Here is a 47,426-nt window from a genome sequence, read left to right on the forward strand (position 1 = left end):
TGGCTCGACCTGGGACGAGCAGGCGAAGGAACTCGACCTGCCAGACTTTTCCCCGATCAATCAGGATAAGGCCGCATGGAACCTTGCCGTAGAAACCTACAAGGCCAAGACCGGACAGGACATCGATACCGTCCTGCAATCGGGTGATCCGAAGGCCATCGCCCAAGTCGGCCAAGTGTTGAGCCCGATCTGGACCAGTCTTCCAGGTGGCATTGAGCAGGGGACCAACACCGATCGTTTCGTCGCCACCTATCAGCGGGCGCTTGGAGCGGGAGCCACGCCTGCCCAGGCCACACAGGTCGCCGCCACGGTGCAGGCACAGCAGCCCGTTCAAGTGGCATCGCTCGATCCCTCTGCCGGCGCCACGGCGGCCACGGCGCGCCCCATGCCGCCCGCGTATTCCCAGAATGGAATGACCCAGCAGCAGTGGGACGCGATGAATCGCCCCGGCGAGGATCTTGCGCCCTCTGGAGCCGCACCAGCGCCGCTGCTCGGCGAGGTAGGCGGGCCTGAAGCAGTAACGCCAGCCGGGCAGCGCGTCCTTGGCACCATGATGGACAAAACGCCTCTGTCGGGCGCTGGCAGCGTTGTGCAAGCCCTCAGCGCGGTCAATCAGCCCGCCCCAGCAGCCGCAGCGGCCGCGTCTCCCGTCGTGCAAGCCCTTGCCGGCGCACAGCAGCCCCAGCGGGCCGCGCCGGTCTCTCCGTCCGTCCAAAAGGTCGCTCAGGCCTTGGCACCCCAGCAGCAGGCCCCAGAGCCTCAGCAGCAAGCCGCCGATAATCTGCCGGTCATCGCGGGCGGCACTGCTGACGCGATCCAGCCCGGACAGGGCGGCCCGTCGGTACAGCAGATCATGCAGGTTGCCGCCGATCCTTGGGCATCGCCCGAGCAGAAGGCTATGGCCAACATGATGCTTCAGCAGCGGATGCAGGAACAGGACCCGTTGCGGCAACTCCAGATCCAAGCGGCGCGTAAGTCGCTGGCGGTGCCGCCGAAGCAGTGGCAGAAGCTGGATGATCGGACGCTGTTCGACGCCGCCAGCGGAGAGACAAAGCAAATCGGTGGAAGCGGCGGCCCGACCCGGTTTGAAGGAACCGGCCTCGATGCGCAGGCATGGAACATCCTTCAGAGCGCTGATCCTTCATCGAGAGAATACGCAACGGCTTACGCCATCGTCTCGCAGCCCAAGACGCAACTGGTTCAGACCCAGGCGGGCATGATGCCTGTCGAGGTCCCGCCTGTTCTCCCGGCATGGTTGTCGCCTCCGGGTGGCGCTGCGCCAGCTGTGCCGACACCCGCAACGCCAGCTCCAGCCGCGCCATTGCCGACCCCTGCCGCACCCGCAGCGCCAGCCCCCCAGCCTGGCGGCGTTCGGTCGGGACAAGCCATCCCCGGCACTGCAAAGCCGCTCAACGAAGCCCAGCAGCGGGATGCGAAGCTCTATAGCGTTGTCGCGCCGGAACTGAAGATTGTTGAGGACAATTTCGGCGCACTTTCCAACCTTGGCGATCAAGCCCTTTCCGCTGTTCCCCGTGGATCGGACTTCGGTGCCGATTATCTGAAATCGCCAGAGTATCAGCGTGCGTCCAACTCGCTCAAGACGATCATCGCGTCCTATCTCTACAGCGTTTCCGGTCCCACTGCGGCGCCGGCCGAAGTGGAAAATCAGGCCTCTATCCTGACGCCCAAGCCGGGCGAGGCGAAGGAATCCGTCAACGACAAGCTGGCGCGCGTCCGTGCGATGGTCGACGCCATCAGGAGCAGCCGCGGCGGCGGTGATGCTCCGGCTGCGGAACCGACCGGCGCCGGCACGACAAGCAATGGCCTGAAATGGAGCATTGAACCCTGATGGCAACGATCAACATCCAAGGCCAGAAGGTCACTGTCGACGACGCGTTTCTGTCGATGACGCCGGATCAGCAGAATGCGGCGGTCGATGAGATTTCTAAGTCTCTTCCAACGCCGGCCGCCGCCGCGGCTCCATCTGGGGCCGCTGAAGCCGATGTGAGGGCCCAGGTCGGCATTGCGCGTGCGCAAGCGCTTATGGCGGGCGGTGGTCCTCAACCTGGGACCGGTCACAACGCGCCGACCTTCGTCCCGACCCCGGATATGGGTGCTGCCGGAACGTTCCTCACGTCAACCGGCGAAGGCGTTCCGATTGTCGGCCCCTATGTCGATAAGGGTCTGACCGCCGCCGCTGCCGGGATCGGATCTGCATTGACAGGCGATCCCTATTCGCAGGTCAACGACGAAATGACCCGCATGAACGAGGTTAGCCGAGAGGCGCACCCGGTCGCTCGCACCCTCGGCAATGCAACCGGTGCCGCCGCCGGCACTTTGCCCGCCATGATGGCCGCGCCTGAAGTCTTCGGCGTCGGAGTTGCCTCTCTTCCTCTGCGATTTGGCGCAAGCGCCCTGTCAGGGGCCGCCATCAATGGCGCTGACGCGGCGGTCCGCTCTGGTGGTGATGCATGGGAAGCGGAAAAGGGCGCGCTTATCGGCGGGGGGCTTGGCTTGGCTGCACCTGTGATCGGCCCTCTGGTCGGCAAGGGGGTCAAGGCTATCGCCGATGGCTGGAACCTTCGAGGCGCCGCGAAATCCCTTGGCGTCGACAAGGTCACGGCCGCGCTGCTCGCAAAGGCATTTGGGCGGGACGGCCTCGATGCTGCCACGCACGCCGACCTGGCCAAACTTGGCCCGAGCGGCATGGTTATGGACCTTGGAGAAAACCTCCGTTCCCAAGCGGCCGGCCTCGCTGCTCTGCCAGGTGAAGGAAAGGCCATCGTCAAGGGCGCGATCGACGCCCGCGATGCTGGCGCCAATGCGCGCATCCGCAGCACGCTTGACCAAGAGCTTGGCCCGGCTCCGGTGCCTTCCCGGATCACTACCGGCATCGAGACGAACCAGCGCGCGCTTTCCCCGGAATATCGGGACGCACTTCAGAACGCCGGCCCCGTCAATACACTGCCGATCGCGCGCTATCTCGACCAAGACATTCAGAATTTGCGCGGGGAGCCGCAGCGCGTTCTTCAGCGCGTCCGTGCCATGCTCGACCACGCGCCGACGCCGCAAGAAATTGCCCAGGCCGCCCAAGCCCTAGGGCAACCGCCTCCCGGCACGTCGCTGGTCTCAGATGCCGGCGAACTGCTCAACACCCGTCACGCGATCGACGACATGCTGCAAACGACACAAGGATCGAACGCCGTCAACGCGTTGACCACTGCTCGCCAAGCTGTCGACGACGAATTGCGCGCGTCTGTCACTGGCATCAAGGAAGTCGATGCCAAATACTCGGAACTGGCTCGCCAACGCGAAGCCGTCCAACGCGGCCAGACGGTGCTTGCCAGCGGGCGAGAGGCGCCGCGGCCGACAGAGCTTGCCAACGAATTTCAGCAAGGCGCGCTGCCCCAGGGCATGCAGATCGGCCCGTCGGCGGTTCCCGTTCGGTTGCGCGAAGGCGCAAGAGCGGAAATAGAGCGGATCGTCGGCACCAAGGCGAATGATCGTGTTGCCCTTCAGCAGATCATCAAGGGCGAAGGCGATTGGAACCGGGACCGGCTCACCACGCTTTTTGGCGCCGACCGCGCTAGTCGCATTTTCGATCTGCTCGACCGCGAGCGCGCCTTTGCAGAGACCACCAATCAGGTCAGCCGCAATTCCTACACCGCCGCGCGCCAAGCCGCCCAAAAGGAACTGACGGGCGCGGGCGGCGATGGTTTCGGCATTCCCCAGGCTTACATGGCAGGCGGCACAATGGGCGCCGTCAGGGCGGCCGGTTACAAGGGCGTTGGTGCCGTGGTCGACGCTCTAAGCGGTCTGAAAAGCGAGGCATCGAGGGCCGCGCTTGCCCGGACGCTCACCAGCAATGACAGCGCGGTGATTGACGCGTTGCTCAAGGCAAATGCCGGCTCGCGACTGCCTGCTTCACAGATCGATAATGTTGCGCGAGCCCTGTTGCTCGGTTCGGCGCCGCGCCGCTAGTCGCTTCTGGTCGGCCCAGATCAGGATCATGAACACGATGGTCATCCCGATCGAGCCGAAAAAAAGACCCGAGACAAAGTCTCTGCTGAACCGATCGAGGATCAGGCCCAGACCTTGATGGATGGCGGCTAGGATCGCAATGGTGATCGCGGCGGCTAAGATCTGGAGGACAGTGTTGCGGCGCATGGCCGGCGAATATAGGCGCGGACGGGCCGGAAATCTATGCCGCTTACGGCCTCTGCACAGTCAGAGCGGGGTATACTGCCCGGCTTCGAAACTTTCGTCTGTCACAGGCCTATAGCTGTGCTGGAAGCGGCCATCGTCGAATCGGTAGGATTCGCAAATCCCGAACTCGCCGGCATCCTTGAAGTGGACACCATAGAAATTTGATGGGGAGAGCCGAGGCGGCAGCCTGATGACCCGTAGATCATCCTCGTTGAGCTCCTGGTCATCGCCAACCGAACCGTCTTCATCCGCGGCCCGCCGAAACTGCCAGTAGCGATCCATCGCAGCATCCATGCGGGCTGTGAAGTGCTCTGTCCGCTCGTGCTCTAACTGACGATCACGCGCTTGTTTGTAAAACTGTTCCTTGAATTGGTGTGTGGCGCCAACCTGATGCTCAACAGCCCAATCGTCAGGAATGCCGACATTCACAACCGGCTCCGGCTCGCTGCGCGAAAACAAACGTCTGACCCATCCCATGGCGCGTCTCAATACCGCATTTCCTCACCCTTCGAAAGAATTTCAATGGAGTATGCCTAATGCCCCGTGACGGCTCTGGAATTATGTCGTGGCCGGCCAACGGCAACGCGGTTCTCAACACCCCCATTGATTCCGGGAAGTACAATGCTTTCCGTGCGGACCTGCTGTCCGACCTGAATGCTGCCCGGCCGGTACCGGCTGGTGGCACGGGTGCGAACACGTCGGTTGGCGGCTACGACAATCTGAATTTGCAGAGCGGCAATATCGCTTCGGCGACGGCGACCGATCTTGCTTCATCGACCGGAACGTCTGTGACGATCACCGGCACCGCCGTGATTACGAGCTTCACAGCGCGACCGGCCGGCGCTATCCGCCATCTCACCTTTGCCGCGGCTGCGACCCTCACCCACAACGCAACCAGTCTGATCTTGCCCGGCGCTGCCAACATCGTCACGGCGGCCGGCGATACCGCCATGGCGCAATCGCTTGGGGGTGGCAACTGGCGCATTCGGGACTATCAGAGGGCTAACGGCACAACTGTCAGCAACACTCTTATACAGCCAGCCTTAACGCTGGAGCAGAGTGCAGCGCCCACGCCGACGGCGGAAGGTCGGATCCAGTGGGATACCGATGAAAACGTGATTGCCATTGGCGATGGAGCGGCAACGCAGGTATTCGTGCCGATCCCAGCCTCGACCGCAGCCGGCGATATCCTTTACCTGTCCGGCGCCAAGCTGCCAGCCAGGCTTGCCAAAGGAGCGGCCGGCCAGACCTTGCGCATGAATGCCGGCGCCACGGCTCCAGAATGGGGCGGGGGAAATGGCGTTCCTGATGTTGTCATTGAGGACCAGAAGGCGTCCGGCGTTCCGGGCGGATCAGCAGCCTCCGGATCGTGGCTTATCCGAACGCTCAACACAAAGGTGCGTGACCCGTTCTCCCTCGTCATCCTAGCCGACCCGAACTTCACGCCCAGCGCGAGCGGATGGTGCGAATGGTCGGCACCCGCCACCCAAGATGACTTTAACCCACATCAAACGCGCCTTTTCGACGTCACCAGTGGCACTGTCGCCGGGTACGGAACCACTGAAAACGGTGACAACGGTCAGTCCACCGACAGTTCGGGCGGCGCTCCAGTTGTCGCCGGTCATGCTTATCGGTTGGAGCATCGTGTGGGCACCAGCCGAGGCAGTGATGGCTTCGGTGACGCCGCTGGGTTCGGCAACATCGAAATTTACTCCCGCCTCAAATTTTGGAGGTCGTAATGACCAATTTAGTGCTTGTCGGAGATGGCGTTGTCCTGCAATCGGACAGGTCCGGTGCGGAGCCAGAAGGGTTCGTTGAAGCTCCGGATGAGGTGTGCCCAGGCTACCTGTTTGATGGTCATGGCTTCTCGCCGCCGATACCCCAGCTTATCCCTCCGCCTGACAGGGTTTCCGCTCGGCAGTTTCGCATGCAGCTTCGGAAATCCGGGCTGCTTGCCGCGGTGACAGGTTGGGTTGCGGCGCAAAATCCGCTTGTGCAGGACTCGTTCCAATACAGTAGTACCTTCGTACGATCGGAACCGATGATGGCGGCTGGCTTCGCCGCGCTCGGCTTCACCGATGAACAAGTTGATCAGTTCTTCGCTGCTGCGGCAGCTCTCTAATCCACCTTCTGAAACTCACTAGCTTTGAGGTCTGCCAAATCCGTGACGCGGATCCACGGCTTGCCCGGCGTGCGGCCTGGCTTGAGTGGCTTCCGGATGGATTTCACCAGGGCATGAACATGGCTTTGCGCTTCGACTAAGGCGCTGCTGATCGCCTTGTCGCCGTGCATTGCCTCGACTTTGAAGCTCTTCATCTGCCCAGATCCCCGCACCCATCCCGATCATAGAACAAATCTAAAACTGAAAGGAACTGCCATGGCTGTTTCCCGCGAAAAGGAGTCGCTTGCCAAGGTGCTCGCGCACGAAGGCGGCTATTCGAACAACAAAAAGGACCCCGGTGGCCCAACCATGAAAGGGGTTACCCAGCGGGTCTATGACGCCTATCGACGGGGCAAAGGTTTGGCGGTCCGATCCGTCAAGAGCCTGACCACCGACGAACTGAACGACATTTACGACAAGCAGTATTGGGATGCCGTGAAAGGCGATCTGCTCCCGGACGGGGTCGACTATGTGGTCTTTGACGGCGGCGTGAACTCCGGTCCCGGCCGCTCGATCATGTGGCTTCAGCAGGCGCTGCGGCCTGTCTACACCGGGCGTATCGACGGCGTTCTGGGCATGGGCACCATTGCCGCGCTGAAGGCGATCAACAACAACGACGCGCTGATCGATCGCATCTGTGATGCACGAATGAACTTCCTGCGCCACCTCGGGACGTTCCCGACCTTTGGCAAGGGCTGGACGGCACGCGTTGCCGAGGTCCGGGCGATCGGTAAGGCCTGGGCCACGGGCGAAACACCGCAGGCGGCAAGCTTTGTCGACGGCGGCCAGGCAAAGGCGGTGGTCGAGGACGCCAAGGCCGCGCCCTCGACTGCACCAGCCGACGCGGCGATCGGCGGCGGCGGCGCTGGTCTCGGCGTCTCAGGCACGCTGCAGGGTCTTCAAGAGCAGCTTTCCCCACTGTCCTACGCCAGCGAGTGGATCACCAAGATTGTCGTCATCCTGGCCTTGGTCAGCGCGCTGCTGATCTTCGGCGGCGCTGCCTATCGCTGGTACACCAACCGCAAGGCAAGGCACCTTGCTGAAGCGCTCGGGACGGTGCCGGCATGAGCGCGCCCATGAAACCCTTGATCGCCTTCCTGCTGGGCGCTGCGGCCGGCGCCGTGGGGCCCGCCGCGGTCGAAGGCATCATCTTCTTTTGGTGGCTCGGCCTATGAGCTTGCTTATCACCTTCATTGTCGACCGGCTTGGCGTCTCGCGCCTGGTCGGGGGTGTCATCGGCTGGGCGGTCATCGTCTTGATCGCCTCGGGCGCGGTGCTCGGGGTCTACGAATGCGTCAAACACAAGGGCGCCGACGAGGTCCGCGCAAAGATCGAGAAGGACAATCAGGATGCGATCCGCAAAGGCATTGATGCCAGCCGGAATTTTGATGACTGCAATTCTGCTGGCGGGTTGTGGGACTTCCGGCGTGAGCGGTGTTCCAGCCCTCCGGGCAGCGATCGGTAGCAGCCTGGCCGGGGCCAAGGGCAAGACCGTCGAGGATCAGAACAAGATTGATCGCACGATGGCGCCGGGGTGCGCCGTCAAGCTCTACACGGCCGCCGAGTGCGACCGCCACACCAAGGCCAGCGCCGCGCGCCGTGCCGAACTGAACTAGCGGGCGAACATGGCAACTTTGGCGAACAAGAGCCTGGAAATGATGATCGGCGGGCTCCTGGAAGCCACGCAGAACATGCAGCGGGATATCACGGAGATCCGACGCGATATCAAGGACAGCGATTCCCGTGCCGCCCTCAGCTATGAGCAATCCGAGCAGCGTGCGGCCGCCAGCCGGTCCAAGATGTACGCCAAAACCGACGAGCTGGTAGACCGCGTGGCGGCCACAGAAACCGCTGTCAGCAAGCTCAATGATGATATGACGGGGGTGAAGGCGGTCACTGCCGAGGTGACGCGCTGGAAGCTGATGGGGCTTGGCGCCTTGGGCGTCACGGGGATGGCGGCGGCCGCGCTGGCCTCGCTGGTTACGGCCTACTGGGCCGACATCTGGCGGGTGCTGAGGGGTGGTTGAACCAGGGGCAACTCGTTTTCATTGGACGAGAGCGCGAATCTTTCATAAAGCACTTTTGTGATCTCTTCGGCGACGATGGGGATCAATGGGCGGGGAACATGGTTTCATACAAGCGACCACCGATCATCGAAGCGATCGTAGAGTTCGCGTTTGTGTCGCCTATTTCTTTTGAAATCGTAGAGCGAGCTACAGACCGAATAAAGCGTTTGTACAAATTCGACGAAACAGAGGAAATGTTCGAAAACACTGTCGATACAGGTTCCCGAACGTCGAAGCTCAACTACTCGAAACAAGGTCGCAAGCTTTCCAGCGAGGACCGCACGCATTTCACAATCATTCGACGCAACAGCCTCGTCTTTTCTGAAGTGCCCCCTTACCTGGGGTGGCCCGCATTTATCGAACGGATACGCCGCGATGTGGGCCAGGTGAGAAAAGATCGTGCCATTCCTCCAGCGGGTCGGATTGGAATGCGTTACGTCAATCGGATCGACGTCTCGCATCGGGCACACCCTAATCCTCAGGTTGAGAATTTTTTGAAATTCGTGCCGAGCGCTCCTAATTTGGGGGGGAGAGTGTCAACTGCCTACATGCTAAGAACTGAATATCCGCAGACCGCCGATTTTCCTTTCGAGCTCAAAGTGACTTCGGCAACGGTTGAGGCACCTTTGGTGCACACGAGTTCCTTCCTGTTGGACCTGGACGTGATTTCGACGTCGCCGCCCAGGGACGAGCCAGGGATTTGGAACTTGGTCGAGGCGATGAAGAAAGAGGAAGATTCCATCTTCGAATCGTCGATAACCGAAGCAGCCCGAGAATTGTTTAGAGTATAATCTTATGTTACTAGAATTAGACAGACACGGGGGCAATGCAGCGCAAGTCGATAGCGCTGTGAATGCCATAAGGTCGAGGCAGTCCCTTTCAACCGTTCAGAAAACTTCTCCGAATACATTTTTGGTGCAGACGGATGTTGATTTGAAGCTTTTCAACACACTCTCTGCGTTCAAAATCTACACAAACCAAATATCGATGCACTTGGCTGACGGATGGCGGCAGCGGATATTCGCACTGCTCGACGAGCTATATGAAGCGGATAGCTGGGATACGGAGGATAAAGTCACTGAACTGCCCGCTTTTAAAACTTTCATTAAGGTGATTCTGGAGTTAAAGCCGACCCGATTGCCAGGCATAGGGATATCCAGTGGCGGTTCTTTAGTTGCAGCTTGGTATTTCGGCGACGACCGCCTTACTATTGTTTGCGACGCGGAGGACAAGGTTAGCTTCATACTATCAGCTACGGTCGACGGTGAGATAGAATCTGCAAGCGTAAAAACGAAGGCCTCAAGGATTCTCGAGTCGCTTGGGCCATTCCACCCGGAGCGTTGGCTGGCTGCATGAAGTCCGACAAAATAGCCGATGATCACACGGTAGTTCGGAAGATACCGAAGAGCCGACTGACAGTGGACTTCCTGACCGGGGAACCCGTCCCGCTGCCTCAAGCATTCGAGTTAAGGCCGGATGAAGAATATCTGTCCGCCAGCTGGCTGGAGTTCCACGGCGAGGCCCGCAATGTTTGCATCGAGAAAACGGTTCATACTCTTCGACGGTGTGTGAGTATAAAGCCCAAAGACAAATGCGGCTTTGCTATGGGGAACGTGGGCGCGATAAAGGAAACTTGCAAGGCGTTCAAAAAGGCCGTTCGCATTGTGCACGAGAGGACGAAAAACAATCCGGCATATGCGGCAGTTCGCCAGATCGCGCCTAACAATCTCGAATTGATGGAAGCGTTAGCCAAAGGGGCATGGCGGTCCGTAGTCTTGAACGCTGATATCCCCGAGCAAACCCTACCAAAACCGGACCAGGCTAAACTTTTGCATTAAGTCGTCGCCGTCCGCGCAGCCGCAACCAACACCACCGCCGCTGGTTGACCCATGCTGGTTGATCCCAGAACGCTCCAGACCCCTGCCGCCCACCGCGTTAATCGGCGTTGTCCACACTGCTCAATCAGCAACACCCAACAGCGTCGAACGGGGGCGAACCCTGTCAGTAGAGCAAGTCGGCGTACTGAAACGCAAACACTTTCCCGCTGGTCTCGTCGGTAACCTCAAGGAAGTAGTCTCCCGTCCGGTGAAGTGTCAAAGGTCGACCAGTAGTGCCTTCGGCTGCACGGAAAGAGGTCGGCGCTTCTGCGCGATACTCGGCTATCACCGGCCCAGCCAGAACTCCCGTATTTGATACGCCACGGCGAGCCCGAAGCGATCGAATCATCTATTAGATAGATCTAACATTTCCCTTTTGGCGAGGCGGGGTGTACTTTGGTTACCGCGGGGTGATCCTAGGGACCTACACTGCCCGCTGCCGAAAGGTGGCGGGCTTTTTTGATTTATGAGCGGAACCTAAAATCCAGCAGCAAGTTCAATAACGTTTTCAGCGCGCGCTGTTGGAGGGGGCAAGCATGCTCGGCGTTATTCGCATCGCTGTTGTCGAAGATCATCCGCTCTTTCGCGAAGGCGTGACACGCAGCCTGTCGGAGATCGGAGGCTTCGAGGTGGTTGGCCAAGGCGCCACGGCGCAAGATGCCGAACGCCTCGCCTCGACGGTGCGACCCGACATATTGCTGCTCGACATCTCTTTGCCGGGCGGCGGTCTGGCGGCGGCTGTGAGCATCCTCGCCAACCATCCCACCCAGAAGATTGTCATGCTGACCGTATCGGAGGCCAATGCCGATGTAGCCAATGCCCTGAATGCAGGGGTGCGCGGCTATGTCCTCAAAGGGGTAGGGTCGCGCGGGCTCGCCGACATCCTGCGCAACGTAGCGGCCGGCGAGACCTACCTCACGCCAACTCTATCGGCACGGCTGCTCTCGGATCTCCGGTCCCCTGCCAACGGCATAGCTGACCGGCTGCGGCAGATGACCGAAAGGCAAACGGAAATCCTGCGGCTAGTGGCGGAGGGGCTGAGCAACAAGGAGGTCGCACGACGCCTGAACCTCCACGAGAAGACAATCAAGCACCACATGACCAGGGTTATGTCAAAACTAAGTGTGCGAAACCGCACCGAGGCGGCGCTCGTGATGAGTGATTTTCTCGACCGGTCCCCTCAACCAAATCTTTGAGTGTAGCAAAGAGCGGAAATTAAAGCCGCGCGGATTTTAGGCCTTATGTTTGGCGGCTCTGTATTCTGCATCCCACGGCATCAAAGTCGGGCTTGTAGCCGCCGGCTCGGTAGGCCTCCTGCGTAATGAAGCTGGCTTTGTTACGCTCCATGATGCAGACAAACGGCGGAATTCCTGGGCACTTGTAAAGGCCTGTTTCGGTCGTCTTGTCGGTCATTCGGGCTCCTTTAGGTGAGTTTGAAGGCGGTCCTTTGGTGAAGAGCTCGGGCCGACAAGAGGACCAATTTCGGCGCGCCATGAAGGGCAACACCCACCGCACGTCTCAACTATCAGCAGCAGCTAATGTTCCATCAAGCTCCCGGAACCTAGCCGAGCTGCCAACGTTTTAGACACGGTGCAACTAAGGAGGCCAACGCCATGGGGCCGCCTCAGCACCGACGAAAGTCCAATGCCGAAGCGCAAAGGTCTGACCCGTGAAACAACGCAGCCCTTCCGGCATTTGGAGTGTGACCGTCGATCAACAGTCCCTTCATCGACGGCTGATTGATTACCCGCCACGGCTCGCTTGGCGTGGCGGGTAATCATCATGGAGAGCGCATGCAGCCTGGTGAGATCATTGCAACGCGTTCGCAACGGGGTTTGCCGGCCTGGCGCCATCGTCAAGAATTAGGGGAACCTAATTTGCTGCCGCCCATGAATGATAATCAGCCTCCCAACAGGCTGGTACACGAGCCGTCGCCGGGGTGGCAGAGCCCAGGTGTGCTTCTCGCAGCCGCTGCTCTGGTCTCATCCTTATGCGCCCTGCTACTGGCATCTTGGATATCAGGCTGACCGCTCGGCGCGCCTACCTTCCAACGCTGGCTAAGCTTTAATGCTGGGCGCCGGCGGGATCCTCGTCGAACTCAATGTCAGCTTGTCGACGGTCTTTACAATGGCGGTGGCCAAGGCGGCCGCCTCATGCATGAGCTCCGGCCCATAAAGACCGTTCACCGCTTCCTCGCTCGGAAGAACGCCAGGCGGACAATGATCCTCGATTGTTCGCCGGATCAGCGTTAGCGCCGCTCTGCACTCTTCTGTGTCTATCGTCGGCATGCACTGAAACATGCAGGATGGCTAAAATGTTCCGGAACCATTTTAGCGCGCGCTAATTGAATCGCACTATGCGAGTCGGCGCATGCCTCTGAAGTTCATCAAGCCCATGGAGCCCGAGCTGGTCGACACGCCACCGCAGGGCGACGAATGGCTCCATGAGATCAATTCGACGGGTATCGCACCCAAATTATCAAGGATGAAAACGGAATCCGGCTGTTCACCAAGAATGGTTACGACTGGACCGGCCGCTACATCGAACTTGCCGGAGAGGCGGAGGCGATCGAGGCCGAAAGTTTCATCATCGATGGCGAGACTATCACGGTCGACGAGGCCGGACGGTCCGACTTCCACGCCCTGCAATCAGCCGTTACCCGCCGTAAGCCGTCGCGCGACCTGTATTTGGTGGCGTTCGATCTCCTGCACCTGAACGGGCACGATCTGCGCAACATGCCGGTGGAAGACCGCCGCGAGATCCTGCAGGCATTGATACCAGCCGTCGGCCGCATTCAGGTCAGCAAAGCTATGCCCGGCACTGGCGATGCGGTTTATCACCTAGTCGACAGGGCAGGGCTGGAGGGCATGGTCTCAAAGCGCAAGGACAGCGTCTATCGCAGCGGGCCGACGATGAACTGGCGCAAGATCAAGTGCTATGCCGAAAAGGAAATGGACATCATTGGCGTGCAGCGCGAGGCCGGAAAGCCCGCGATGGTGCTCATGGCCGACAAGGGTCGCTATGCTGGCGGCGCGTTCGTTGCCTTTAAAGCCGATAAGCGTCAGCGACTATGGGATCGCGTGCAAGGGAAGGTCGGGGGACCAGTGCCGATCGGTCTAAAGAAAAAAAAGGCCGAATGGCTAAAGCCTGGTCTCGTCGGCCGCGTCAGGTTCCTGAAGGGCGAGGAAAGGCTCCGCCATGCCAAGCTGCTCGATTTCCGGGATAAGCAATAGACAGCGCTTGCCAGCCCAAAGCAGATGAGGAAATAATCCTTCCGTTGCGGCGATCACCCTCTGACGGAGTTCGCTACCATGGCTAGGTCAAAACCCTCAAAGCAATTATCGCAAGCTGAAATCGAGCGCTTTCTGTCGGCGGCGGAAGCGCTGCACCTGAGCATCGTCAAACCCTTCATATCGCCGCATTGCGACCACTACAGGCAGACGCGCGTCTTGCACGAGGTGCTGTTGAATACGGTGCGGCAAGTCACCGGGAAGGAAGTTGAGTTCATCCGGTGGAACACTACTGGGCCAGTTCGATCGCCTACGGCTGCATAGCGCCTCACTTCCTCCGTACGACCATTCCAGCAGATCGGCGTCAACGCCGCTTCGTCTCATTGTGTGACTTTCCGTCACAACCGGCATACCATCTCTGGCTGCCACGAAGGGACGAGCGAATATGGCCTTTACTGTCATCTGGTATGGACGACAGGGCATCGTCGACAAGGAAATGTTCGACGCCGAGAAAACGGCAAAGGATCATGCAATCTCCATGTTTCAGACCCGGAAGGGCGACGATGGAATCGTGTCCGTTGAAGTTAGAAAGGATAACGGCACTGTCGTTTTTAGCCATGCGGAGAACTAGACAAAAAGGAGCAGGCTTATGTCGATCAGCGATGAACTGCAGGAGCTTTGGGACATCTACGTCGCGGCATACCGCGCCGGGGATGCTGCCGGTTGCGCGTCCATATTTACCGATGACGCGGAAATGCATTCTCCGTATGCACCGCCAGCACGCGGCCGCGCGGAAATAGAGGCGCTGCATGCCATCTGGACCCAGCACGTTGCCCCCGACAAAACACTTGCTGTGATCGAGGCAGGAGGCTCCGGGGATCTGGCCTGGTCTCTTGCTGCCTACTCGGAAGGTGAAGCGACCGGAAACGGAACTTCGCTTAGCGTCTTTGAGCACCAGGCTGGCGGAGGTTGGTTGATCCGCATGTGCAGCTTGAACAGCAGCGACCAGGCAGAATGACCGACCATGCCTCAGATGACGTTAGCCGCTCTAACGGCTAATCAGAAACAGCATGAGAGATCCGACCGCGACAAGTGGCGTAAATCCAGAATGTCACTAGAGCGAGGTATTTTTTCCCGACGGTGAGCGATGGTTCCCTACCTTCGCGAATGGCCCTCAAGACATGGGCATAGACGTTGGCGACCACAGAGAAGTTGATCCATGCTAGGCCACCGGCCACAAGCGTCGTGGCAACGCCTTAGATGAGCAACGGGCCGCACGCCTGATATAGCCGAGCCGTTGCCGCTCCTGCCTGCGAGATTGCTATACTCATATTGTCTTTCAAGAGCTCCCATCCGCAACTCCTTGTGGAGCTGGTACTGGGTTTCGACAGGGATCGGCGACGTTCGCAAAGCGGCTTGGACGGACTTTGGACCGGGGCGCCTCATTTCTTCAGCCTCACGCCCGCGCCGTCCCCGTTGGCGTCGATGAACACCACGCCGGCATCCTCGAATGTTCTCCGAAGTAAATCGAGTGTCGCATGTTGCGGCTCTGACCGGCCTGCCTCGAAATTGCGGATAGTGGCATTCCCTATCTTAGACGCGTCTGCAAGCTCCTGCTGAGACCAGTCAAGAAGAGCGCGAGCCGCGCGGCATTGGGCTGAGTTCATCATCAAGGCACCTTATCACTGGGTAGCGTGTTCCGCTAGCCATAGCGAAAAACGCTTGCATTAGTATTAACAGGCGCATATCGTTATCTATAGCGAAAATCGCTATCAAGGGAGATACAGCACATGCCGAACACCTCTGTTCGGGCAGCCGCCGAAGGTATGCCCATTTTACAGCCCTTTGGATTTACCGGAGAGAAACCATGATAAAAATCTCGCGAGGATTTCCCCAACTTCGCCGTCTGTTCGGATCGTCCCAGCGTCACGACTCAGTGAGCATTGAAGGGCGGGCAACACCCCCCACAATCGAAGCAGGGACATCAATCATGAACCAGCACCTCAACCGCCGAAAAGTTTTCGCCTCAGCGGCCGCCGCCGCCGGGGCGGTGGTCGCACTCGATCAAGCTTCCGCTAACGCGACCGGCACACCGGAAGAAAGGCCACTCGAAAAGGTACACCGGTTGGCAGGGGAACTGTCGAAGGCGATGGACGGTTGGATGGAGGATATTGGCGGTGACTACGACGCTTTCGTCGCTGAAATCTGGTCGGCAAAGTCGGGCAAGGGCCTTGGCTTTCGCCACAACCTGGGCGGCTGGACACCCGACGAAAAGATCCTAGAGCTCGAAGCTGCTTTCCATTCGGAATGGGCAAAGCTAAGAGCCCTTGAGCCAGAGCTGAATGCGGCCGAACTTCGCTATTACGATCTAAAAGTTAAGCCACCCGTCATGGGCGAAATGACGCCTGAGGAAGACGACAGGCTTCGCAACACCACTGTTGCTGACCTCGCGAAACTGCCGCCGAGCCGCGCCAGCGTCGAATATACCGAAGCCCTACGAGCCTATGAGAAGGCGGATGCTGCCGCCCGTCGTAAGTCGGGATATGGCAAGCTCGACCGCGCATACGCCAAACAGATGCACATAACAGGAGAGTCGGCCGACGCCGTTTTCCGCCACCCTGCAAAATCGATCGCAGGGATGGCAGCCAAGGAGCGAGTGCACCGCGTGTGGGAGTTCGATGATTTCAGCTACATCATGAAAGACATCGTCAACATAGGCGGCGACCCGGCCCTCATACCTACTGGCCGGGGTAGCTATGTGCCTGCAGGCTCGATTTCACTGGCTGAACTCCTACGCCGCTATGACATGGCGCCGGACCACACGATGAGCCGGGAGGTGAAGGCCGCCTAGCGTAAACTTCGCATCAACGCTCCTTGACCCGCTGCCTCACGGTGGCGGGCCTTTCTATTCTTTGTGTTGAACGATGTAGCTATTGCTGATGGCTTTATTCCCAACGCCCCGCGTGACAACAACGGTGGTGTACCCGGCGGGCAGTGAACCGGTGACCACCTCGTCGAAAGGTTGGCATCTTCCGACGATTTCTCCGTTTGGCGCACCTGCCAGCCTGTCTTTCAGAGATGCCCGACACGCGTCGAACGACGCATATGTGGTCGGCGCGGCCTCAATGGGCTTGCAGACGGCAGCCTGGCCTGGGCTGCAAGAGAGTAAAAGCATTACTGCTGCGGTTGCCGGGTCCATTCTCGAAGCTCCACTGAGGCGAGCCTCAACGCGCATCGACAGCCTTTGTTGCGCAGGCGCCCGGCGGCGGCTCGCCGCCGAGAGGAGGCGGGCTAACGAGGCAAGTATCGTCCAACCTGCCCGTATGGCGACCACGGAGGCTCGTCCTTAAGCTGAATTGCTTTGTAGCGCTCCTTCAATTGATCCCGAATATCCCATACTGCGTCGATCACCTCATAGACATCGTTGGTATGGCCGATCGGCCCGAGGACGATCCTTTTGGCGATGAGGTTTCCTTCCAAGTTGAAGAAAAAGTCGGTCCGAAAACGCTTCTGCCCGCTCTGAACAATCCAGGCCAATGCCGCTTGCTCGGCAGGACTCAAGACTTCCAGATTCCTGAGGGCTTCCTGATTTACATGTCCCCATTCGTTCTCGCGCTCCCTAACCGCCTGCCGTTTCTCCGATCCCGATGTTGCCTTGCCCACGAAATAAGCTCCAAGGGATACCAACAAAATGGATCCTCCGAAGATCGCAGCAAGCGCGGCAATGGCGACCCACGCTGGATCGAGTTGTGCGAACGGTCCGACGGCAAATGCGTTAAGGACGAGGATGAATGCGCCCGCGAATAGCCAGGTCCAACCCTGCCTGGGAGTGAGGCCTAGGACTGATTGCAAAAGGCCGACCAGTTGCTCCACTTACCCCCCCTTCATGTCGCGTCCATGTCGCGCGGACTAGCCGATACTCGCAGGAAACCCTTGGAAATCAACGGTAGCGGATTGCAACATGTTGCAACATCAGATCGGCCACCCAGAAGCAGATGGCTGCATCTAAGTGGCTGATTTAATTAGGAGAAATTTGGTAGCGGGAGAGGGACTTGAACCCCCGACCCCAGGATTATGATTCCCGTGCTCTAACCAACTGAGCTACCCCGCCAAGGCGGCGAAAGGCCCGAAATCCGCCTCAAATCGAAAGGCATGTCGGGGGCGTTCGCCAAGGTCGCGCGGATATAAGGTTGGGAGGGTGAGCCTGTCAAGCTTCGAAGCAACCGGCTTGCCGGCTTATCGTCATTATCGAAAAGCTTTGCCATGCGGACATTTGGTTGCCGCCGCCGGGGTTGAGTTCGAAGGGGCACGTCGCTATGTCTCGGCCACGAGTTTTTAGAGTTTGAAACAGATGAAGCCGCGCATAGCAGTCCTCGGTTGCGGATACTGGGGCAGCAACCACATCCGCACTCTCAAGGCGCTCGGCGCGCTGTACGCGGTCTCCGACACCAACCGGGCCCGCGCAGAAGGCTTCGCCAGCGAGCAGGACTGCCTGGCGATCGAGCCTGACCAGTTGTTCGTGCGTGACGATATCGACGCCATCGTCATGGCGCTGCCGCCGCAATTCCATGCCGACCTTGCCGTGCGTGCCGTGGCGGCCGGCAAGGACGTGCTGGTGGAAAAGCCGATCGCTCTGACTGTGGCGGATGCCGAGCGTGCGGTGCAGGCGGCCAAGGACAATGGCCGCGTCTTCATGGTCGGCCATGTCCTGCGGTTCCACCCTGCCTTCGAGACGCTGAAAGGGCTGATCGACAAGGGCGAGCTCGGCGAAGTCCGCTACATCCACTCGCACCGGCTCGGCCTCGGCAAGTTCCACACAGAGAACGACGCGCTGTGGGACCTGGCGCCGCACGATCTGTCGATGATCCTGGCGATCACCGGCACAGAGCCGATCGAGGTGCGCGGCGAGGGGGCCGCCCTGCTCGACAATCTCAGCGACTTCGCGCATCTGCACATGCGCTTCCCCAACGGCCTGCGCAGCCATCTCTTCACCTCGCGTCTCAATCCCTATCGGGAGCGGCGGCTGACCGTGGTCGGCACCAAGGCGATGGCGGTGTTCGACGATGTCGAGCCATGGGAACGCAAGCTTGCCGTCTACCGCCATGCAGTGTGGCAGGACAGCGGCCAATGGGCCTTCACCACCAATGAACCATCCTATGTCGCGGTTGCCCAGGGCATGCCGCTGACACGCGAGCTGGAGCATTTCATCCAGTGCATCGAGACGCGTGCCGAACCGCGTACCAGCGGCGAGGAAGCGATCAGGGTGCTGCGCATCCTGACCGCCGGCACGGTCACCCACACTAAGTCGAATTCCTGAAGCGCGGATTATTTATTCGGCGGGAATCTTATTCGGCGGGAATCTTATTCGGCAGGTATCTTATTCGGCAGGTATCTTATTCGGCAGGTATCTGGGCCGGCCTGGCGGCAAGCCGGGTCAGCATCGCCTCGGCCTCAGCGCCACGCTCCGAACGCTCGATGAAGCCGCCGCCGAACACGCGAGCTTCGTTGCCGTCATCGGAGTAGAGCACGCAGGCCTGGCCCGGCGCGATGCCGGATTCGCCGTCGACCAGTTCCACCCATGTGGCACCGGCACGATGATGCAGCACGGCCGGGCGCGGCGGCCGCGTCGAGCGGACCTTGGCGAACAGCTCCAGGCCGCCTGCAGGGACGTCTGTGAGCGGTCCGTCGCCCAGCCAGTTCATATTGCGCAGATAGATCTTGTGCGTCTCCAGCGCCTCGCGCGGGCCAACCACGACGCGAGCGCGGTCGGCATCGAGGTGGACGACGTAAAGCGGCTCGCCGGAAGCGATGCCGATGCCGCGGCGCTGGCCGATCGTGTAGCGCAGGATGCCCTCATGGCGGCCGAGCACGCGGCCGTCGATGTGGACGATGTCGCCCGGATTGGCCGCGGTTGGCTTCAGCTTGGCGATGATGTCGGAATACTTGCCCTGCGGCACGAAGCAGATGTCCTGGCTGTCCTGCTTGGCGGCAACCGCCAGCCCCATCTCCTCGGCAATGGCGCGAACCTGAGGCTTCGACAGGCCGCCAAGGGGAAAGCGCAGATAATCGATCTGTGCCTGCGTGGTGGCGAACAGGAAATAACTCTGGTCACGGTCGGCGTCGACCGGCCTGTAGAGCGCGCGGTGGGCGCCGTTGGCGCCGGAACGGATGTAGTGGCCGGTGGCCAGCGCGTCGGCGCCGAGCTCCTTGGCGGTGGCCAGGAGGTCGGCGAACTTCACCGTCTGATTGCAGGAAACGCACGGGATCGGTGTCTCGCCGGCGACATAGCTCTCGGCGAAGGGATCGATGACCGCCTTGCGGAAGCGTTCCTCGTAGTCGAGCACATAATGGGGGATGCCGAGCGTCTCGGAGACACGGCGGGCATCGTCGATGTCCTGCCCGGCGCAGCATGAGCCGGCCCGGTGCGTCGCCGCGCCGTGGTCGTAGAGCTGCAAGGTGACGCCGACGACGTCGTAGCCCTCGCGTTTCAGCAGGCCTGCGACGACAGAGGAATCGACGCCGCCCGACATGGCGACGACGATGCGGGTGTTTTCGGGACGTCCGGGAAGATTGAGACTGTTCATGATGCTTTCGTTCTGCGCGGCGCCTCAATGCCAATGTCGAGAATATAGGTCAAGCTTTACCGGCGCGCCAGCGTGCAGGGCGATTCACCGGTTGCGGCCGATCTCCGCCAGGGGATGCATTTTCCCCGGCAAATCAGCGTTTGCGGGCAGATGTTTCAAATGCCGGCGAAAAGACTAACGCGGCGTTCATGATCCTTACCTAGTCATTAGGGTCTGCTTAGGCAATTTTTAAAGCTGTGGCGGTAACGTGGCGGGGATTGGGTCTTTGAGTTTTTTGTAGAGAGTACGATGACCGATCTGGTTAGACCGAGAGTCAAATATGTTATCGGGCCTGACGGCAGCCCTCTTACGATTGCCGATCTGCCGCCGACCAATACACGTCGCTGGGTTATCCGGCGTAAGGCGGAAGTGGTTGCGGCCGTGCGCGGCGGGCTTTTGAGCCTGGACGAGGCATGCCAACGCTACAAGCTCACCACCGAGGAATTCCTGTCCTGGCAGGCGTCGATCGACGAATATGGCCTTGCCGGGCTGCGCACGACACGCATCCAGCAATACCGGCACTGACATTGCGAATTTAGACGAAGGGCGCGGCTAACCCCGCGCCCTTCTGTTTTCACCGTTCCCGCTCAGAGCGATAGCACAACCTTGCCGATCGGCTTGGTGGCGAGGAAGGCGTGAGCGGCCCCCGCCTGGTCCAGCGGGAAGCTCTTCGCCACATGGACGGCGAGCTTGTTGGCATCGATCAACCGAGCCAGTTCCACCAGGCCCTCCCTGTCGGGAACGACGGACATACGCTCGACCCGAATGTCTCGCGCGCCGGCCTGGGTCCTGGTGTTGTCGCCGACATCGAGCAATGACACCAAAACGCCGCCACGCCTGAGCACCTTCAGCGAGCGTTGGGCGTGGTCGCCGCCCATTGGATCCAGCACCAGATCGATGTCGCGAACCTGATCGGTGAAATCGCCCTTGGTGTAGTCGATGACCTCGTCGGCGCCGAGTTCGCGGACGAAATCGAGCTTGCCCGGGCTGACCGTGGCGACAACGTAGGCGCCGCGCGCCCTGGCGATCTGCACCGCCAGATGACCGACGCCGCCGGCTCCCGCATGGACCAATATGCGCTGCCCCGATTTCAGCCCGCCGTGGCGAACAAGCCCTTGCCAGGCGGTGAGGCCGGCCAGCGGCAAGGCGCCTGCCTTGAGGTGGTCCGCGCTCTTCGGCTTCAGTGCGATTTGATCGGCAGGCACGGCAGCCAGCTCGGCATAGGCCGCCGCCTGCTTGGGGAAGCGCGGCATGCCGAACACCTCGTCGCCGATCTTGAAGCCGGTGACGCCGGCGCCGAGTGCTTCGACAGTTCCCGAGATATCCCAACCCAGGATGTAAGGCGGCTCGCCGAGCAAGGGGTAGTAGCCGGCACGGACGGCGCCGTCGACCGGATTGATGCCTGCGGCCTTGACGCGGACCAGCACTTCGCCGGCCTCTGGCGTGGGATCCGGCTGATCGGCGATGACAAGGACGTCGGGTCCGCCGACGGAATTCTGGATAACGGCACGCATTGAGATGTCTCCTGCTTGGTTGGTGCCACTATCATTTGGATAGTAATATCCCCTTGTCCAGTATGTACCTTCCTGATATATACGCACCTCATGGATAGTGAAGATGATTGCGGTTTCGGCTATGACGCGTTCCGGCGAACGTGCCCTTCGCACACCGTGCTGGAGATGCTGGCCAGCAAATGGGTGTATCTGGTGGTTTGCGCGCTACGCAAAGGCCGGCTGCGCAATGGCGAGCTTGCCCGAAAGCTCGAGGGCATCACGCCGAAGATGCTGACGCAGACGCTGCGGGTACTCGAGCGCGACGGCCTGGTGCGGCGCGAGATTTTCCCGGTCATTCCGCCGCGCGTCGAATATGAATTGACCGAGCTCGGCCAGAACCTGGCGGGGCTGCTTACCCAGATCAGGTCATGGGCGGAGCAGCATGCGCCGGATATCAAGGATGCCCGTGCAAGGGCAATTGCCGAAGAGTGAAGGGGATTGGGCCGCGTAGGGCGGGTTCATTTTTCCCGCCGGAGCCGCAAGCCGCGACAATGCGCCAGCCTGATGGCGAGCGTTGGTGCGGCAAACCGCCAGGTCTTAGCCGATCATGGCGCTGCGGCCACCGACTTCGGCTTCGCGGATCTTCGTGTCGCGCGATTCCAGCATTTCCGCCTTGGAAAGCTCCGCTTCAGCTTCGCCGAGTAATGATTCGGCGGCGCTTCGCTGCTGGGCGAGGTCGCTTTGGGAATTCCTGAGGTTGTCGCGGCGCAGGCGAGCCGCCTTGGCGAAGGTCGGATAGGCGAAATGGTTGATGTCTGTGATGCCGGCCTTCTTTTCCTCGGCGGTGATCTGAAGCTCCAGCTCGACGGCCATGCGTTCGAACTCGGCGATCATCATGTCGAGCTGCAGCAGCTGCCGCCGCTTCTCATTCACCTGAAACTGTTTCAGCCGAACGAGGTTTTCACGTGACTTCATGATTCGGTACTCCCGGAAACGCACACCCGCACTTATCGTCCAAACCACCTGGAAACGCCCAGGCCGCACCCGTGTCCACCGCCTTTCCCCGAACTATGGGAAACAAAACCCTAAAGTTTTTTGCCGGCGGTAACCATTCGTTTACGGGCATTGTTAATCATACGGGTCAGGACTTAAGGCCGGGTAAAAATTCCGGCCACCGATGCGGAAGCGACGTCGATGAGTCCCTGGAGTCGCTTAGTCCGGGTTTTTAATGTGTTGCATTAGGAATTTGGTTCTGAGATTCGTTATTAGATTCAAGAGGGTGTAGAAAGAGGTTAAAAAATCTGGTACCGTCATGGACGGGAAATTAGGATTTGTTAACCATTCAATGGCAGCCTCTGCACAAGGCAACCACTGCTCCGGGCCCGGACGGGTCGTGAAATGGTCCGGCAGCAGAAAAGGGGAATGAAATGCGTGTTCTGCTGATAGAAGATGACAGTGCAACCGCACAAAGCATCGAACTGATGCTGAAATCGGAAAGTTTCAACGTCTACACGACCGATCTCGGTGAAGAGGGCGTCGATCTAGGCAAGCTCTACGACTACGATATCATTCTCCTCGATCTCAACCTGCCCGATATGTCGGGCTACGAGGTCTTGCGAACGCTTCGCCTTTCCAAGGTCAAAACACCTATTCTCATCCTCTCCGGCATGGCCGGCATCGAGGACAAGGTGCGCGGCCTCGGCTTCGGCGCGGACGACTACATGACCAAGCCGTTCCACAAGGATGAGCTGGTTGCCCGCATTCATGCCATCGTGCGGCGCTCCAAGGGCCACGCCCAGTCGGTCATCACCACCGGCGACCTGGTGGTCAACCTAGATGCCAAGACCGTCGAAGTCGGCGGCCAGCGCGTGCACCTGACCGGCAAGGAATACCAGATGCTGGAGTTGCTTTCGCTGCGCAAAGGCACCACGCTGACCAAGGAAATGTTCCTCAACCACCTCTATGGCGGCATGGACGAGCCTGAGTTGAAGATCATCGACGTCTTCATCTGCAAGCTGCGCAAAAAGCTCGACGCGGCATCGGGCGGTCAGAACTACATTGAAACGGTCTGGGGGCGCGGCTATGTGCTGCGCGAACCGGAAGACATTCGCGTCAGCGCCTGAGCGACGAATCGCTCGAATCTTTTCCATAAAAAACCCGGCTTCGGCCGGGTTTTTGCATGACGGCTGGTAAGGGTCTGTTTTGGGCTGCTGAGCAGGAAACCGTCACGCACTTTTTCTGGAATTGCTCAAGGGTACCGAATCAGGTGCGCTCTTCAAGGTGCGAAAGCGCTCGAGCAGCTGCGGGCGGTTGAACGGCTTCAAGAGATAGCCCTGGGCGCCGGCGCGCTTGGCCCGCATGATCGAAGCAATATCGAGCTCGACCAGGGAAATCAGGATCTGCGGCCTTATCGGGCTCTCCATGGCGCGGACGCGACGGATGAGATCGACCGCCGGTACGTCAGGCAAGGCGCCATCGACGACGATGATGTCGGGCATATCGGCGGCGCACATCTCCAGCGCGTCAAGTCCGCTGGCGGCCTCGATGACAATCATTTCGGAGCCGCCCAGGATGCGTTTTGCAACCTTCCTGATGACGCTTGAATCGTCGACGAACATGCAGCGTTTCATTTCCGGGTCCTCTTTGCCTTCTGGCAGTCCGGTAGCGTCGGGGGCATCCAGGACGCACCATAGGCCAATCTGGTAAAGAAGCCGAAAAGGCGTTAGGTAAAATTTTTACAAAGATAGGCAGGTGCCTACTTTTATTCGCGAATGCTTTGGCGCTGCCTGGACGACCAGACGCATCTCAAGTCGATGAGCTGGAATTACAGATTTCAATGTAGAAATACTTCGCTTTATCGGCTGCGCAATCAGGCCGCAGAAAGCACGATTTCTTCCGGCGTCGCGTGGATCGATATCGTCATGCCGGCTTCGCGCGCCAGAAGCAGCGTGTAGTAGGGCTGCACGGAATGCGCGTCGATCGGCTCCTCCGGCTTGTGGCCGGAATGCAGTTCGAGAAATTTCGGCGGCACACGCAGCATCGGGCCAGCCGACGCAAGCGCGAAACGCGGTTCGGTCTCGAGGTTTTCCAGCGTCACGGAAAGCTTGCCGCCGCGCGGAATGGCGGCATTGGCGACGAGGATCAGGTTGAGCAGCAGCTTGACCTTGTTCTTGGGCAGCAACGCGCGGGGCCCGTTCCAGGTCAGTTCCGGCTTTTCGTTCTTGAGGAAGGCGATGGCGACCGCTTCGGCATCGCCGGTATCGATCAACATGCCGGCCGAGCCGGCGGCACCGAAGGCGATGCGGGCGAACTGCAGGCGGGCCGAAGCGTTGCGGGCGCTCTGGCGGATCAGCTTCATGGCGTCTTCGTCGGCGCCGCCTTCATCAAGCAATTCGAGCCCGTTGTTGATCGCGCCGACCGGCGAGATGATATCGTGGCAGACCCGGCTGCACAAAAGCGCTGCCAGATCGGGTGCGGAAAGGGTGAACAGATCGGCCATCGGCGAAAAATCCCTGCAAAATCTCACAACTCATGGCCGGGCGATCGATCGTCGCCTGCCACACGAATCACACACTCTCTCCTCGGGCTTTCTGAATACACAGCGCCCGTGCGTGCAGCAACAAATCCAAATTGTGGTTGTGGCAAATGGCGTGTTCACGCAGGCTGCCGGCCCCACTTGAGCGACCCCAAACAGCCTTCGAACCGCCATGTTCATGTGGGAGCTTAATGGTTGAAAAAGGATTACGGCATAGTTTGCCCCTAACAGTTACCCTTAACGGCCGGCTAAAAGAGCCGTACGGGGTGCGAGGCGTCGGCGAAGGTGCTCCCTGACGGAGATTGGAAGCATGTTTTCCCGATACTACGACCGGAGCTTTCTCCGTGTCTTCTCAATGGCGGTCACGCTCCTGGGCGTTCTCGTCTTCTCGACTTCAGCCCTGCGGGCCCAGGAATACACCGCTCAGGAGATTGTCGATTCCGGTCACAAGTTCTTCGGCGCGACATCGGGCGGGCTCGCCACGGTCGTCGAGAAGATTTTTGCTTCCTACGGCCTGCCCAACGGCTATCTGCTGGGCGAAGAGGGCTCGGGCGCGCTGATCGGTGGCCTGACCTATGGCGAAGGCACGCTCTACACCAAGAATGCCGGCGATCACAAAGTGTTCTGGCAAGGCCCATCGCTCGGCTGGGATTTCGGCGGCGAGGGGTCGCGGGTGATGATGCTGGTCTACAATCTCGACGATGTGGGCAGCCTCTACAACCGCTATGGCGGCGTCGCCGGTTCGGCCTATGTGGTGGCTGGTGTTGGCTTCAACGTGCTGAAGAACAACAATGTGGTTTTGGTGCCGATCCGCACCGGTGTCGGTGCCCGGCTTGGCGTCAATCTCGGCTATCTGAAGCTTACCGAGCGCGCCACCTGGAATCCGTTCTAAGCTGAAGTCCTTGGCTGTCGTTGCCCAAAACCGGGACCGCTTTTGGGTCGACATGCATTAAACTCGTGGCGTTGCGGCAAACCCTTGCCGCAACGCTGGATTTCCGCCATGTCAACGTGGCACAGTCAAAGCGCTCTATGCGCTTTTGGTTTATCTGGTTTGATGCTTACCGGCCACAACGGGTAGTCACTTGGTCCAGTCGGTCCTGTTCTTCGTCCTCGGCTTTCTCTGTGCTGGCTTTCTGGCGCTCATGGTGGCTCCGGCCATATGGCGTCGTGCGGTCACGCTTACACGCAGACGCGTCGAATCCTCGATCCCTCTGACGCAAACCGAAATCCAGGCGGACAAGGATCGCATCCGCGCCGAATACGCCATGACGACGCGCCGCCTGGAAATCAGCGTCAAGGCGTTGCGAGAGAAGACGGCCGAACAACTGGTCGAGATCAATCGCGGTCGCGAGGCCATGAAGGGCCTGGCGGTCGAGCGGACGGACAAGAACCAGGCGCTGACCGATCTGGGCGCGAAGAACGAAGCGCTGCGCCAGCGAGAGGGCGAGTTGCAGCAGCTTTCGGAGCGGCTGAAGGAAACCGAGCGCAAGCTGGAAAAACGTGCACTTGAGCTGCAAAAGCTGGAGCGCATGTATGACGACGCCAGTTTTTCCTCGAGCAGCCGGCAGATCGAACTCGTGGCGCGAGAGTCCGAAATGCAGAAACTCGCCAGTGACATTGCGATGCTGCGCGGCCAGCGCAAGGAAGCCGACAGGCGCGGCCAGGAAATCGCGGCCGAAAGCAAGGCCGCGCGAGAGGCCCTGAAAGCCGAGAAGAAAAGGACCGCCGAACTCGACAAGAAGGTCGAACGGCTGCTGGCCACACTTGCCGATCGCGAAGACAAACTCGACCGCCGCGAAAAGGAACTGGCACGCATGCGCGAAAGATCGAAATCCGAAGACAGCGCGCCAGCCTTGCGGCTGGTCGGCAAGGGCGGCGATGTCGCCAAGAGCGATGATTTGGACAAGGCAATCGCCAAGCTCGACAGTGACCGTGAGCAGCTCGAGGCGAGGCTGACGGCGCTGGCGCGCGAGAACAAGCGGCTGAAGGCCGACCTCACCGCACTGGCCGCGTCCAAGGCCACGGACAGCAGCTCCGCCTTGCGCGAGCAGATGAACGCGCTGGCGGCGGAGGTCGTCCATCTGACGGCGAAGCTCGAGGGGCCTGGTTCGCCGATCGCCAAGGCATTGGCGGTACCGTCGGACGCCCGCTCCGGCAACGGTGACCGCAGTCTTGCCGACCGCGTGCGCGCGCTGCAGAAGGCTGACGCGACAAGCTGAATCAGGCCTCCTTAGTCTAGAATTGCTCTAGCCGAAAAATGATGCAGCGCGATGGCTGAAGCCGCGGCGACATTCAGGCTGTCGAAGCCTTCCGCCATGGTGATCCGCACGTTGCGCAGGCTTGCGAGCAGGTCGTCCGGCAAGCCTTCGCCCTCGGTGCCGAGATAGAGCGCCAGGCGCTTGCTGCGCTGCGCATCGCGGATGTCGGTCTTCCCGCGTGGCGACAGCGCGAATTGTTCGAAGCCACGTCGGGCGAGCATCGTTGTGAAGCCGGCGGTGTCGGAGAACGATGCGAAGGGGATCTTGAGCGCGGCGCCGACCGAAACGCGGATCGCCTTGCGATAGAGCGGATCGCAGCATGTCGCATCCAGCAGAACCGCGTCAGCGCCAAAGGCGGCGGCGTTGCGGAAGATCGAGCCCACATTGTCATGGTTGGCGATGCCGACGAGCACTACGACCAGCGCACGAGGCGGCAAGCCATCGAGCAGGGCTTCGGCCGGCTGCGGCTCTCCCTTGCGGCCAATGGCAAGGATGCCGCGATGCATGTGAAATCCGGCGATAGCGTCCATCACCGCGCTTGTGGCGACATAGACCGGGAGGTCGGCGGGCGCCTTGCTCAGGATGTTGTCGAGACCTGCCAGCCGGTTTTCCAGGACCAGGATCGATTCGGCGGCAAAGCGCCCGGTCGAGAGCAGCAGGTCGAGCACCACCTTGCCTTCGGCGACGAAGCGGCCTTGACGGCCGGCGAGGTCACGCTCGCGAATGTCGAGATAGGCAGCGACGCGCGGATCTTGCGGGTCGTCGATGCGAATGGGATCCATGCATTCCTCGCGACCGTCGCATCGGCCCGAAAATCCGGACCGCTTCCCGGCGCTAACCTTGTTTGGAAAGCACGATGCGACGATTCGGGACAGTCAGCCAGCTCTGTACGCCCCGGATGGGCGCATGTCGCTCTGAAATCGCCGGCGAGATCGGCGCTATGTGGTCAGGTTCCAGCACGGCGCAAACGGTGCGCCATCTGGGACAGATCATCCTTGCCGCTGCCGAAAATGCCGTCCAGCATGACAAGCAGTTCTCGCACGGCGTCGGATTTGCAGGAGTAGTAGATCATCTGCCGGTCGCGGCGGGTGTCGACAAGGTCGAGCGCCCGCAACTTGGCGAGATGCTGGGACAGGGCGGATTGGCTGAGCATCACCTTCTCGGCGATGGCTCCCACCGACATTTCACCTTCGGCGAGGTAGCTCATGATCAACAGTCGCTTCTCATTGCCCATCAGCATGAGAAACTCTGCCGCCGATTCGGCGTTCACGATTAGCTTTGTCGAGACCATCGATCCCCCATGCTTCCTGTTCATCCCGACGCCATGGGGGCAATGGCGTCTGATTCCATAAATTCACTTGTCGATCGGCGCTGGCGATTCAGCGTCACCAAAAGGTAGAGCATTTCACTTAAATCTCAAGTGTTGCTTTTGGTCCAGCATAATTAAGTCTCCGTCCCGGCGTCGACAATGGCTCGGCCGGCCTTGGCCATATCGATCAGAACGTGCCGCAATTCGCCTGCCTCCACCAAAGGTTGTGGGTAGAAGACCCGGCAAACATCGTCGCCCGACACCAGGTCCATGCCATCGGCATCGAATCCGGCAACACGCCAGCCGTTGCCGGATGCCCTTGCGAAATGCTGTGCGTAGACGGCGATCGCGTCGACATGGTCGGCGTTCATGTGGTCGATGGCCGATTGTTCGCGCGTCGCGAGTTCCTCGACGATCGGTCCGCTGGTGAGCAAATCCGATTGATCGAGCTGATAGGCCTTGCCGAAGCCGCCGTTGAGGCTGGCGCGTTGCGGACCGAGGCGAAAGATCGAAAAGTCGCCGAGACCGGCGTAAAGTTTCGCCTTGGGATTGTGATTGAGATAGCGGCGCTCGACGCGGGCGTGTTCGGCAGATCCGCGCTCAAGCCGCGCCGCCTGGCAGATCAATGTCAGGCGCGGGTGCGCCAGCGGGTCGCCCTTGCCCGGTTCGCCGAGCAACAGGGAACAGCGCGGATCGGCAAGCAGGGCGCCGGTGTGCGCCGAAAGCATCGACACCAGGATCAGCGGCGCGCCATCGATGTCGGTGGCCACGCCGACCCTGCTGGCCAGCGGCGAGCCGGTTTGCGGTTCGATCACCGCCAGGGCGCCAAAGCGGGCGCTGCGCAGAAGCGTCTTCGCCAGCCGGATCGCTTCGGCGTCCGTCTCGCGGATCACGTCCTTTTTCGGCTCGTCCAAGGCAGCACCGCAGTAAGTTGATCTTTCTTCTCTAGTTATCGGTCAGCAAGCCGGATTTGACAAGGCCGTCGATCTCGGCTTTCGCAAAGCCGAAACGTGCCAGTATTGCCGATGGTGACAAATCCTCATTGCCTGGCATAGTGGCCAATGTCGGTTGCGAGCTTGAGAAACGCGGCGCGGGGGCCGGGCGCTCAAATGCACCTGTCGCCACAGAGGCGTTGCGTGCCCGATTGTGCGGGTGGTGCTTCGCCTCTTGCAGCGACAGGACGGGTGCAACGCAGGCATCGGTTTGCGCGAACAGCAGGTCCCAGTCGTCGCGCGATTTCTGGCGGATCCGATCGGCAATGGCGGCGCGCATCGGCGGCCACAGGGCCTTGTCGTACTGGCCGGACGCAAAGCGTTCGTCGAGCGGCAGCAGCCTGGCGAATTCGGCGAAGAATTGCGGCTCGAGGCAGCCGATGGCGATGTGCCCGCCATCCGCCGTCTCATAGGTGTCGTAGAACGGGGCGCCGGAATCGAGCAGGTTCGCGCCGCGCTTGTCGCTCCACAAGCCGGCCGCCGTCAAGGCGTGCAGGGGCACCGCCAGCATCGAGGCGCCGTCGACCATCGCTGCGTCGATGACGTCACCCTTGCCCGTGCGAGAACGTTGGAACAGGGCGGCCAGCACGCCGGCAATCAGCATCATGGCGCCACCGCCATAGTCGGCGACAAGGTTGAGCGGCGGGACGGGACGGCCGTCGGCATGGCCGATGGCGTGCAGCACGCCGCTATAGGCGAGGTAGGTGATGTCGTGGCCGGCGCGGCCGGCGAGCGGGCCGTCCTGGCCGAAGCCGGTCATACGGCCGTAGATCAGCGCCGGGTTGCGCGCCAGCACCGTTTCGGGGCCGAGGCCAAGCCGTTCCATGACACCCGGGCGAAACCCTTCGAGCAACATGTCCGCCTTTTCGGCAAGGCGCAGCAACAGATCGGTGCCTTCACGGCGCTTCAGGTCGAGGCGCAGGAGGGCGCGGCCATGGCGGTCGATATTGTACTCATCCGGCAGCGACAGGAGCTCGCTCGTCCCCGTCCGTTCGATGCGCAATACTTGCGCGCCCATCTCCGACAGCATCAGGCCCGCCAGCGGCACCGGTCCGAGTCCGGCCATCTCGATCACCTTCAGCCCGGTCAGCGGACCGGTTTTAGCGGCAGCGGACAGGCCGGCGTTCATGACCTTCTATTTCGGCGCCATGCGGATGGCGCCATCGAGACGAATGGTCTCGCCGTTCAACATCTGGTTCTCGATGATGTGCAGGGCGAGAGCGGCATATTCGGACGGTTCGCCCAGGCGCGACGGGAAAGGCACGGCGGCGCCCAGCGAATCCTGAACCTCTTGCGGCATGCCGGCCATCATCGGCGTCTTGAAGATGCCGGGCGCGATGGTGCAGACGCGGATGCCGGAACGGGCAAGGTCGCGCGCCACCGGCAGCGTCATGCCGACGACGCCGCCCTTGGATGCCGCATAGGCGGCCTGGCCGATCTGGCCATCATAGGCGGCAACCGAAGCGGTGTTGACGATGATGCCGCGCTCGCCGCCCTGCAGCGGCTCGAGCTTCGACGCGCGCTCGGCAACGAGGCGGATCATGTTGAACGTACCGATCAGATTGACCTCGATCACCTTGCGATACTGATCAAGGGGGTGGGGACCATCCTTGCCGATCGTCTTCACGCCGATGGCGATGCCGGCGCAGTTGACCAGGATCCGCGGCTCGCCAAGCTTGGCGGCTACGTCGGCGAGCGCAGCGGTTCCGCTGTCGGCGCTGCTGACGTCGCACTGGACGGCAATACCACCGATCTCGGCCGCGACCTTGGCGGCGCGGTCAATACCCACGTCGAAGATGGCGACGCGGGCGCCCTTGGCGGCCAGCGCGCGCGCCGTTGCCTCGCCAAGGCCGGAGCCGCCGCCGGTGACGATCGCGATCTGGCCGTTGGGGTTCATGACGTCATCCTTTGATCTCAGGAACAGTGGGACGGATCAGGCGCCAGATCGACGGGAAAGGTCAAGCCATCGCGGCGACAGGATCGGCCACCCTGGCCTGATCGGCGTGGCAGACCTCGCCCAAGAGCCTGGCGACCGCGCCCGGCGCGATCTCGTGCGACAGCAGCCGGTCGAGATCGACGGGGCGCGGCATCGAAATCTGGCCGCGCGGAATCCGCTTGAAACCGAGCGGCCCGTAGTAGGGTTCGTCACCCACCAGCATGACAGCGGGCGCGCCGGCCTTGGCGGCGGCCTCCAGCGCGATCGCCACCAACCGGCGGCCGATGCCGAGATTCTTGAAGGCCGGCCGCACCGCGAGCGGCCCGAGCATTAGCGCGCGACCGGCACCGGCGGCGATGCGGGTCATGCGCACCGAGGCGACGACGATGTCGCCATCGACGGCGACAAAGGACAACGAACGCTCGTGCCCTCCGGCCTCACGAATCTTGTAGGCGGCCAGCACAAAGCGGCCGGGCCCGAAGGCTTCGTCGTTGATGGCTTCGATCTCGGGGTCGTGCGCCGGGGTTTCCGGCAGGTATTTCACGTCGGCAAGGCTCATGGTCTTTGCGTTCCGGTAAGGAGGAAAGGTTGCTGCAAACGGCAGCATTCGCCAGTCAGCGCTTCATCAAGCGCGGGCGCCCTTTCGTCGTCGGTAAAACCGGATCGAAGCAAAATCGAACATGCGGATTGTCCGCTAGCATCAATTTCCCGCCGCTGCAATCGGCCGTTTTGTTCGTCATTTCCGCCAAGTGACGGTCTGTTCAGCACCTGACGTCTTCGACAGGGCAGCCTTGCGCCTACATCAACCAACAGGACGCAAGGAGATTTGTATGGGAATGCTGGTCGAAGGAAGGTGGCAGGACCGCTGGTACGATACAGCGGACAATGGTGGCAGGTTCGTGCGGACGCAGTCGCAATGGCGCGACTGGGTCACCGTTGACGGGGCGCCTGCCGAAGGCCGGACGCGTGGTTTCAAGGCCGAGCCCGGCCGCTATCACCTCTATGTCTCGCTTGCCTGTCCGTGGGCCCACCGGACGTTGATCTTTCGCGCGCTGAAGAAGCTGGAAGGCGTCATATCGGTGTCGGTGGTGCATCATTTCATGGGCGCCAACGGCTGGACGTTCGTGGCTGAGGACGGCGCCACGGGCGACATGCTCTATGACCTCGACTTCCTGCACCAGATCTATGCCAAGGCCGATCCCGCCTATTCGGGCCGGGTGACTGTGCCGGTGCTGTGGGACAAAAAGGAGCAGACCATCGTCTCCAACGAGTCTTCCGAAATCATCCGCATGCTGAATTCAGCCTTCGACGAATGGGGCGACGCCAGCCTCGATTTCTATCCGAAGGCATTGCGCGGCGAGATCGATCGCATCAATGCGCTGGTCTATCCCGCGGTCAACAACGGCGTCTATCGCGCCGGCTTCGCCACCACGCAACGCGCTTATGAAGAGGCGTTCGGTGAAGTGTTCACAGCGCTGGATGCGCTGGAGGAGCGGCTGTCGAAGCAGCGCTATCTCGTCGGTGGTCCTATCACCGAAGCCGACTGGCGGCTGTTCACCACGCTGGTGCGCTTCGATCCGGTGTATGTCGGCCATTTCAAATGCAATCTGCGCCGTATCGCCGACTACCCGAACCTGTCCAACTATCTGCGTGATCTCTACCAGGTGCCTGGTGTGGCCGGGACGGTGAACATGCATCATATCAAGGCGCACTATTACGGCAGCCACCAGACGATCAATCCGACGCGGATCGTGCCTGTCGGACCGGATCTGGATTATGCCGCATGGCACGACCGGGCGCGCTTCGAGAAAGCGGCAGCCTGATCTACCAGTAGGGCGAGGGCTGCTCGCCGTCAAAAACCTCGGCGATCCGGCGCAGCGTCGCGGGCGTCGTGCCCTGCGGCAAGCGGTCGAGCGGGAAGAAGCCAGCTTCGGCGATTTCGTGGTCCGGCAGCTTCGGCGCCGTCTGGCTGAAATGCTCGAGCAAATAAAAGCCGACATGGTCGCGGCGGCTGGAGCGGCGGTTGAAATGCATCGATTTGAACACCGGCGGGGCGGTGAGAGCGATGTTGCCTTCCTCGGCCAGTTCACGGGCCAGTGCCTCGTTCATCGTCTCGCCGACTTCGACGCCGCCGCCGGGAAGCTGCCAGCCCGGTACATAGGTATGGCGAATGAGGAAGACGGACCTGGACGCCCTGTCGTGGATCAGGCCGCGCACGCCAAGCGTCATCGGCCTCCGCAGCACGAAATAGAGATGGAACAGCCTAGCCCTCAAACCTGGCCAGCCGGTCTGGCGGAAGGCATCTTCAGGGCTCGTCATTGATAGCGAAACCGTGGGTGGAAAGCCGCGCGCGCCTCGCCTATGAAGGTTGTATGTTCAGGCTCGCGCATATTTCCGATGTCCATCTGGGGCCGCTCCCCGATGTATCCTATCGCGATCTCGCCTCCAAGCGCGTGCTCGGCTATGTCAACTGGCAGCGCAACCGCCGCCGCCATATGCATGATGCGGTCATTGATACGATCGTCGCAGACATCAAGGCGAACACGCCTGACCACCTCGCCGTCACCGGCGACCTGGTCAATCTGGCGCTCGACGGCGAGATCGAGATGGCCAGGCACTGGCTGGAGACACTGGGGCCGGCGCATGATATTTCGGTCGTTCCGGGCAACCACGACGCCTATGTGCCAGGCGCCTTCGACAAGGTCTGCCGATCCTGGGCGGCGTGGATGAGCGGCGACGGTGTCAACACGCCGGTCGATCGTAACGCATTTCCCTATCTGCGCGTGCGCGGCAACGTCGCGCTGATCGGTGTCTCGACGGCGCGCGCCACGGCACCCTTCATGGCCAATGGTTTCTTCATGGAAGGCCAAGCGAAGCGGCTCGGCAAAATCCTTGGGGATACCGCCGGACAGGGGCTGTTTCGCGCCATCATGATCCATCATCCGCCGGTGCGCGGCGCGGTCCCGCAGCACAAGCGGCTGTTCGGCATCGCCCGCTTCAACAAGATCATTCGTCGCCACGGCGCCGACCTTGTCCTGCACGGCCATTCACATCTGCCGTCGCTGTTCTTCATCGGCGGTCGCGGCGTCAGGATTCCGGCGGTCGGCGTCGCCGCCGCCGGCCAGGCGCCGGGCGGCAAGAACCCGGCGGCGCAGTACAATCTGTTCGACATTGACGGCGAGAAGGGCAATTGGCGGATCCGGCTGACGCGGCGCGGCCTGACCGGGCCGTCCATACCGCCATCCGATCTGCAGACGGTGGAGCTTGGCGCCGAGGCCGCTATGGCCGCAAATTGACAACCATGGCCACGATGCGGTCCCAGAACAGGACGACCGACACCACAAGGCCGACCAGTGCGCCGGCAGCGACCAGGCCAAGCCCGGACAGAAGGGCCGACCAGCGTTTGCCGCGCTCCGTTGCGCGCAGCGGCGGTTCGGCTTCCGGCACATACGCACGTTTCAGGCCGGCGACGGCGGGTTCGACGCCGCCTTCCAGCATCCTCTGACGCTCGACGATGCGCTCGGCGACATAGCGTGTCACGGAATCGGCAACCGGCTTCATCTCGGTGGATTCGGCAAGCACCACCCGGCCGATACGGGTGTCCTTGAGGAAGCGATAGGTCCGGCGGTCGCGCCCCATGGCGACATGGCTGATGGCGTCGATCCACAGGCGCGGCTGCAAGCCGGACGAGACGACAAAGTCGAAATTGTCCATATCGGCCGGAACATCGGCAAAAACCGGTGCCAGTTCGGCGGCGAGCAGATCGAGACGCATGCGATGCGCCTCGCGCATGTCGACGACGACGTCGTCGCGGTCGGCGAAGGCATTTTTGACATCACGGATGGCATCGGACAGTTTCTTGGACTGGTCGATGGTCTTCTCGCCTGCTTCCTTCATCGGCGTCTGCCTCGTAGGTTTGGTTAACACCGGGTTAACACAGCCGCCGGCGAAATGCACTGGCGAGATCGACGGCCCGGGGTGTCCAGGAAGGTTGTCGTGCGCGAAAAAGGTCAGCTGGCTGCGGCGGCGAATTTCTGGCGGTGTGGCCTGGCGCGACGACTGGTGTTCCGGCGAATGATCTCGGCAACAAGGTCGGGGGCTTCCTCAGCCAGCATATGGCCGGCCTCCAGCACGTGGTGCACGTGAAAATGCGCCGGCAGGTCATCCGCCTGGGTAAAGGGCAGCACCGCATCGCTGATTCCCCATGCCACCATCACCGGCATGTTCAGTCCATCGAGGCGATCGTGCGGGATGACGCCTTGCCGACCGTCCACGGTCATGGCGGCTGCGATCTCGACGAGCTTTTCGAGTTGGCCGGGTCGCCGGCGCATTTCCCAAAGGGTGTCCACCGTATGTTTGAGCGGCGGGGCTGAAGGTCCCGACATGACGGCGAGGCAGGAGCGGATCTCGGACCGATCCGCGGCTTCGGCATAGCGGCGCAACAGCGGTCCATTGATTTCGGGGCCAAGGCCGCCCGGCGCCAGAAGCGTCAGCGAGGCTATCTTTTCGGGCTCGGCCAGCGCCATCAGCGCCGCCACGGCACCGCCCATCGAGTGGCCCACGAGATGAACGCGCTTCAGGCGACGCTCCGAGAGATCGGCGAGCACGGCCTTGGCTGCCACCCTGGCCGGACCGGCAGCGGGAAAATCGAGCGACAACCCGTGCCCAGGCAGATCATAGGCCAGCGTATGCGTGGAAGGCGTCAGGGCGGAAATCACCTCGCGCCATACATCATGGCAGCCGCCGAAACCGTGCAGCAGGACGATGGCCTTCGAGCCAACACCCTCTTCGGCGGCAAAAAGTGATGCGGTCATGAAAGCTGATTTTTTGTTATTGCAGAATGCGCGACACCCAATGGTGGCTGAATTGCTCCTAGTCCAACGTGATGACCAGTAAAATTTTCGCGATTTGTACGGTTGTGTACAGAACTTGGCGACCAATCGGCAATCGGCGATCGGAGCGCAGGAAATCCATCGGGACGCGGCACAGCCAGTGCGCGGACGTCGATGGTGTCAGCTTGGGCTGCCGAGCCCGGCAGCGCGGAGTGCCTGGACCAGCCGGTCGGTCAGGTCGGCCGGATATTTCCGCTCGACGAAAGTCGCCCGCGGATCGGCGGCAAATTTGGGGAATTCGGTGGTCAGTTGTTTCAGCAGCGTGCTCACCAGATGATCCTGTCCGGCAGCCTTGGCGCCGATCAGCCGCGCCGCCAGATAGTGTGATTTCGTTGCCGTCGTTCTCAGGGCCATGCTGGCTGCGACTGCCTTGTTCATGTCGCCGAGCATGAGCTCACCGACGAACAGCCCGTAATCCCACCATGTCGGGTGCCCGCTGAAGGTCTCCACCGCATGATCGAGGATCGGCGTTCCTTCAGCATATCGTCCGGCGAAGATCAGCCCGTAGCCGTAAGCGGCGGCCATGCCGAGATCGTAGGGGTTGAGTTCATAGGCCTTGCGCATCCAGCGGATCGCTTCGTCCGTATTGCCGAGGCGCGAACTGACATAGCCGTAGGAGCGATGCGCATAAGGGCTGGTCGGACCCATCTGCACGCCGCGATGGGCAAACTCGACGGCTGTCTCAATCGTCGCATTGGGCGGATAGGCGTAATGATCGGACACCGCCTCGAGATGCAGGGAAGCAAGCTCCGAATAGACGAGCGAGGACTTGGTTCCACCATTGGCCAGCTTCTCGAGGCAACGGTAGGCTGCCTCATGGGTCCTGGCGTTCTGGTCGAGGTAATATTTGCCGTTGAGCAGCAGGCATTGCGTCAGACCGTTTGGCGTGCCGGTCTGCTCGATATAGTTGTAGATGGTGCCGGAGGCGGGGAGTGCCGAGCTAAGCATATCGGCGATACGGTCTTCGACCGCTGCAGGTGCGCTGTCGGCGGGGGTGAGATTGCGCGATAGAAGCACCCGTCCGGACGCCATGCTTTGCAGTTCTATGGTGATGTCGCCCGCGTCCGGTCCAGATAGGACGTCGAATATGAAGCTCGTCGCGTCGTCGGCCGGATCGCCGACGGTGTCGCGGCCGATGAAGTCGATCGTATCGAAGCCACTCAGGCCGGCGCGCAGCGATGCGGCGACACGGCTGGCGTCGGGGCCGTCAGCCTTCAGTCCGATATAGACTTGCGGCAGGGCGTCAGCCCTTGCCGATGCCGTGATGCTTGCGGTTGCGCCAGCGATCTCCGGCGTTGCCGAGATGTCGCCGCCTGCCAGCAAGGCAGTGCTGCCCTGCCGAAGGATCAGTACGCCCAGCATGGCGATGACCAAGGCGATCGCCATCCAGAAAAAGCGGAGATGGCGCGCCACCGAGGGAGCCGGCGAAGATGGTACGGAAGCCAGAGACATCGCGTCCAGCATGCCCGTGCCGGCTTCGTTCGACTGATCGGCGGATGCGGCGCCGTCCAGCCTGAGTTCGGGAACAGACTCGGCAATATCGGGCAGGCGGATCGCGTTCAATTCATAGGCTGGAACATAGCCGCCGCGCGGAATGGCGATGCGGACCGGCTCAGCGATTCCCTCATTTGCAAAATAATGCTGAAGAAGCTCGCGCAGCCTGCCTGCCTGCACCCGCACCACGGCATCGGTGGACGGATCGAAGTCGCCGTCCTTGCCGAAAACATCCATGGCAATGGAAAAGCCCTTGAGCCTGTCGGCTTCGCCGGCCTGTTCACGTTCGACAAGATAACGCAGCAACTTGCGCGCACGTTCGGATCGGCCGAACGTTTGGCTAGCAAGCAGTCGCTCCAGTGTCTCGCGCACTGCGGGGGCGGCAGGCGTGGCATGCTGCAAGTGTCGATCCTCTCGAACTCGGCACAGGTTGAGGCGCGATCATATAGGTCCCGCACCACCACACAAGTATACACCCCGTTATGCGATCACGTACCCACCGGATAATTCCGCGGTGGTTAATGGCCCGAAAGATCGGAACCGATCACCAGGTTGGGTGGGTTCCGATCTTTGTTCCCGTCGGGCGTCAGCCGGCTTTTTTACCGACGATACGGTTCGCGGCAGACATCACCGCCTCCAGTGAGGCGGCGACGATGTTGGTGTTGATGCCGGCGCCGAACAGCTTGCCGCCGGGATATTCCATCTCGACATACGAAATGGCCGACGCGTTCGAGCCGCGCTGCATCGAGTGCTCGGAATAGTCGAGCACCGACATCTCGACGCCGACATGGCGCGACAGCGCATTGACGAACCCATCGATCGGGCCGGTACCCGTGCCTGTAATCGTCACTTCCTTGCCGCCGTCGAGGATGACCGCCTCGACGACGCGCCGGCCCTTGATCTCGGTGCTGGGATAGGTGTGGTGATCGAGGAATTTCAGCCGCGCGCCGGGCTGGTCGACATAGGTCTCGATAAAGCGCTCGTAGATGCGCCTGGCCGGCACTTCCTTGCCCTCGGCATCGGTGATCGCCTGGATTTCCTGGCTGAACTCGATCTGCAGATTGCGCGGCAGGTTGAGGCCGTAATCGGCCTGCAGCACATAGGCGATGCCGCCCTTGCCGGACTGCGAATTGATGCGGATGATGGCTTCGTAGCTGCGTCCGACATCGGCCGGGTCGATCGGCAGATAGGGCACTTCCCACAGGCTCGTATTGGCCTTCTTCAGCGCCTTCATGCCCTTGTTGATGGCATCCTGGTGCGAACCGGAAAAGGCGGTGTAGACGAGTTCGCCGACATAGGGATGGCGCTCGGGGATCTTCAACTGGTTCGAATATTCGTAGACGTCCTTCATCCGGTTGATGTCGGAGCAATCGATCAAGGGATCGACACCTTGCGTGTACATGTTCAGCGCCAGCGTGACGATGTCGACATTGCCGGTGCGCTCGCCATTGCCGAACAGCGTGCCTTCGACGCGGTCGGCGCCGGCCATCAGGCCGAGCTCGGTGGTGGCTATGCCGGTGCCGCGGTCATTGTGCGGATGCAGCGAGACCAGCAGGTTTTCCCGGTTGTCGAGGTTGCGGCACATCCACTCGATGCGATCGGCATAGATGTTGGGTGTCGACATCTCGACCGTCGAGGGCAGGTTGACGATCAGCTTGTTGTCCGCCGTCGGCCTGACGATCTCGGTGACGGCGTTGCAGATCTCCAGCGCCACTTCGAGTTCGGTGCCGGTAAAGCTTTCCGGCGAATACTCGAAACGAAAGCCTCCGCCGGCCTTGGCCGCCATATCGGTGATCATCTTGGCGGCGTCGGTGGCGATGCGCTTGATGCCGCCGACGTCCTTTTCGAAGACGACGCGACGCTGCAGCTCGCTGGTCGAATTGTAGAAATGGACGATCGGGTTGGTGGCGCCCTTCAGCGCCTCGAAGGTGCGGGTGATCAGCTCCGGCCGGCACTGCACCAGCACCTGCAGCGAGACATCGGCTGGCACGTTGCCTTCCTCGATGCACCAGCGGGCAAAGTCGAAATCGGTCTGCGATGCCGACGGGAAGCCGATCTCGATCTCCTTGAAGCCCATGTCGAGCAGCAGGCCGAACATGCGTGCCTTGCGCTCATGGCCCATCGGATCGATCAGCGCCTGGTTGCCGTCGCGCAGGTCGACCGAGCACCAGATCGGCGCCTTGTCGATCACCTTCGAAGGCCAGGTCCGGTCGGTGAGGCCGACGGTCGGATAGGGCTGATATTTGCGAGCCGCGTCGGGCATCCCTTTGGCCGAATCCGTGTCTGCTACCGCGGCATCGGAGCGGATTTCTTCTCGTGCGTTCATCGTCGTTTCTCCCGGCGGCTCATGGATCCACCTTCGGTGGATTGATGGCGAGCGGCGCCTTTACCAGAATTTCGTTCGCTTGATGTGATTGCCAAGGAGCATGCGCTTGCGCGGCGGTTCGACCGCCGGGCGCTCCTTCAGCGAACCCGGCGATCGCCGATAAGGCCGAGAAGAAGCAGGGTCGAAGCCAGCGCGCGCACGGTCTCGCCGGAAAAACCGGTCGGACGGGAAGCGTTGGTGGCGCGCGTGTTCATGGCGGTTCTCTTACAGGAGCGGCTTGTGAGAGGCAAGTGGGGGCCGCGTGGCGGGCCGTGATCTGTCGGATGTTGTCCCGAACATGCGCGCTCTTCCCCACGCGCGGCAAATGCGCCAGACTCGGGCATCGACAGGGTTTCGATGCCCCTGTCGCGGGAGGGGTCGTCCATGAATTTCGTGTTCTTCTCGCCGCATTTTCCCGCCAACGGCGCGGATTTCTGCGACCGTTTGAAGAAGGCCGGGGCCAGGGTGCTCGGTATCGGCGACGCGCCCTATGACGCGCTCGACGCCAAGCTGAAAGCAGCCCTTTCGGAATATTACCGCGTCGCCAACATGGAAGACTACGATCCGGTGTTTCGGGCGATGGGGCATTTCGTCCACAAATGGGGCCGTATCGACCGTTTTGAATCGCTCAACGAACATTGGCTTGAGCTGGAAGCCAACATACGCACCGACTTCAACATTTACGGCACCAAGCTCGATTTCGTGAAGAACCTGAAGCGCAAGAGCCGCATGCGTGCCTTCTTCCGCAAGAGCGGCGTCGACACCATCGCGCAGCGCAAATGCTCCGACCGTGCCGGGGCCATGACTTTCATCCGGCGCGTCGGCTACCCCGTCGTGGTCAAGCCCGACAGCGGTTCCGGCGCATCGAACACCTTCAAGATCTCCAACGCCAAAGAGCTCGACCAGTTCTTCCGGGACAAGCCCGAGGACGTGACCTTCGTCATGGAGCAGTTCATCGAGGGGCTGGTGGTGACCTTCGACGGGCTGGTCAACCGCGACGGCGAGGTGGTGCTGGCGGCCAGCCACCGCTACGACCAGAGCGTCATGGAGGTGGTCAACAAGGACCGCCATATGAGCTACACCTGCTTTCCCAGGATCAGCCCGGCGGTCGAGGAGGCCGGCCGCAAGATCCTGAAAGCATTCGACGTGCGCGAACGCTTCTTCCACATCGAGCTGTTCGAGACCAAGGACGACCGGGTCATCGCGCTGGAGGTCAACATGCGCCCGCCCGGCGCCTGGATGACCGATGCGATCAACTACACGTTCGACATCGACGTCTACGCGGCATGGGCCGACATGGTGGTCAGGGATGCCGCCGGCGGCCCTTACGAGGGGAAGTATTTCACCGCCTATGCCAGCCGCAAGCGACGCCTCCACTATTTGCACAGCCATGAGGACGTGCTAGCCGCGCAGCGTGACAAGATCGTCCACCATCAGGCCATCGAAGAGGTTTTCAGCCGCGCCATGGGAAATTACGCCTACCAGATGCGCTCGAAGGACGAAGCAGCGTTGCGTGCAGCGGTCGCGTACATCCACGCGGAAAAGGCGTGAGGCGATGGACATTTCCTATCACAAGAATTTCTCGAGCCAGCTCGGCCGCGACATGGAATACAAGCGCTACGGCCATGCCGGCCGGCCGGTGGTGGTGTTCCCGACCTCGCAGGGCCGGTTCTACCAGTTCGAGGATTCCGGCGGGATGGGCGCACTGGCCGAATTCATCGACACCGGCCGCATCCAGCTGTTCACGGTCGACGGCGTCGATTCTGAATCCTTCTTCGACAAGCATGCCGACGCCGCCCACCGCATCGCCCGCCACGAGGCCTATTTCCGCTATGTGCGCGAGGAGGCGCTGCCGGACTTCCTGTCCACAGCCGAGCAGGCCAATGGCGGGCGCAAGCTGAAGCCGCTGTTCTCGGGCTGTTCGATGGGCGGCTATCACTCGTCGAACTTCGTCTTCCGCTTTCCTGAACTCGCCAGCGGCGTCATTGCCCTGTCGGGCGTCTATTCGGCGCGCGACTTCTTCGGCAAAGCGCTCGAGGGCGACATTTTCTACAACTCGCCGCTCGACTATCTGCCCGGCATCGTCGATCCTAAACTGCTGGCCCGGTTGAAGACGCTCAGGCTGATCTTCTGCTGCGGCCAGGGCGCCTGGGAAGAGCGGATGCTGGTCGAGACGCGCAAGTTGGAACAGATCCTGCGCGACAAATCCATTCCCGCCTGGGTCGATTACTGGGGCGGCGATGTCAGCCACGACTGGCCATGGTGGCACAAGCAACTGGTCTATTTCTTCGGCCGTTGGCTGGATGAGGACCTGATGCACAGGCTGGATTGAGGTGCATTGATATTCAGGTGAGGCTGGCCTGCAAATGACGGCTTCCTGCGCTTCCGGTGCTCACGTACTTAAGTACGCTCCGCTCCGGTTCTCGGAAGCCACCATTTTCGACTCAGCCTGACCTGAATCTCAACGCACCTCGGGCACGGACGAATGATCTCTCCCGACCCGATCCGCCGTTTCGTCGAGGCCCCAATGCCGGCGACACGGAAGCCTCTCTCGTCGCGTTTACCGCCGACGCATCCCTGAGCGACTGGGACGGTCTTTCCGGGCGCGAGCAGATCGCGCTGGAACCAGTCGAACAATATCGGCGTTGGCATCGTCCGTATCACACTGGACGGCGATCGTATTTCGAGTTTGGTGATCGCCTGACTACCCTTCCTGGCCTGCCGGCAGAGCGGCGGTCTCGTCTTCCGACGCCGATCCGCGACGCAGGCCAAGGAAGACGACGATGGCGGTCATGACGGTGATTGCCGCCAGCACGATCAGCAACCTGTCGAACGCCGCCTCATAGGCCTTGACCAGAACAATGGCTCCAGCCTGGGGCGGATGTTGTGCTGCTTCGCCGAGATTGCCGGTCACCAGCAGTTGGGCTGCCGCTGCTGCCTGCGTCGAAGATGCCGTTCCCTGTGCGGCGAGATGCGCGGCGGTAAAGCCGGAAAGGGTCGCCATGACGATCGCCAGCGCCACGCCCTCGCAAGCGACGCGGGTGGTGTTGAAGATGCCGACCGCCATGCCGGCGCGCTCTCTCGGCACGACACTGACGGCGAGCCCGTCCATCAATCCCCAAGGCAAAGCGATGCCGACGCCGATCAGCATCAGCGGCGCCACCAGCGCCCTATCGACCGGTGGTGTCAGGCTTAGCCAGACAAGCCCGGCGGCAGCGACGAGCAGGCCGACGCCGCAGATCGTGGCCGGCGCGATCCAGCGCGCCAGCTGTCCGGCGAGCATCGGCAGGATCAGCAGCGGGCCTGATAGGCAGATCATCAATTGCCCGGCCTTGATCTCGCTCATACCCTCGATGCCGATGAAGCGGATCGGCAACAGGACGAGCAGGACGACGAAGGCGTAAGCGGGTGCCGCAGCCAGAAACTGGACGCCGACGAAGCGAGGATAGGCAAACAGCGTGAGATCGAGCATCGGCCGTTGTGCTCGCCGCTCGACAACGACGAAGGCGACAAAACAGATGGCAGAAGCGGCCAGAAGGGAGACGACAAGGGGATCGGCCCAGCCGCTCTGCGGGGCCTGGAGCACGCCATAGGTCAGCGACGCCAGCGCGATCGTGAAGGTGCCGGCTCCCGCCCAATCTAGGCCCGTCGCATCCGGGTCGCGCGATTCCCTGATGGTGCGCAGGCCGAGCATGGCGGCGGCAATCGCGAGTGCTGCAACCAGAAGAAAGATCGACCGCCAGCCGAATGCAGAGATGAGCAGGCCCGACGCGATTGGGCCGAAGGCGAGGCCGACGCCGAAACTGGTGCCGAGGAAGCTGAAGGCGCGCAGCCGCAACGGCCCTTCGAATTCCTGGGCAAGTGCCGAGGCGCCGCCAGCGAAGGCGGCCGCACTGCCGATACCCTGCGCGGCGCGGAAAATGTCGAACCAGATGATGTCCGGCGCCAGCATCGCGCCCAGCGACGCCAGGACATAGAGGGAGAGGCCGACGAGGAAGAGGCGCTTGCGCCCATGATTGTCGGCCAGAGCGCCCGACGCCATCAGGGTGGCGCCGAAGGTCAGCATGAAGGCGTTTGTCACCCAGTTGAGCTCGATCGGACTGCCGCCGAGATCGGCCGCGATGCGCGACAGAGCGACGGCCGGACCGGTGAAGGTCAAGGGCATCGTCATCGCGGCAAGGCACACGGACAAGAGCACGAGCCATCTCTCGGCAGAGCCGGTTGTGGTCCTGGAAGTCATGGATTTCCCTATCTGAAACAGTACTCGCCGGTGGCCCGCGCCATTGCGGAGCCGGTCGTGATGACAAGATAGGTCGTCGGCATTTCAGGAAAAATGGTGTTATATCTCCTGGCATATCGGACTGAAACGCTCGAATGGAATGACGCAATGGATCGTCTCAACGGGCTCCTGGCCTTCGCCCGCACCGCCGAATTCGGCAGTTTCGTCGCCGCCGGGCGGGCGCTTGGCATCTCGGCTTCCGCTGTCGGCAAAAGTGTCGCCCGGCTCGAGCAGGAACTCGGCGTGCGGCTCCTGCAGCGCAGCACGCGGCGCATTGGCCTGACGGAAGAGGGCAAGCTGTTCAACGAGCGGGTGCGCCGCATCCTCGACGACATCGACGATGCCGAGGCGATGCTGTCGCAGACACGGGAAACACCGCGTGGGCGGCTGCGCATATCCACCCCGATCGTCACCTATCATCTGCTGCTGCCGGTGCTGTCGGAGTTCATGGCACGCTATCCCGAGATCGAGCTCGACATCGATTTCAACGACCGGATCGTCGACGTCATCGACGAGGGTATCGATGTCGCGATCCGCAGCGGCGAACTGCCGGATTCGCGCCTTGTGTCGAGACCCGTTGCGCCCTTTCGCATGCTGCTGTGCGCGGCGCCCTCCTACCTGGACCGCCATGGCGCCCCCAGCGTGCCGGCTGATCTCATCAGACATTTCGGCATAAACTTCCGCTTCCTGAATAGCGGCAGGCTGCTGGAGTGGCCGTTCACTACCGGAAGCGCCGAACCGCAGATCCGCTCGATGCTGACCTGCAACAACATGGAAGCCTTGAAGGGCGCCACGCTCGCCGGCCTCGGCATAGCTTGCATGCCGGATTTCCTGGTGCGCGAGGCGCTGCACGAAGACAGGCTGCGTACCGTCCTCGATGGTCATGTCGACGGCCGTGGCCAGTTCCGGATGCTGTGGCCCTCCAATCGCCATCTGTCGCCGAAGGTGCGCGTTTTCGTTGATTTCCTTCCCGAGCGACTTGCTGCGACAAGCGGCTCGTAGCCAACTCATCGAATAAATATGATTATTATCGTCATGTTTCTGTGGAAACATCGGAGCGGCTGTGGCATGCCGCTGACGGTGAGGGTGCCGCGCGGCGCCTTGCCCGAACCGTTTCGAAGGACTTGAGCGATGGACCAACTTAGCGCGCAAACCCGGATCAGCGACGCGGCGATCAGATCGGTGATGGACCGGCTGCGCGCAGAGCACAGCGAATTCGAGATTGACACTGGCGTTGCCGACCAGTGGGAGCTCCGCCTCTACTACGGCTCGTTGAGCGCTACGCTCGATGATGAAAGCGTGCTGATCCGCGTCGCGGCGACAGACGAAACCTGCCTGTCCTACATGAAGATGACGGTCGCCGGCCATGTCGCCGAACATCTCGGCACGACCAAGGGCATCCATTGGCAAGGCGACGGCAGCGACGCCGGTACTCCGGTCTTCTTCCGCGAGATCATGGTGATGTCGTCGACGCGGATATCGGCGCATATGCAGCGCCTGCGCTTCGCCGGCAAGGATCTCGGCCGATTTAGCCATGGCGGCCTGCACATGCGGCTGCTGCTGCCGCCGCCTGGCCGCCGGCTGGTTTGGCCGACGATGGGCGCTGACGGCTTGATCGTCTGGCCTTCTGGCGACGATGCGCTTGCCGTGCGGGTCTACACGATCCGGGCGCTGGATGCCGCAAGCGGTTGGCTCGATGTCGATTTCGTGTTGCACCCCGGCCAGAACACGCCCGCCGCCACATTCGCGCAAAACGCACGGGCGGGAGACGTCATCGGCATGATCGGACCCGGCGGCGGCGACGCCCCGGTGGCGCAGACCTTGCTTCTGCTCGGCGACGACACCGCGCTGCCCGCCATCGGCAGGATTTTGGAGCATCTGCCGCCATCAACACGTGCCGAGGCGCTGATCGAGGTCGATAGCCCGGATGACCGAATGGCGCTGGCGCAAGGGGACAATATCGACATCACCTGGCTTTACCGGCGCGGCCTCGAGGCCGGCACCGCGGGCCTATTGTCGACCGCCTTGCGTGAGCGCAATCACATGGCGCTTGCCGACGGCCTGTACGTTTGGGCAAGTTGCGAATTCGGCGATTTCCAGGAGATACGCAAGATCGTGCGCAAGCAGTGGGGCCTGCCACGCGACCGGCACCTGGTTACGGCGTACTGGCGTCGGGATGCGCATAGCGTGGGCGAGGGCGGCGAGGACTAGTCGCTGCTTATTGCCTGACGCTTCTGGCCACCAGCCGAGCGACGCTCGGGCCGACCAGCAGCACGATCAGGAAGCGTGCCGATTGCAGGGCCATGACGAAGGAGATGTCGACGTTCTGCGCGGCGGCGGCGATGATGGCGATGCTGTCCATGCCGCCGGGGCTGGTCGCCAGATAGGCGGTCAGCGGATCGATGCCCAGGAGATGGCTGATCAGGAAGGCAAGGCCGCCGCAAAAGGCGATCAGCGCCACGATCGAGGCGATGATCTGCGGCAATGCGCGCGTTGCATGGCGCAGGATCGCCCTTGTGAAGTTCAGGCCGATCGACCAGCCGACCATGGCGTAGCTGACGGCCAGCAGCCATTGCGGCAATTGCATCTCCACGCCCAAGCCAAGATGGACGACGGTGCCGAAGATAAAGGTGCCGAGGAAGAAGGGCGAGGGCAGCCGGAAAATCTTTCCCGACAGGCCGCCAACCAGCGCGATGCCGATGGTGGCGGC

Annotated in this window: 53 protein-coding genes, 1 tRNA gene and 1 pseudogene; 30 read left to right on the forward strand and 25 right to left on the reverse strand. The window is 61.4% G+C overall.

What is annotated here, in order from left to right; all coding sequences use genetic code 11:
• Positions 1-178 precede the first annotated feature (178 nt).
• Positions 179-1,849: a hypothetical protein gene (locus EOB59_RS35195; protein WP_164895566.1), complete on the forward strand. Its 1,671-nt coding sequence runs from the start codon at positions 179-181 to the stop codon at positions 1,847-1,849.
• Positions 1,849-3,981: a hypothetical protein gene (locus EOB59_RS03360; RefSeq protein ID WP_128287654.1), complete on the forward strand. Its 2,133-nt coding sequence runs from the start codon at positions 1,849-1,851 to the stop codon at positions 3,979-3,981. The genes EOB59_RS35195 and EOB59_RS03360 overlap by 1 nt, the downstream gene beginning before the upstream one ends.
• Here the strand turns inward: EOB59_RS03360 and EOB59_RS03365 are convergent.
• Together EOB59_RS03365 and EOB59_RS03370 are read right to left on the reverse strand one after the other, a co-directional pair.
• Entirely contained in the window at positions 3,925-4,167 is a 243-nt protein-coding gene (locus tag EOB59_RS03365; RefSeq protein ID WP_128287655.1) for a hypothetical protein, read from the reverse strand. The genes EOB59_RS03360 and EOB59_RS03365 overlap by 57 nt on opposite strands.
• A gap of 60 nt (positions 4,168-4,227) precedes the next feature.
• Positions 4,228-4,695: a hypothetical protein gene (locus EOB59_RS03370; protein ID WP_164895567.1), complete on the reverse strand. Its 468-nt coding sequence runs from the start codon at positions 4,693-4,695 to the stop codon at positions 4,228-4,230.
• Between the two features lie 47 nt (positions 4,696-4,742).
• On the opposite strand from EOB59_RS03370, the gene EOB59_RS03375 reads away from it, so the two are divergent.
• Complete coding sequence (locus tag EOB59_RS03375; RefSeq protein ID WP_128287657.1) at positions 4,743-5,945, forward strand: hypothetical protein; 1,203 nt, start codon at positions 4,743-4,745, stop codon at positions 5,943-5,945.
• Positions 5,945-6,328 (forward strand): hypothetical protein, encoded by a 384-nt coding sequence (locus EOB59_RS35905; protein ID WP_245486518.1) that lies wholly within the window; start codon positions 5,945-5,947, stop codon positions 6,326-6,328. Before EOB59_RS03375 ends, EOB59_RS35905 begins: the two co-directional genes overlap by 1 nt.
• Here the strand turns inward: EOB59_RS35905 and EOB59_RS03385 are convergent.
• The gene (locus tag EOB59_RS03385) at positions 6,325-6,522 is read right to left on the reverse strand and encodes a hypothetical protein (protein WP_128287658.1); all 198 of its coding nucleotides are present in this window, start codon (positions 6,520-6,522) and stop codon (positions 6,325-6,327) included. The genes EOB59_RS35905 and EOB59_RS03385 overlap by 4 nt on opposite strands.
• A gap of 61 nt (positions 6,523-6,583) precedes the next feature.
• Between EOB59_RS03385 and EOB59_RS03390 the strand changes: the two genes are divergently transcribed.
• The 8 genes from EOB59_RS03390 (at position 6,584) to EOB59_RS03425 (ending at position 11,506) form a co-directional block, all read left to right on the forward strand.
• Complete coding sequence (locus tag EOB59_RS03390; protein WP_128287659.1) at positions 6,584-7,435, forward strand: glycoside hydrolase family 108 protein; 852 nt, start codon at positions 6,584-6,586, stop codon at positions 7,433-7,435.
• A 103-nt stretch (positions 7,436-7,538) separates the two neighbouring features.
• Positions 7,539-7,832 carry a hypothetical protein gene (locus EOB59_RS03395; RefSeq protein ID WP_128287660.1) on the forward strand — a complete coding sequence of 98 codons (294 nt, stop codon included), beginning with the start codon at positions 7,539-7,541 and terminating at the stop codon, positions 7,830-7,832.
• On the forward strand, positions 7,795-7,983 hold the full coding sequence (locus EOB59_RS03400; protein WP_245475860.1) for a hypothetical protein: 189 nt from the start codon (positions 7,795-7,797) through the stop codon (positions 7,981-7,983). Before EOB59_RS03395 ends, EOB59_RS03400 begins: the two co-directional genes overlap by 38 nt.
• Before the next feature lie 9 nt (positions 7,984-7,992).
• Complete coding sequence (locus EOB59_RS03405) at positions 7,993-8,394, forward strand: DUF1515 family protein (protein ID WP_128287661.1); 402 nt, start codon at positions 7,993-7,995, stop codon at positions 8,392-8,394.
• Positions 8,391-9,224: a TIGR04255 family protein gene (locus EOB59_RS03410; RefSeq protein WP_128287662.1), complete on the forward strand. Its 834-nt coding sequence runs from the start codon at positions 8,391-8,393 to the stop codon at positions 9,222-9,224. Before EOB59_RS03405 ends, EOB59_RS03410 begins: the two co-directional genes overlap by 4 nt.
• Before the next feature lie 142 nt (positions 9,225-9,366).
• Positions 9,367-9,789, forward strand: a complete 423-nt coding sequence (locus EOB59_RS03415; RefSeq protein WP_128287663.1) for a hypothetical protein — start codon at positions 9,367-9,369, stop codon at positions 9,787-9,789.
• Positions 9,786-10,271, forward strand: coding sequence for a hypothetical protein (locus EOB59_RS03420; protein ID WP_128287664.1), 486 nt, complete (start codon positions 9,786-9,788; stop codon positions 10,269-10,271). The genes EOB59_RS03415 and EOB59_RS03420 overlap by 4 nt, the downstream gene beginning before the upstream one ends.
• Positions 10,272-10,846: 575 nt before the next feature.
• The gene (locus EOB59_RS03425; protein WP_128287665.1) at positions 10,847-11,506 is read left to right on the forward strand and encodes a response regulator transcription factor; all 660 of its coding nucleotides are present in this window, start codon (positions 10,847-10,849) and stop codon (positions 11,504-11,506) included.
• 43 nt (positions 11,507-11,549) lie between these two features.
• On the opposite strand, the gene EOB59_RS35200 is transcribed toward EOB59_RS03425, so the two are convergent.
• Positions 11,550-11,723, reverse strand: a complete 174-nt coding sequence (locus EOB59_RS35200) for a hypothetical protein (protein WP_164895568.1) — start codon at positions 11,721-11,723, stop codon at positions 11,550-11,552.
• Between the two features lie 957 nt (positions 11,724-12,680).
• Here EOB59_RS35200 and EOB59_RS03435 point away from each other — a divergent pair.
• The 4 genes and pseudogenes from EOB59_RS03435 (at position 12,681) to EOB59_RS03450 (ending at position 14,558) form a co-directional block, all read left to right on the forward strand.
• Positions 12,681-13,543 (forward strand): annotated as a pseudogene (locus tag EOB59_RS03435) (ATP-dependent DNA ligase).
• A 78-nt stretch (positions 13,544-13,621) separates the two neighbouring features.
• The gene (locus EOB59_RS35910; protein WP_128287666.1) at positions 13,622-13,864 is read left to right on the forward strand and encodes a hypothetical protein; all 243 of its coding nucleotides are present in this window, start codon (positions 13,622-13,624) and stop codon (positions 13,862-13,864) included.
• A 121-nt stretch (positions 13,865-13,985) separates the two neighbouring features.
• The gene (locus EOB59_RS03445; protein ID WP_128287667.1) at positions 13,986-14,171 is read left to right on the forward strand and encodes a hypothetical protein; all 186 of its coding nucleotides are present in this window, start codon (positions 13,986-13,988) and stop codon (positions 14,169-14,171) included.
• Between the two features lie 18 nt (positions 14,172-14,189).
• On the forward strand, positions 14,190-14,558 hold the full coding sequence (locus EOB59_RS03450) for a nuclear transport factor 2 family protein (protein WP_128287668.1): 369 nt from the start codon (positions 14,190-14,192) through the stop codon (positions 14,556-14,558).
• Positions 14,559-14,982: 424 nt separating this feature from the next.
• Here EOB59_RS03450 and EOB59_RS03455 read toward each other — a convergent pair whose 3' ends face one another.
• Positions 14,983-15,210 (reverse strand): helix-turn-helix transcriptional regulator, encoded by a 228-nt coding sequence (locus EOB59_RS03455; protein WP_197031538.1) that lies wholly within the window; start codon positions 15,208-15,210, stop codon positions 14,983-14,985.
• Between the two features lie 320 nt (positions 15,211-15,530).
• On the opposite strand from EOB59_RS03455, the gene EOB59_RS03460 reads away from it, so the two are divergent.
• Entirely contained in the window at positions 15,531-16,391 is an 861-nt protein-coding gene (locus tag EOB59_RS03460) for a hypothetical protein (RefSeq protein ID WP_128287669.1), read from the forward strand.
• A 440-nt stretch (positions 16,392-16,831) separates the two neighbouring features.
• Here the strand turns inward: EOB59_RS03460 and EOB59_RS03470 are convergent, their stop codons facing one another.
• Both EOB59_RS03470 and EOB59_RS03475 read right to left on the reverse strand, forming a co-directional pair.
• Positions 16,832-17,413, reverse strand: a complete 582-nt coding sequence (locus EOB59_RS03470; RefSeq protein ID WP_128287671.1) for a hypothetical protein — start codon at positions 17,411-17,413, stop codon at positions 16,832-16,834.
• A gap of 161 nt (positions 17,414-17,574) precedes the next feature.
• Positions 17,575-17,651 (reverse strand) — tRNA-Met (locus EOB59_RS03475).
• Positions 17,652-17,891: 240 nt separating this feature from the next.
• On the opposite strand from EOB59_RS03475, the gene EOB59_RS03480 reads away from it, so the two are divergent.
• Positions 17,892-18,857 carry a Gfo/Idh/MocA family oxidoreductase gene (locus EOB59_RS03480; RefSeq protein ID WP_127317829.1) on the forward strand — a complete coding sequence of 322 codons (966 nt, stop codon included), beginning with the start codon at positions 17,892-17,894 and terminating at the stop codon, positions 18,855-18,857.
• Positions 18,858-18,933: 76 nt separating this feature from the next.
• Here the strand turns inward: EOB59_RS03480 and mnmA are convergent, their stop codons facing one another.
• The gene (gene mnmA, locus EOB59_RS03485; RefSeq protein WP_127268013.1) at positions 18,934-20,124 is read right to left on the reverse strand and encodes a tRNA 2-thiouridine(34) synthase MnmA; all 1,191 of its coding nucleotides are present in this window, start codon (positions 20,122-20,124) and stop codon (positions 18,934-18,936) included.
• Between the two features lie 288 nt (positions 20,125-20,412).
• Between mnmA and EOB59_RS03490 the strand changes: the two genes are divergently transcribed.
• Positions 20,413-20,688, forward strand: coding sequence for a DUF1153 domain-containing protein (locus EOB59_RS03490; protein ID WP_013529904.1), 276 nt, complete (start codon positions 20,413-20,415; stop codon positions 20,686-20,688).
• 62 nt (positions 20,689-20,750) lie between these two features.
• On the opposite strand, the gene EOB59_RS03495 is transcribed toward EOB59_RS03490, so the two are convergent.
• Entirely contained in the window at positions 20,751-21,677 is a 927-nt protein-coding gene (locus EOB59_RS03495) for an NADP-dependent oxidoreductase (protein WP_128287672.1), read from the reverse strand.
• A 90-nt stretch (positions 21,678-21,767) separates the two neighbouring features.
• On the opposite strand from EOB59_RS03495, the gene EOB59_RS03500 reads away from it, so the two are divergent.
• Positions 21,768-22,148, forward strand: a complete 381-nt coding sequence (locus tag EOB59_RS03500) for a helix-turn-helix domain-containing protein (RefSeq protein ID WP_128287673.1) — start codon at positions 21,768-21,770, stop codon at positions 22,146-22,148.
• Positions 22,149-22,253: 105 nt separating this feature from the next.
• Here EOB59_RS03500 and EOB59_RS03505 read toward each other — a convergent pair whose 3' ends face one another.
• The gene (locus EOB59_RS03505; RefSeq protein WP_013529907.1) at positions 22,254-22,631 is read right to left on the reverse strand and encodes a flagellar export protein FliJ; all 378 of its coding nucleotides are present in this window, start codon (positions 22,629-22,631) and stop codon (positions 22,254-22,256) included.
• A gap of 452 nt (positions 22,632-23,083) precedes the next feature.
• On the opposite strand from EOB59_RS03505, the gene ctrA reads away from it, so the two are divergent.
• Positions 23,084-23,779: a cell cycle two-component system response regulator CtrA gene (gene ctrA, locus EOB59_RS03510; RefSeq protein WP_006203583.1), complete on the forward strand. Its 696-nt coding sequence runs from the start codon at positions 23,084-23,086 to the stop codon at positions 23,777-23,779.
• A gap of 102 nt (positions 23,780-23,881) precedes the next feature.
• Here ctrA and EOB59_RS03515 read toward each other — a convergent pair whose 3' ends face one another.
• A complete protein-coding gene (locus tag EOB59_RS03515) occupies positions 23,882-24,286 on the reverse strand; it encodes a response regulator (protein ID WP_127268016.1) in 405 nt (134 codons plus the stop codon).
• 239 nt (positions 24,287-24,525) lie between these two features.
• Positions 24,526-25,155, reverse strand: a complete 630-nt coding sequence (locus tag EOB59_RS03520; RefSeq protein ID WP_024504504.1) for a histidine phosphotransferase family protein — start codon at positions 25,153-25,155, stop codon at positions 24,526-24,528.
• A 391-nt stretch (positions 25,156-25,546) separates the two neighbouring features.
• On the opposite strand from EOB59_RS03520, the gene EOB59_RS03525 reads away from it, so the two are divergent.
• Entirely contained in the window at positions 25,547-26,083 is a 537-nt protein-coding gene (locus EOB59_RS03525) for an EipA family protein (protein ID WP_236382921.1), read from the forward strand.
• 190 nt (positions 26,084-26,273) lie between these two features.
• Positions 26,274-27,410 carry a hypothetical protein gene (locus EOB59_RS03530; RefSeq protein WP_128287674.1) on the forward strand — a complete coding sequence of 379 codons (1,137 nt, stop codon included), beginning with the start codon at positions 26,274-26,276 and terminating at the stop codon, positions 27,408-27,410.
• An 11-nt stretch (positions 27,411-27,421) separates the two neighbouring features.
• Here the strand turns inward: EOB59_RS03530 and EOB59_RS03535 are convergent, their stop codons facing one another.
• The 6 genes from EOB59_RS03535 to EOB59_RS03560 form a co-directional block, all read right to left on the reverse strand.
• Positions 27,422-28,231 (reverse strand): RNA methyltransferase, encoded by an 810-nt coding sequence (locus tag EOB59_RS03535; RefSeq protein ID WP_127809488.1) that lies wholly within the window; start codon positions 28,229-28,231, stop codon positions 27,422-27,424.
• 164 nt (positions 28,232-28,395) lie between these two features.
• Entirely contained in the window at positions 28,396-28,740 is a 345-nt protein-coding gene (locus EOB59_RS03540; RefSeq protein WP_013529913.1) for a metalloregulator ArsR/SmtB family transcription factor, read from the reverse strand.
• Positions 28,741-28,892: 152 nt separating this feature from the next.
• On the reverse strand, positions 28,893-29,672 hold the full coding sequence (locus EOB59_RS03545) for a HugZ family protein (RefSeq protein WP_127809489.1): 780 nt from the start codon (positions 29,670-29,672) through the stop codon (positions 28,893-28,895).
• 31 nt (positions 29,673-29,703) lie between these two features.
• Entirely contained in the window at positions 29,704-30,879 is a 1,176-nt protein-coding gene (locus EOB59_RS03550; RefSeq protein WP_128287675.1) for a CaiB/BaiF CoA-transferase family protein, read from the reverse strand.
• Between the two features lie 6 nt (positions 30,880-30,885).
• Positions 30,886-31,647: a 3-hydroxyacyl-CoA dehydrogenase gene (locus EOB59_RS03555; protein WP_127267375.1), complete on the reverse strand. Its 762-nt coding sequence runs from the start codon at positions 31,645-31,647 to the stop codon at positions 30,886-30,888.
• Positions 31,648-31,708: 61 nt separating this feature from the next.
• Positions 31,709-32,245 carry an N-acetyltransferase gene (locus EOB59_RS03560; RefSeq protein WP_127317843.1) on the reverse strand — a complete coding sequence of 179 codons (537 nt, stop codon included), beginning with the start codon at positions 32,243-32,245 and terminating at the stop codon, positions 31,709-31,711.
• A gap of 29 nt (positions 32,246-32,274) precedes the next feature.
• On the opposite strand from EOB59_RS03560, the gene EOB59_RS35205 reads away from it, so the two are divergent.
• Positions 32,275-32,439: a hypothetical protein gene (locus EOB59_RS35205; protein WP_164748917.1), complete on the forward strand. Its 165-nt coding sequence runs from the start codon at positions 32,275-32,277 to the stop codon at positions 32,437-32,439.
• 77 nt (positions 32,440-32,516) lie between these two features.
• Positions 32,517-33,509, forward strand: coding sequence for a glutathione S-transferase family protein (locus EOB59_RS03565; protein WP_128287676.1), 993 nt, complete (start codon positions 32,517-32,519; stop codon positions 33,507-33,509).
• Position 33,510: 1 nt separating this feature from the next.
• Here the strand turns inward: EOB59_RS03565 and EOB59_RS03570 are convergent, their stop codons facing one another.
• Positions 33,511-34,005: an NUDIX domain-containing protein gene (locus EOB59_RS03570; RefSeq protein WP_128287677.1), complete on the reverse strand. Its 495-nt coding sequence runs from the start codon at positions 34,003-34,005 to the stop codon at positions 33,511-33,513.
• 53 nt (positions 34,006-34,058) lie between these two features.
• Between EOB59_RS03570 and EOB59_RS03575 the strand changes: the two genes are divergently transcribed.
• Positions 34,059-34,982, forward strand: coding sequence for a metallophosphoesterase (locus EOB59_RS03575; protein WP_128287678.1), 924 nt, complete (start codon positions 34,059-34,061; stop codon positions 34,980-34,982).
• Here the strand turns inward: EOB59_RS03575 and EOB59_RS03580 are convergent.
• The 4 genes from EOB59_RS03580 to leuA all read right to left on the reverse strand — a co-directional run bounded on the left by EOB59_RS03580 (position 34,966) and on the right by leuA (position 40,398).
• A complete protein-coding gene (locus EOB59_RS03580) occupies positions 34,966-35,583 on the reverse strand; it encodes a hypothetical protein (RefSeq protein WP_127267380.1) in 618 nt (205 codons plus the stop codon). The two genes, EOB59_RS03575 and EOB59_RS03580, sit on opposite strands and share 17 nt — an antisense overlap.
• Before the next feature lie 113 nt (positions 35,584-35,696).
• Complete coding sequence (locus tag EOB59_RS03585; RefSeq protein ID WP_128287689.1) at positions 35,697-36,500, reverse strand: alpha/beta fold hydrolase; 804 nt, start codon at positions 36,498-36,500, stop codon at positions 35,697-35,699.
• A gap of 198 nt (positions 36,501-36,698) precedes the next feature.
• On the reverse strand, positions 36,699-38,474 hold the full coding sequence (locus tag EOB59_RS03590; RefSeq protein WP_128287679.1) for a hypothetical protein: 1,776 nt from the start codon (positions 38,472-38,474) through the stop codon (positions 36,699-36,701).
• A 184-nt stretch (positions 38,475-38,658) separates the two neighbouring features.
• Positions 38,659-40,398: a 2-isopropylmalate synthase gene (leuA, locus tag EOB59_RS03595; protein ID WP_128287680.1), complete on the reverse strand. Its 1,740-nt coding sequence runs from the start codon at positions 40,396-40,398 to the stop codon at positions 38,659-38,661.
• A gap of 423 nt (positions 40,399-40,821) precedes the next feature.
• Between leuA and EOB59_RS03605 the strand changes: the two genes are divergently transcribed.
• Positions 40,822-41,988, forward strand: a complete 1,167-nt coding sequence (locus EOB59_RS03605; protein ID WP_127271680.1) for an ATP-grasp domain-containing protein — start codon at positions 40,822-40,824, stop codon at positions 41,986-41,988.
• A 4-nt stretch (positions 41,989-41,992) separates the two neighbouring features.
• Complete coding sequence (locus tag EOB59_RS03610) at positions 41,993-42,769, forward strand: esterase family protein (RefSeq protein WP_128287681.1); 777 nt, start codon at positions 41,993-41,995, stop codon at positions 42,767-42,769.
• Positions 42,770-43,141: 372 nt separating this feature from the next.
• On the opposite strand, the gene EOB59_RS03615 is transcribed toward EOB59_RS03610, so the two are convergent.
• On the reverse strand, positions 43,142-44,677 hold the full coding sequence (locus EOB59_RS03615; protein ID WP_128287682.1) for an MFS transporter: 1,536 nt from the start codon (positions 44,675-44,677) through the stop codon (positions 43,142-43,144).
• A 147-nt stretch (positions 44,678-44,824) separates the two neighbouring features.
• Here EOB59_RS03615 and EOB59_RS03620 point away from each other — a divergent pair, with 147 nt between their 5' ends.
• Together EOB59_RS03620 and EOB59_RS03625 are read left to right on the forward strand one after the other, a co-directional pair.
• Positions 44,825-45,718 carry a LysR family transcriptional regulator gene (locus tag EOB59_RS03620; protein ID WP_127269787.1) on the forward strand — a complete coding sequence of 298 codons (894 nt, stop codon included), beginning with the start codon at positions 44,825-44,827 and terminating at the stop codon, positions 45,716-45,718.
• A gap of 129 nt (positions 45,719-45,847) precedes the next feature.
• Positions 45,848-46,927: a siderophore-interacting protein gene (locus tag EOB59_RS03625; protein ID WP_127326755.1), complete on the forward strand. Its 1,080-nt coding sequence runs from the start codon at positions 45,848-45,850 to the stop codon at positions 46,925-46,927.
• Between the two features lie 7 nt (positions 46,928-46,934).
• Here the strand turns inward: EOB59_RS03625 and EOB59_RS03630 are convergent.
• The coding region (locus EOB59_RS03630) for an AbrB family transcriptional regulator (protein WP_206622025.1) at positions 46,935-47,426 on the reverse strand (492 nt) is incomplete at its 5' end.

Origin of the sequence: Mesorhizobium sp. M7A.F.Ca.MR.176.00.0.0, from assembly GCF_004023165.1 — a bacterium.
In the GTDB taxonomy this organism is placed as follows: Bacteria; Pseudomonadota; Alphaproteobacteria; order Rhizobiales; family Rhizobiaceae; genus Mesorhizobium.

Coding starts and splice junctions, on each gene's coding strand:
- EOB59_RS03495 (WP_128287672.1), bottom strand. CDS start 21,677: ATGCGTGCCGTTATCCAGAATTCCGTCGGCGGACCCGACGTCCTTGTC.
- EOB59_RS03455 (WP_197031538.1), bottom strand. CDS start 15,210: ATGATGAACTCAGCCCAATGCCGCGCGGCTCGCGCTCTTCTTGACTGG.
- EOB59_RS03445 (WP_128287667.1), top strand. CDS start 13,986: ATGGCCTTTACTGTCATCTGGTATGGACGACAGGGCATCGTCGACAAG.
- EOB59_RS03480 (WP_127317829.1), top strand. CDS start 17,892: ATGAAGCCGCGCATAGCAGTCCTCGGTTGCGGATACTGGGGCAGCAAC.
- leuA (WP_128287680.1), bottom strand. CDS start 40,398: ATGAACGCACGAGAAGAAATCCGCTCCGATGCCGCGGTAGCAGACACG.
- EOB59_RS03450 (WP_128287668.1), top strand. CDS start 14,190: ATGTCGATCAGCGATGAACTGCAGGAGCTTTGGGACATCTACGTCGCG.
- EOB59_RS03360 (WP_128287654.1), top strand. CDS start 1,849: ATGGCAACGATCAACATCCAAGGCCAGAAGGTCACTGTCGACGACGCG.
- EOB59_RS03365 (WP_128287655.1), bottom strand. CDS start 4,167: ATGCGCCGCAACACTGTCCTCCAGATCTTAGCCGCCGCGATCACCATT.
- EOB59_RS03550 (WP_128287675.1), bottom strand. CDS start 30,879: ATGAACGCCGGCCTGTCCGCTGCCGCTAAAACCGGTCCGCTGACCGGG.
- EOB59_RS03500 (WP_128287673.1), top strand. CDS start 21,768: ATGGATAGTGAAGATGATTGCGGTTTCGGCTATGACGCGTTCCGGCGA.
- EOB59_RS03395 (WP_128287660.1), top strand. CDS start 7,539: ATGAGCTTGCTTATCACCTTCATTGTCGACCGGCTTGGCGTCTCGCGC.
- EOB59_RS03615 (WP_128287682.1), bottom strand. CDS start 44,677: ATGACTTCCAGGACCACAACCGGCTCTGCCGAGAGATGGCTCGTGCTC.
- EOB59_RS03525 (WP_236382921.1), top strand. CDS start 25,547: ATGGCGGTCACGCTCCTGGGCGTTCTCGTCTTCTCGACTTCAGCCCTG.
- EOB59_RS03610 (WP_128287681.1), top strand. CDS start 41,993: ATGGACATTTCCTATCACAAGAATTTCTCGAGCCAGCTCGGCCGCGAC.
- mnmA (WP_127268013.1), bottom strand. CDS start 20,124: ATGAACAGTCTCAATCTTCCCGGACGTCCCGAAAACACCCGCATCGTC.
- EOB59_RS03490 (WP_013529904.1), top strand. CDS start 20,413: ATGACCGATCTGGTTAGACCGAGAGTCAAATATGTTATCGGGCCTGAC.
- EOB59_RS03385 (WP_128287658.1), bottom strand. CDS start 6,522: ATGAAGAGCTTCAAAGTCGAGGCAATGCACGGCGACAAGGCGATCAGC.
- EOB59_RS35910 (WP_128287666.1), top strand. CDS start 13,622: ATGGCTAGGTCAAAACCCTCAAAGCAATTATCGCAAGCTGAAATCGAG.
- EOB59_RS03625 (WP_127326755.1), top strand. CDS start 45,848: ATGGACCAACTTAGCGCGCAAACCCGGATCAGCGACGCGGCGATCAGA.
- EOB59_RS03565 (WP_128287676.1), top strand. CDS start 32,517: ATGGGAATGCTGGTCGAAGGAAGGTGGCAGGACCGCTGGTACGATACA.
- EOB59_RS03520 (WP_024504504.1), bottom strand. CDS start 25,155: ATGGCCGATCTGTTCACCCTTTCCGCACCCGATCTGGCAGCGCTTTTG.
- EOB59_RS03620 (WP_127269787.1), top strand. CDS start 44,825: ATGGATCGTCTCAACGGGCTCCTGGCCTTCGCCCGCACCGCCGAATTC.
- EOB59_RS03540 (WP_013529913.1), bottom strand. CDS start 28,740: ATGGTCTCGACAAAGCTAATCGTGAACGCCGAATCGGCGGCAGAGTTT.
- EOB59_RS03575 (WP_128287678.1), top strand. CDS start 34,059: ATGTTCAGGCTCGCGCATATTTCCGATGTCCATCTGGGGCCGCTCCCC.
- EOB59_RS03585 (WP_128287689.1), bottom strand. CDS start 36,500: ATGACCGCATCACTTTTTGCCGCCGAAGAGGGTGTTGGCTCGAAGGCC.
- EOB59_RS03375 (WP_128287657.1), top strand. CDS start 4,743: ATGCCCCGTGACGGCTCTGGAATTATGTCGTGGCCGGCCAACGGCAAC.
- EOB59_RS03460 (WP_128287669.1), top strand. CDS start 15,531: ATGAACCAGCACCTCAACCGCCGAAAAGTTTTCGCCTCAGCGGCCGCC.
- EOB59_RS03420 (WP_128287664.1), top strand. CDS start 9,786: ATGAAGTCCGACAAAATAGCCGATGATCACACGGTAGTTCGGAAGATA.
- EOB59_RS03555 (WP_127267375.1), bottom strand. CDS start 31,647: ATGAACCCCAACGGCCAGATCGCGATCGTCACCGGCGGCGGCTCCGGC.
- EOB59_RS03515 (WP_127268016.1), bottom strand. CDS start 24,286: ATGAAACGCTGCATGTTCGTCGACGATTCAAGCGTCATCAGGAAGGTT.
- EOB59_RS03580 (WP_127267380.1), bottom strand. CDS start 35,583: ATGAAGGAAGCAGGCGAGAAGACCATCGACCAGTCCAAGAAACTGTCC.
- ctrA (WP_006203583.1), top strand. CDS start 23,084: ATGCGTGTTCTGCTGATAGAAGATGACAGTGCAACCGCACAAAGCATC.
- EOB59_RS35905 (WP_245486518.1), top strand. CDS start 5,945: ATGACCAATTTAGTGCTTGTCGGAGATGGCGTTGTCCTGCAATCGGAC.
- EOB59_RS03535 (WP_127809488.1), bottom strand. CDS start 28,231: ATGGATCCCATTCGCATCGACGACCCGCAAGATCCGCGCGTCGCTGCC.
- EOB59_RS03570 (WP_128287677.1), bottom strand. CDS start 34,005: ATGACGAGCCCTGAAGATGCCTTCCGCCAGACCGGCTGGCCAGGTTTG.
- EOB59_RS03390 (WP_128287659.1), top strand. CDS start 6,584: ATGGCTGTTTCCCGCGAAAAGGAGTCGCTTGCCAAGGTGCTCGCGCAC.
- EOB59_RS03605 (WP_127271680.1), top strand. CDS start 40,822: ATGAATTTCGTGTTCTTCTCGCCGCATTTTCCCGCCAACGGCGCGGAT.
- EOB59_RS03405 (WP_128287661.1), top strand. CDS start 7,993: ATGGCAACTTTGGCGAACAAGAGCCTGGAAATGATGATCGGCGGGCTC.
- EOB59_RS03560 (WP_127317843.1), bottom strand. CDS start 32,245: ATGAGCCTTGCCGACGTGAAATACCTGCCGGAAACCCCGGCGCACGAC.
- EOB59_RS35200 (WP_164895568.1), bottom strand. CDS start 11,723: ATGACCGACAAGACGACCGAAACAGGCCTTTACAAGTGCCCAGGAATT.
- EOB59_RS03505 (WP_013529907.1), bottom strand. CDS start 22,631: ATGAAGTCACGTGAAAACCTCGTTCGGCTGAAACAGTTTCAGGTGAAT.
- EOB59_RS03425 (WP_128287665.1), top strand. CDS start 10,847: ATGCTCGGCGTTATTCGCATCGCTGTTGTCGAAGATCATCCGCTCTTT.